The 45958-nt window shown below is 65.6% G+C and carries 49 protein-coding genes and 1 pseudogene; 29 read left to right on the top strand and 21 right to left on the bottom strand.

The window, feature by feature from the left end; translation table 11 throughout:
* Positions 1-854: mannitol dehydrogenase family protein (locus tag ATE70_RS23455; protein ID WP_058539914.1), on the top strand; the 854-nt coding region annotated here is incomplete at its 5' end.
* On the opposite strand, the gene ATE70_RS23450 is transcribed toward ATE70_RS23455, so the two are convergent.
* The gene (locus ATE70_RS23450; protein ID WP_058539913.1) at positions 851-1738 is read right to left on the bottom strand and encodes a LysR family transcriptional regulator; all 888 of its coding nucleotides are present in this window, start codon (positions 1736-1738) and stop codon (positions 851-853) included. The two genes, ATE70_RS23455 and ATE70_RS23450, sit on opposite strands and share 4 nt — an antisense overlap.
* Before the next feature lie 98 nt (positions 1739-1836).
* Here ATE70_RS23450 and ATE70_RS23445 point away from each other — a divergent pair, with 98 nt between their 5' ends.
* From ATE70_RS23445 to mmsB, 10 genes are all read left to right on the top strand, one after another.
* Complete coding sequence (locus ATE70_RS23445) at positions 1837-3330, top strand: CoA-acylating methylmalonate-semialdehyde dehydrogenase (RefSeq protein ID WP_058539912.1); 1494 nt, start codon at positions 1837-1839, stop codon at positions 3328-3330.
* 4 nt (positions 3331-3334) lie between these two features.
* Entirely contained in the window at positions 3335-3724 is a 390-nt protein-coding gene (locus ATE70_RS23440) for a RidA family protein (RefSeq protein ID WP_037512643.1), read from the top strand.
* Positions 3721-4638 (top strand): polysaccharide deacetylase family protein, encoded by a 918-nt coding sequence (locus tag ATE70_RS23435; RefSeq protein ID WP_058539911.1) that lies wholly within the window; start codon positions 3721-3723, stop codon positions 4636-4638. The genes ATE70_RS23440 and ATE70_RS23435 overlap by 4 nt, the downstream gene beginning before the upstream one ends.
* A gap of 59 nt (positions 4639-4697) precedes the next feature.
* Entirely contained in the window at positions 4698-5225 is a 528-nt protein-coding gene (locus tag ATE70_RS23430; RefSeq protein WP_058539910.1) for a hypothetical protein, read from the top strand.
* Positions 5226-5250: 25 nt separating this feature from the next.
* Positions 5251-5553, top strand: coding sequence for an I78 family peptidase inhibitor (locus tag ATE70_RS23425; RefSeq protein WP_058539909.1), 303 nt, complete (start codon positions 5251-5253; stop codon positions 5551-5553).
* A complete protein-coding gene (locus tag ATE70_RS23420) occupies positions 5546-5941 on the top strand; it encodes a RidA family protein (protein WP_231732833.1) in 396 nt (131 codons plus the stop codon). Before ATE70_RS23425 ends, ATE70_RS23420 begins: the two co-directional genes overlap by 8 nt.
* A gap of 2 nt (positions 5942-5943) precedes the next feature.
* A complete protein-coding gene (locus ATE70_RS23415) occupies positions 5944-7089 on the top strand; it encodes an acyl-CoA dehydrogenase family protein (protein ID WP_058539908.1) in 1146 nt (381 codons plus the stop codon).
* The gene (locus ATE70_RS23410) at positions 7086-8132 is read left to right on the top strand and encodes an enoyl-CoA hydratase/isomerase family protein (RefSeq protein WP_058539907.1); all 1047 of its coding nucleotides are present in this window, start codon (positions 7086-7088) and stop codon (positions 8130-8132) included. The genes ATE70_RS23415 and ATE70_RS23410 overlap by 4 nt, the downstream gene beginning before the upstream one ends.
* An 86-nt stretch (positions 8133-8218) precedes the next feature.
* A complete protein-coding gene (locus ATE70_RS23405) occupies positions 8219-9001 on the top strand; it encodes an enoyl-CoA hydratase-related protein (RefSeq protein ID WP_058539906.1) in 783 nt (260 codons plus the stop codon).
* 118 nt (positions 9002-9119) lie between these two features.
* On the top strand, positions 9120-9995 hold the full coding sequence (gene mmsB, locus ATE70_RS23400) for a 3-hydroxyisobutyrate dehydrogenase (protein WP_058539905.1): 876 nt from the start codon (positions 9120-9122) through the stop codon (positions 9993-9995).
* A 137-nt stretch (positions 9996-10132) separates the two neighbouring features.
* Here the strand turns inward: mmsB and ATE70_RS23395 are convergent, their stop codons facing one another.
* The 10 genes from ATE70_RS23395 to ATE70_RS23350 form a co-directional block, all read right to left on the bottom strand.
* The gene (locus ATE70_RS23395) at positions 10133-10360 is read right to left on the bottom strand and encodes a hypothetical protein (RefSeq protein ID WP_231732832.1); all 228 of its coding nucleotides are present in this window, start codon (positions 10358-10360) and stop codon (positions 10133-10135) included.
* Positions 10361-10513: 153 nt separating this feature from the next.
* Positions 10514-12547, bottom strand: a complete 2034-nt coding sequence (locus ATE70_RS23390) for a 3-hydroxyacyl-CoA dehydrogenase NAD-binding domain-containing protein (protein WP_058539903.1) — start codon at positions 12545-12547, stop codon at positions 10514-10516.
* Between the two features lie 61 nt (positions 12548-12608).
* On the bottom strand, positions 12609-13811 hold the full coding sequence (locus tag ATE70_RS23385) for a serine hydrolase domain-containing protein (RefSeq protein ID WP_058539902.1): 1203 nt from the start codon (positions 13809-13811) through the stop codon (positions 12609-12611).
* 13 nt (positions 13812-13824) lie between these two features.
* Entirely contained in the window at positions 13825-14628 is an 804-nt protein-coding gene (locus tag ATE70_RS23380) for an SDR family NAD(P)-dependent oxidoreductase (RefSeq protein WP_058539901.1), read from the bottom strand.
* A complete protein-coding gene (locus ATE70_RS23375) occupies positions 14628-15404 on the bottom strand; it encodes an SDR family NAD(P)-dependent oxidoreductase (RefSeq protein ID WP_058539900.1) in 777 nt (258 codons plus the stop codon). Before ATE70_RS23375 ends, ATE70_RS23380 begins: the two co-directional genes overlap by 1 nt.
* Positions 15401-16468: a phosphotransferase family protein gene (locus ATE70_RS23370; RefSeq protein WP_058539899.1), complete on the bottom strand. Its 1068-nt coding sequence runs from the start codon at positions 16466-16468 to the stop codon at positions 15401-15403. Before ATE70_RS23370 ends, ATE70_RS23375 begins: the two co-directional genes overlap by 4 nt.
* The gene (locus tag ATE70_RS23365; protein ID WP_058539898.1) at positions 16465-17556 is read right to left on the bottom strand and encodes a Zn-dependent alcohol dehydrogenase; all 1092 of its coding nucleotides are present in this window, start codon (positions 17554-17556) and stop codon (positions 16465-16467) included. Before ATE70_RS23365 ends, ATE70_RS23370 begins: the two co-directional genes overlap by 4 nt.
* A gap of 23 nt (positions 17557-17579) precedes the next feature.
* Positions 17580-18869, bottom strand: a complete 1290-nt coding sequence (locus tag ATE70_RS23360) for an acyl-CoA dehydrogenase family protein (protein WP_058539897.1) — start codon at positions 18867-18869, stop codon at positions 17580-17582.
* Positions 18870-18979: 110 nt separating this feature from the next.
* Positions 18980-20437: an MFS transporter gene (locus ATE70_RS23355; protein ID WP_058539896.1), complete on the bottom strand. Its 1458-nt coding sequence runs from the start codon at positions 20435-20437 to the stop codon at positions 18980-18982.
* The gene (locus ATE70_RS23350) at positions 20434-21291 is read right to left on the bottom strand and encodes an SDR family NAD(P)-dependent oxidoreductase (protein WP_058539895.1); all 858 of its coding nucleotides are present in this window, start codon (positions 21289-21291) and stop codon (positions 20434-20436) included. The genes ATE70_RS23355 and ATE70_RS23350 overlap by 4 nt, the downstream gene beginning before the upstream one ends.
* Before the next feature lie 173 nt (positions 21292-21464).
* Between ATE70_RS23350 and ATE70_RS23345 the strand changes: the two genes are divergently transcribed.
* From ATE70_RS23345 to ATE70_RS23330, 4 genes are all read left to right on the top strand, one after another.
* The gene (locus tag ATE70_RS23345; protein WP_058539894.1) at positions 21465-22646 is read left to right on the top strand and encodes an acyl-CoA dehydrogenase family protein; all 1182 of its coding nucleotides are present in this window, start codon (positions 21465-21467) and stop codon (positions 22644-22646) included.
* Positions 22647-22752: 106 nt separating this feature from the next.
* Entirely contained in the window at positions 22753-23871 is a 1119-nt protein-coding gene (locus ATE70_RS23340; RefSeq protein WP_058539893.1) for an acyl-CoA dehydrogenase family protein, read from the top strand.
* A gap of 133 nt (positions 23872-24004) precedes the next feature.
* Positions 24005-24808 (top strand): SDR family oxidoreductase, encoded by an 804-nt coding sequence (locus ATE70_RS23335; protein ID WP_058539892.1) that lies wholly within the window; start codon positions 24005-24007, stop codon positions 24806-24808.
* 151 nt (positions 24809-24959) lie between these two features.
* Positions 24960-25478 (top strand): hypothetical protein, encoded by a 519-nt coding sequence (locus tag ATE70_RS23330; protein WP_058539891.1) that lies wholly within the window; start codon positions 24960-24962, stop codon positions 25476-25478.
* 84 nt (positions 25479-25562) lie between these two features.
* Here the strand turns inward: ATE70_RS23330 and ppc are convergent, their stop codons facing one another.
* The 4 genes from ppc to ATE70_RS23310 all read right to left on the bottom strand — a co-directional run bounded on the left by ppc (position 25563) and on the right by ATE70_RS23310 (position 30026).
* Complete coding sequence (gene ppc, locus ATE70_RS23325) at positions 25563-28241, bottom strand: phosphoenolpyruvate carboxylase (protein WP_058539890.1); 2679 nt, start codon at positions 28239-28241, stop codon at positions 25563-25565.
* A gap of 165 nt (positions 28242-28406) precedes the next feature.
* Positions 28407-28853: a hypothetical protein gene (locus ATE70_RS23320; RefSeq protein ID WP_156419819.1), complete on the bottom strand. Its 447-nt coding sequence runs from the start codon at positions 28851-28853 to the stop codon at positions 28407-28409.
* Between the two features lie 97 nt (positions 28854-28950).
* Positions 28951-29376, bottom strand: coding sequence for a YbaY family lipoprotein (locus tag ATE70_RS23315; protein ID WP_058539888.1), 426 nt, complete (start codon positions 29374-29376; stop codon positions 28951-28953).
* Positions 29377-29459: 83 nt separating this feature from the next.
* Complete coding sequence (locus ATE70_RS23310; RefSeq protein ID WP_037512689.1) at positions 29460-30026, bottom strand: HNH endonuclease; 567 nt, start codon at positions 30024-30026, stop codon at positions 29460-29462.
* 170 nt (positions 30027-30196) lie between these two features.
* Between ATE70_RS23310 and gluQRS the strand changes: the two genes are divergently transcribed.
* From gluQRS to ATE70_RS23275, 7 genes are all read left to right on the top strand, one after another.
* Positions 30197-31048, top strand: coding sequence for a tRNA glutamyl-Q(34) synthetase GluQRS (gene gluQRS / locus ATE70_RS23305; RefSeq protein ID WP_058539887.1), 852 nt, complete (start codon positions 30197-30199; stop codon positions 31046-31048).
* A gap of 9 nt (positions 31049-31057) precedes the next feature.
* Positions 31058-31282: an HIG1 domain-containing protein gene (locus ATE70_RS23300; RefSeq protein WP_058539886.1), complete on the top strand. Its 225-nt coding sequence runs from the start codon at positions 31058-31060 to the stop codon at positions 31280-31282.
* 10 nt (positions 31283-31292) lie between these two features.
* On the top strand, positions 31293-31874 hold the full coding sequence (locus ATE70_RS23295; protein ID WP_058539885.1) for a cob(I)yrinic acid a,c-diamide adenosyltransferase: 582 nt from the start codon (positions 31293-31295) through the stop codon (positions 31872-31874).
* Positions 31875-32104: 230 nt separating this feature from the next.
* A complete protein-coding gene (egtB, locus tag ATE70_RS23290) occupies positions 32105-33376 on the top strand; it encodes an ergothioneine biosynthesis protein EgtB (protein WP_058539884.1) in 1272 nt (423 codons plus the stop codon).
* Position 33377: 1 nt separating this feature from the next.
* Positions 33378-34364, top strand: coding sequence for an L-histidine N(alpha)-methyltransferase (gene egtD / locus ATE70_RS23285; RefSeq protein WP_058539883.1), 987 nt, complete (start codon positions 33378-33380; stop codon positions 34362-34364).
* A 70-nt stretch (positions 34365-34434) separates the two neighbouring features.
* On the top strand, positions 34435-35301 hold the full coding sequence (locus ATE70_RS23280) for a 3-hydroxyacyl-CoA dehydrogenase NAD-binding domain-containing protein (protein ID WP_058539882.1): 867 nt from the start codon (positions 34435-34437) through the stop codon (positions 35299-35301).
* A gap of 167 nt (positions 35302-35468) precedes the next feature.
* Positions 35469-35957 (top strand): hypothetical protein, encoded by a 489-nt coding sequence (locus tag ATE70_RS23275; RefSeq protein WP_058539916.1) that lies wholly within the window; start codon positions 35469-35471, stop codon positions 35955-35957.
* A 42-nt stretch (positions 35958-35999) separates the two neighbouring features.
* Here ATE70_RS23275 and ATE70_RS23270 read toward each other — a convergent pair whose 3' ends face one another.
* The 3 genes from ATE70_RS23270 to ATE70_RS23260 form a co-directional block, all read right to left on the bottom strand.
* Positions 36000-36317 carry an MliC family protein gene (locus tag ATE70_RS23270; RefSeq protein ID WP_058539881.1) on the bottom strand — a complete coding sequence of 106 codons (318 nt, stop codon included), beginning with the start codon at positions 36315-36317 and terminating at the stop codon, positions 36000-36002.
* Positions 36318-36331: 14 nt separating this feature from the next.
* Positions 36332-36964: a beta/gamma crystallin-related protein gene (locus ATE70_RS23265; RefSeq protein ID WP_058539880.1), complete on the bottom strand. Its 633-nt coding sequence runs from the start codon at positions 36962-36964 to the stop codon at positions 36332-36334.
* A 119-nt stretch (positions 36965-37083) separates the two neighbouring features.
* On the bottom strand, positions 37084-38439 hold the full coding sequence (locus ATE70_RS23260) for a NupC/NupG family nucleoside CNT transporter (RefSeq protein WP_058539879.1): 1356 nt from the start codon (positions 38437-38439) through the stop codon (positions 37084-37086).
* A 127-nt stretch (positions 38440-38566) separates the two neighbouring features.
* On the opposite strand from ATE70_RS23260, the gene ATE70_RS23255 reads away from it, so the two are divergent.
* The 6 genes from ATE70_RS23255 to ATE70_RS23230 are packed head-to-tail and all read left to right on the top strand — an operon-like array spanning position 38567 to position 42653.
* Complete coding sequence (locus ATE70_RS23255; protein WP_058539878.1) at positions 38567-39214, top strand: queuosine precursor transporter; 648 nt, start codon at positions 38567-38569, stop codon at positions 39212-39214.
* Entirely contained in the window at positions 39211-40119 is a 909-nt protein-coding gene (gene argB, locus ATE70_RS23250) for an acetylglutamate kinase (RefSeq protein ID WP_405053467.1), read from the top strand. The genes ATE70_RS23255 and argB overlap by 4 nt, the downstream gene beginning before the upstream one ends.
* Positions 40120-40163: 44 nt before the next feature.
* Positions 40164-40463 (top strand): YggT family protein, encoded by a 300-nt coding sequence (locus ATE70_RS23245; protein WP_058539877.1) that lies wholly within the window; start codon positions 40164-40166, stop codon positions 40461-40463.
* A complete protein-coding gene (gene folD / locus ATE70_RS23240) occupies positions 40463-41359 on the top strand; it encodes a bifunctional methylenetetrahydrofolate dehydrogenase/methenyltetrahydrofolate cyclohydrolase FolD (RefSeq protein WP_058539876.1) in 897 nt (298 codons plus the stop codon). The genes ATE70_RS23245 and folD overlap by 1 nt, the downstream gene beginning before the upstream one ends.
* Positions 41359-42027, top strand: a complete 669-nt coding sequence (locus tag ATE70_RS23235) for a hypothetical protein (RefSeq protein ID WP_058539875.1) — start codon at positions 41359-41361, stop codon at positions 42025-42027. Before folD ends, ATE70_RS23235 begins: the two co-directional genes overlap by 1 nt.
* Positions 42024-42653 (top strand): MarC family protein, encoded by a 630-nt coding sequence (locus tag ATE70_RS23230; protein ID WP_037512727.1) that lies wholly within the window; start codon positions 42024-42026, stop codon positions 42651-42653. Before ATE70_RS23235 ends, ATE70_RS23230 begins: the two co-directional genes overlap by 4 nt.
* Positions 42654-42709: 56 nt before the next feature.
* On the opposite strand, the gene ATE70_RS23225 is transcribed toward ATE70_RS23230, so the two are convergent.
* A complete protein-coding gene (locus ATE70_RS23225) occupies positions 42710-43399 on the bottom strand; it encodes an OmpA family protein (RefSeq protein WP_058539874.1) in 690 nt (229 codons plus the stop codon).
* Positions 43400-43621: 222 nt separating this feature from the next.
* On the opposite strand from ATE70_RS23225, the gene ATE70_RS23220 reads away from it, so the two are divergent.
* Positions 43622-44944, top strand: coding sequence for a hemolysin family protein (locus ATE70_RS23220; protein ID WP_058539873.1), 1323 nt, complete (start codon positions 43622-43624; stop codon positions 44942-44944).
* Between the two features lie 37 nt (positions 44945-44981).
* Here ATE70_RS23220 and ATE70_RS23215 read toward each other — a convergent pair whose 3' ends face one another.
* Positions 44982-45410 carry a hypothetical protein gene (locus tag ATE70_RS23215; RefSeq protein ID WP_156419837.1) on the bottom strand — a complete coding sequence of 143 codons (429 nt, stop codon included), beginning with the start codon at positions 45408-45410 and terminating at the stop codon, positions 44982-44984.
* Positions 45411-45663: 253 nt separating this feature from the next.
* A pseudogene (locus tag ATE70_RS25325) lies at positions 45664-45958 on the bottom strand (hypothetical protein); the annotation flags it as partial.

The following is a 45958-nucleotide window of genomic DNA, read 5'->3' as shown; positions in this document are numbered from 1 at the left end:
GGCTCGCGGCGCGCAAGGCTGCGGGCCTGCCCGGGCTGACGCTGCTCAGCTGCGACAATTTGGCGGGCAATGGCGCGGTGCTGCGCGCCTTGATGCGCGACTATCTCGACGCTTGTCATCCCGACCTGTCCGCGTGGTTCGACAGCGAATGCCGATGCCCGGCGACGATGATCGACCGCATCGTCCCCGCGACCACCGATGCCGACCGCGCCGCCGTCGAAGCCGCACTCGGCGCGCGCGACGAAGGTGCGGTCGTCACCGAAGACTTCAGCCAGTGGGTGATCGAGGATGATTTCGCTGGCCCGCGCCCGCGCTGGGAACAGGTCGGCGCCGAGCTGGTGGCCGACGTCGCGCCCTACGAGACCGCAAAGCTGCGCATGCTCAACGGCGCGCATTCGGCGCTCGCCTATACCGGGCTCGGCCGCGGGCACGAATATGTCCATCAGGCGATCGCCGATTCCGATATCTGTCCGGTCATCGACCGACTGATGCGCGACGAGGCTGCGCCGACGATCGACGCCGCGCCGGGGCAGGACCTTGCCGCCTATGCCGATGCATTGCTCGGTCGCTTCGCCAACCCCGCGCTCCACCATCGCCTGATCCAGATCGCGATGGACGGCAGCCAGAAGATTCCCCAGCGCTGGCTCGAAACGCTCGCCTGGCACCAGCACCGTGGGCAGCGTTGCCCCGCACTCGAGGCTGCGATTGCCGCATGGATCGCCTTCCTGCGGAGCGACCACCCGATTGACGATCCGCTCGCGGACAAGCTGCGCGAAGCGGCGGCGGGTCCGGATGCAATCGAAAGACTGTTCGGCGATGGAGGCCTGATCGTCTCCGACTGGCGCCCCGCCTAGGCCGGAACCAGCAGCCCCCGACTCTCGCGCACCTCGGCATCGAGCCAGTCAATAAACGCCCGGATACGCGGTTGCGGCGCGACATCGCGGTGGAGCGCGAGCCAGAAGGCGCGCGCGACCGTCTGTTCGGGCCGCACCCGCACCAGCTCCGGATCGCCCGCCGCAAGGAAACAGGGCAAAACGCCGACCCCCGCGCCGCCCGCGATCATCCGCCGCTGCGCGAGAATGCTCGACGAGCGCACCGTCGCGCGCAGCCCCGGCTCGATCTCGCCCAGATAGTCGAGCTCGGGCGCGTAGAGGATGTCGGGCATATAGCCGATCACCGGGATCCCCGTGCGCGACAACGGCGCGGCGGCAACCGCTTCCTGCCAGTCGCGCCGATCAGCGGGCGCATAAATGCCGAGGCTGTAATCGGACAGCTTGCGCGTGATCAGCGGGCCTTTGCGCGGCCGTGCGAGGAGCACCGCCATATCGGCCTCGCGCCGCGACGGGTTGAGGAAGCCCGACGAGGCGACAAGGTCGATCTCGAGTTCGGGATGCGCCGCGACGAAACCCGCAAGCCGTGGCGCGATGAAGCTGTTGCCGAATCCTTCCGATACGCTGACCCGCAACTGCCCCGACAGTGCCGCCGCATCCTCGCGCGCCGAATGGATGCGCGCCGCCGCCGCCGCCATCGCTTCGGCGTGCGGAACGAGCGCCCGGCCCGCCGCGGTCAGGACGAAACCCGACGGCGCGCGTTCGAACAAAGTCTGGCCGAGCGCGGCCTCCAATGCGCTCACCCGCCGGCTCACCGTCGTCGCATCGACGTGCAGCGCCGCGCTGGCACGCGCGAGCGTGCCGTGACGCGCGACGAACAGGAAATATTGCAGCCTATCCCAATCCATGACCTGCAAATATGCAGTATCGTCCTGCAAGTCTATCCCTTGCAAATCGGGCGTACATGGTCTGTGGCAGCGGCAAGATTTTACGGGAGACTCGGGATATGCGACAGATCGACCATCACATCGTCGGCGGTGCCGGCGGCAGCGCCCGCCAGGGCGACGTCTTCGACCCCAACAGCGGCGGCGTCCAGGCGCAGGTCGCGCTCGGCGACGCGGCATTGCTCGACCGCGCGGTCGCCGCGGCGAAGAAGGCGCAGCCGGCATGGGCCGCGACGAACCCGCAGCGCCGCGCGCGCGTGATGTTCGAATTCAAGCGCCTCGTCGAAGCGAATATGGACAGCCTCGCGCACATGCTGTCGAGCGAGCATGGCAAGGTGATCGCCGACTCGAAGGGCGATATCCAGCGCGGGCTCGAAGTCATCGAATTCTGCTGCGGCATCCCGCATGTGCTGAAGGGCGAATATACGCAGGGCGCGGGCCCCGGCATCGACGTCTATTCGATGCGCCAGCCGATCGGCATCGGCGCGGGCATCACCCCGTTCAACTTCCCCGCGATGATCCCGCTGTGGATGTCGGGCGTTGCGATCGCCACCGGCAACGCCTTCATCATCAAGCCGAGCGAGCGCGACCCGTCGGTTCCCGTGCGCCTAGCCGAACTCTTTCTCGAAGCCGGCCTTCCGGAGGGCATTTGCCAGGTCGTCCACGGCGACAAGGAAATGGTCGACGCGATCCTCGATCATCCCGATATCGGCGCGGTCAGCTTCGTCGGCTCGTCGGATATTGCGCATTATGTCTACAATCGCGGCGTTGCGAACGGAAAGCGCGTGCAGGCGATGGGCGGCGCGAAGAACCACGGCATCGTCATGCCCGACGCCGATCTCGACCAGGTCGTCAACGATTTGACCGGCGCGGCCTTCGGCTCGGCGGGCGAGCGCTGCATGGCGCTACCCGTCGTAGTCCCCGTCGGCGAGGACACCGCGAATCGCCTCCGCGAAAAACTGATCCCCGCGATCGCCGCGCTGCGCGTCGGCGTGTCGACCGATGCCGAGGCGCATTACGGCCCGGTGGTGACGCAGGCGCACAAGGAAAAGGTCGAAGGCTGGATCCAGAAATGCGCCGACGAGGGCGCCGAGCTCGTCGTCGACGGCCGCGGCTTCTCGCTTCAGGGGCATGAAAAGGGCTTCTTCATCGGCCCGACTTTGTTCGACCATGTCACCACCGACATGGAAAGCTACAAGGAAGAAATCTTCGGCCCGGTGCTCCAGATCGTCCGCGCCCCCGATTTCGAAACCGCGCTCGAACTTCCCTCGAAGCACCAGTATGGTAATGGCGTCGCGATCTTCACGCGCAACGGCCACGCCGCGCGCGAATTCGCCGCGCGCGTCAATGTCGGCATGGTTGGTATCAACGTGCCGATCCCGGTGCCCGTTGCGTATCACAGCTTTGGCGGCTGGAAGCGCTCGGCGTTCGGTGACACCAACCAGCACGGCATGGAGGGCGTGAAATTCTGGACCAAGGTCAAGACGATCACGCAGCGCTGGCCCGACGGATCGCCCGACGGCGGCAACGCCTTCGTCATCCCGACGATGGGGTAAGGCGATGGAGATGATCCCCCATAATCCGACCGAGGGCGTTTACGCGACCGGCGGTGACTGGGTGCATGCGATGGAGGTTCGCGGGGCCGGGCGGCTGCTGTTCGTCAGTGGCACGATGGGTTTGAGACCGGATTTCTCGGCTCCCGCGACGCTGGAAGAACAGCTCGATTGCGTGTGGAACAATCTCCGCGCGATTCTGGCCAGCGCAGATATGGACACCGCCAATATTGTCCGGCTGACCAGCTATTTGCGCGATGCAAGCTATGCAGAGGCCAATGCCGCCGCCCGGCTCAAGGCGCTCGGTACGCGGCGCATTCCAACCACCGCGATCGTCGCACAGACGCTCGAAAGCGATTGGTTGGTCGAGATCGAGATCGTGGCGGCCGCCGAATGAGGCTGTGGCTCGCGATCTTTTTCCTGCTTCTCGCGCAGCCCGCGCACGCGCAAAAGCAGATCGCGCTCAGCTTCGACGATGTTCCGCGCCATGCCGGTGCCTTCTTCGCCTCCGACGAGCGCGCGCAGCGCATCATCGCGGAACTGAAGAAGGCAAAAGCCCCGCAAGCGGTCTTCTTCGTCGTTCCGGGTGCGATCGGGCAGGGCGACGGCGTGGGCGGGGCGGAACGCATCGCCGCCTATGTCGCAGCGGGCCATGTCATCGCGAACCACAGCAACAGCCACAAGCGGCTGAGTACGACCGATACCGCCGCCTATCTGGCCGACATCGATGCGGCGGAGGCTTGGCTGAAAGATCGCCCCGGCTATCGTCCGTGGTTCCGCTTTCCCTTCCTCGACGAGGGCGGAAAGGACAAGGCGAAGCGCGATGCCTTGCGTGCGGGCCTCGCCGCGCGCGGCCTGCGCAACGGCTATGTCACGGCCGAATCGTCGGACTGGCATCTTGAAAACCTGACGCGCGAGGCCGTGCAGGCGGGAAAGACAATCGACCGCAAGGCGCTCGGCGACCTCTATGTCAGCTGGCATGTCGAGGCCGCCGATTTCGCCGACGCGATGATGCGGCGTGTCACCGGCCGCCAGCCGGTCCAGATGCTCCTTCTCCACGAAACCGATCTCGCCGCGCTCCATATCGGCGACCTCGTCCGTGCGTTGCGCAACGCGGGCTGGACCGTCGTCAGCGCCGATACCGCCTATGCCGATCCGATCGGCAAGGAAATGCCCGACACGCCGGCCGCGAACGGCACACTGACCGAAGCGCTCGCTTGGGCTGCGGGTGTCCCCGCGCCGCGCTGGTATCGCTATAACCAGACCGATCTCGCAACCGCGGTGTTCCGTGACAAGGTGCTGGGCGAATGATGCGCGGCGATGAAACCCGCACGCTGCGCCGGGCATTCTCTTTTCTAAGGAGATTGCCGATGACCCGCCTGATGCTTCCCGCCGGATTGCTGCTGCTCGCCGCGTGCAGCGGCGGCGAGGATAAATCCCAGCCCGAAGACAGCGCAGCGATCTCGCCGCTGCAAAAGGCCGAGCGCCCCGCGCCCGCCGAACCGGCGGTCGATGCGGACCTGCCCGATGTCGCCGAGGAAACCCCGCCGAAGCCCGAAACCAAAACCGCTGGCGACGGCAAGACGATCCCGTCCGCGATCCGCGGCCGCTGGGCGCTCAAGGTTGCCGATTGCAAGGCGAAGAAGGGCACCGACCTCACCGCGCTGACGATCGATGCGACGAACCTGCGCTTCTACGAATCGCATGGCGAACTCGCGCGCGTTCGCGAAAGCGACGCCGACCGCATTGTCGCCGACTACAAGTTCAGCGGCGAGGGCGTCGAATGGGATCGCCGGATGCAACTCGACCTCGCCGACGGCGGCAAGACGCTCGTCCGCCGCGACTCCGGCGAGGGTGCCGCTGCGGGCGCGATGCGCTATACGCGCTGCGCCGGATGACGGTTTTTTGAAAGGGAGATTCACGATGGACATTCGCATGCTGGCAATCGCCGCCCTTCTGCCGCTCGCCGCCTGTACGCAGGAGCGGCCGCCCGTCGAATCAACCCCGACCCCGCCTGCCGAGGCCGCGTGCAACGCCGATGCGGTGCAATCGCTCGTCGGCCAGACCGCGACTGCCGACGTCGGCGGCCAGCTCCTCAAGGGCAGCGGCGCGCGGACGCTGCGCTGGGTGCCGCCGCGCACCGCGGTCACCATGGATTTCCGCCCCGACCGGCTCACCGTCTCCTATGACGATGCGCTCAAGATCGAGCGGATCAGCTGTGGCTGACAGCACGCGCCGCAACCATAGCTCGGCGTCCCCGTTCGAACCGGTCTACGGCTACAGCCGCGCGGTTCGGGTGGGGAACCGCATCGACGTCGCGGGCTGCGCGCCGATCGAGGCTGACGGTACATCGACCCCCGGCGACGCCGGGGTTCAGGCGGCGCGCTGTATCGCAATCATCGGCGAGGCGCTCGAGGCGCTCGGCGGCAGCTTCGCCGACGTCGTGCGCACGCGAATGTATATCACCGACGCGGCCGACGCCGACCTTGTTGGTCGCGCGCACGGATCGGCATTCAAAAATGTCCGACCGGCATCGACAATGCTGGTTGTGCCCGCGCTGATCCGCCCCGAGTGGAAAGTCGAAATCGAAGCCGAAGCCATCATCGAGAAATGACCATGACCGACCAGTTCCAGCTTACCGACGACCAGCTCGCCATCCAGGATATGGCGCGCAAATTCACCGCCGACCGCATCACGCCCTTCGCGGCCGAATGGGACGAGAAACATCATTATCCCGTCGACGTGTGGAAGGCGGCGGGCGAGCTGGGCTTCGGCGCGATTTACGTCGGCGAGGAATCGGGCGGCATCGGGCTTGGCCGGATGGAAGCGGCGCTGATCATGGAGGCGATGGCCTATGGCTGCCCCGCGACCAGCGCTTATGTCTCGATCCACAATATGGCGACATGGATGATCGACCGCTTCGGCGGCGCCGAGATCAAGGCGCGCTTCCTGCCCGACCTCGTCAGCATGGAGAAGATCGCCAGCTATTGCCTGACCGAACCGGGTTCGGGGTCCGACGCCGCGGCGCTCAAGGCGACGGCAAAACGCGATGGCGATCATTATGTGCTGAACGGCACCAAGCAGTTCATTTCGGGCGCGGGCTATAACGACATCTATGTCTGCATGGTCCGCACCAGCGAGGAAAAGTCGAAAGGGATCAGCTGCCTCGTCGTCGAAAAGGACACGCCGGGCCTCAGCTTCGGCGCGCCCGAAAAGAAGCTCGGCTGGAACGCCTCGCCGACGGCGCAGGTGATTTTCGAAGATTGCCGCGTCCCCGTCGAAAATCTCGTCGGCGCCGAGGGTGACGGATTCCGCTTTGCGATGGCGGGGCTCGACGGCGGGCGCCTGAACATCGGTGCCTGCTCGCTCGGCGGCGCGCAGCGCTGCCTCGACGAAGCGATCGCCTATACCAAGGACCGCCAGCAGTTCGGCCAGCCGATCGCCGATTTCCAGAACACCCAGTTCATGCTCGCCGACATGGCGACCGACCTCGAGGCCGCGCGCGCCCTGCTCTATATGGCGGCGGCAAAGGTCACCGCGAACGCCCCCGACAAGTCGCGCTTCTCGGCGATGGCGAAGCGGCTCGCGACCGACAATGGCAGCAAGATCGTCAACGACGCGCTCCAGCTGTTCGGCGGCTACGGCTATTTGCGCGATTATCCGATCGAACGTTTCTGGCGCGACCTGCGCGTCCATTCGATCCTCGAAGGCACCAACCAGGTGATGCGGATGATCGTCGGAAGGGACCTGCTGCGCCAATGACCGAAGATGTGCTTGTAGGCGCCGACGTTCGCGTCGGCCGCCTGTCGCTCAATCGCCCGAAGGCGATCCACGCACTCAACCTCGCCATGTGCGAAGCGATGATCGACGCGCTGGTGGCGTGGCGCGATGACGACGCGATCGAGGCGGTGATCATCGACCATAGCGAGGGCCGCGGCTTCTGCGCCGGCGGCGACATCCGCATGCTTGCGGAGAGCGGCGCGAAGGATGGCAAGGAAGCGCGCCAGTTCTTTCACACCGAATATCGCCTCAACCATCTGCTCTTCACCTATCCCAAGCCCGTCGTCGCCTTCATGGACGGCATCACGATGGGCGGCGGGGTCGGCATTTCGCAGCCGGCGAAATATCGCGTCGCGACCGAACATACGCGCTTCGCGATGCCCGAGACGGGAATCGGCCTGTTCCCCGACGTCGGCGGCGGCTGGTATCTGCCGCGCCTCGAAGGGCGCGTCGGCGCCTATCTCGCGCTCACCGGCGCGCGGCTTGACGGCGCGGAGTGTTTGGCGCTCGGCCTCGCCACCCATTATCTGCCGTCCGAAAAGCTCGCCGAGGCGAAAGAGCGGATCGCGGTCGACCCCGACCGCATCGGCGGCATCTTGGGCGAGCTGTCGGTCACCGCGCCGCCCGCCGGAATCACCCAGCATCTCGAACGGATCAACCGCCTGTTCGCGAGCGACACCTATGAGGATATCCTCGCCGCGCTCGAAGCCGACGGCGGCGAATGGGCCGAAAAGGAGCTCGCGACGCTCCACGGCAAATCGCCGCAGACGTGCAAGGTCGCGCTGCGCCAGCTGAAGCAAGGCAGCGAGATGCACGACTTCGCCGCGCAGATGACGCAGGAATATGCAATCGGCAGCCGCGTCGTCCAGATGCACGATTTCATCGAAGGCGTGCGCGCGCTGATCGTCGACAAGGACAATAGCCCGAAATGGGATCCGCCGACGCCCGAGGCGGTCACCGACGACTGGATCGACGCAATCTTCGCGCCTTTGCCCGAGAATGAGAAATGGACCCCGCTCACCTAAGTTCGTCACCCCGGACTTGATCCGGGGTCCACGCGCCCATGGATGCCGGATCAAGTCCGGCATGACGAAAATCTGGAGAATACCGAATGACCTACGAAACCCTCCTCGTCGAAACGCGCGGGGCCGTCACCTTGGTGACGCTCAACCGCCCGCAGGCGCTGAACGCGCTGAACTCGGGTGTGCTGGGCGACCTCATCGCCGCCTTTGCGGCCTTTGAAGCCGACGACAGCCAGCGTTGCGCCGTCCTCACCGGATCGGGCGACAAGGCGTTCGCCGCGGGCGCCGACATCAAGGAAATGGCCGACAAGCCGGCGTCCGATTTCTACCTCGAAGATTTCTTCTCGAAATGGACGAGCGACTTTGTGAAGAAGGTCCGCAAGCCGTGGATCGCCGCGGTGAACGGCTTCGCGCTCGGCGGCGGCTGCGAACTTGCGATGATGGCCGACTTCATCATCGCGTCGGACAAGGCGAAGTTCGGCCAGCCCGAAATCAAGCTCGGCGTCGCCCCCGGCATGGGCGGGTCGCAGCGGCTGACGCGCGCGATCGGCAAGGCGAAGGCGATGGAAATGTGCCTCACCGGCCGGATGATGGACGCCGCCGAAGCCGAACGCTCGGGCCTCGTCGCGCGCGTCGTCGAACATGCGACGCTGGTCGACGAAGCGGTAAAGACCGCGACGGTGATCGCCGCGATGCCGCCGATGGCCGCGATGGTGAACAAGGACATGGTCAACGCCGCGTTCGAAACGACGCTCGACCAGGGCCTGATCTACGAACGCCGCCTGTTCCAGATCCTCGCCGCAACCGAGGACAAGGCCGAAGGCATGGCCGCCTTCATCGAAAAGCGCGAAGGCGTGTGGAAGGGGCGGTGAGCCCAGTTCCCCTCCCGCTTGCGGGAGGGGTTAGGGGAGGGCCTGTTTCCTCCTCGCCAGTGCAATATTCGGGACAGGCCCTCCCCCGGCCCCTCCCGCAAGCGGGAGGGGAGAGAATATGAAAATCGCATTCATCGGACTCGGCAATATGGGCGGCGGTATGGCCGCGAACCTGGCGAAAGCGGGGCACGAAGTCCGCGCATTCGATCTCAGCGAAGAGGCGCTGACGCGCGCGGTCGAGGCGGGCTGCACTCGCGCGGCATCGGCGGCCGAAGCCGTCACCGGCGCCGAGGCCGTGGTGACCATGCTTCCGGCGGGCAAGCACGTTGCTGCTGTGTATCAGGAAGCCGTTTTCCCACACGCCGACGACGGCACGCTACTGCTCGATTGCTCGACAATCGATGTTGCAACCGCGCGTAGCAATATTGAAGCCGCCGCCAATGCTGGCCTCGTCGCGGTTGACGCGCCCGTGTCGGGCGGCATTGCGGCGGCGAACGCCGGCACGCTGACCTTCATGGTCGGCGGCACCGGTGAGGGCTTCACGCGCGCCGAACCGATCCTTGGCCTTATGGGCAAGGCGGTGATCCATGCCGGCGACGCGGGCGCGGGGCAGGCAGCGAAGATCTGCAACAATATGCTCCTCGGCGCCTCGATGGTCGCGACGTGCGAAACGCTCGCGCTCGCGCAGAAACTCGGGCTCGACCCGCAGAAATTCTTCGACATCGCGAGCGTGTCGTCGGGCCAGTGCTGGTCGCTCACCAGTTACGCGCCGCTCCCCGGCGTCGGCCCGACCACCCCCGCCGACAATGATTACAAGGGCGGGTTCGCCGCAGCGCTGATGCTCAAGGACCTGCGCCTTGCGATGGAGGCGGCGGCGAGCGTCGATGCCGAAGTCCCGATGGGATCGAAGGCGCGCGAACTCTACGAAGCCTTTGTCGAAGCCGACAAGGACGGCCGCGACTTTTCGGCGATCATCAAGACGCTACAGGGCTAACCGCTCCCCATTTCGTCATCCCGGACTTGATCCGGGATCCACTGGCGGCGGCGAAGTCATGGACCCCGGATCAAGTCCGGGGTGACGATAGCATGAAGATTATCCTGCGATCGGAATCGGATCGCGGCGACGGACACTCAGTAAAAGTCGGCGGTCTCGCCGCCATCGCGGCGTTCGGTGCGATGCACCTGCGTCGGTGCCTTGCGCTCGCCGGTCCGGACCTCGATCCGCCCGCCGACCCGCCGCACCTCGGCAGGCGCCAATATCCGCGCGCGCGCCACGCCGATCGCGCTAACCTGCGGCGTCGCCACCGGGGCGGCCACCGGCACGCTGCCGGTCAGCAGAAGGACGGCGAGGGCGGACATGGCGTTCATGCTCTGCCGTAACGGCAGGTCTTGCCAGCGCTTTAACCCTGAATCGCAAGTTTCCGGTCGCACCTGCGGCGGTGTGAAGGCAAAAGAAAGGCCGCCTGCCCCGCGCTGGGACAGACGGCCCGATCTTCGTAAGCGGGGAAGGGCTTAGAAGCCCGCCTTCGCTTCCGCCTTTTCCTTGAGCAAAGGCGCGACCGCGAAACCATGTTTTTCGAGCGCCGCGACGATCTTGTCGGTGCCTTCCAGCCCCGCCCAGAACATCGGGCCGCCGCGATAGACCGGCCAGCCATAGCCATAGATCCACACGACATCGATGTCGCTTGCGCGCTGCGCCTTGCCTTCCGCGAGGATCAGCGCGCCTTCGTTGACCATCGGATAGAGCGTACGCTCGATGATTTCCTGATCGCTGATCTCGCGCTTCGCCTTGTTCGATCGTGCACGGAAATCCTCGATGATTTCGGCGACTTCGGCGCTCGGGCTCGGATTGCGCTTTTCGTCATAGTCGTAAAAGCCCTTGCCGGTCTTCTGCCCCCAGCGGCCGACCGCGGCGAGTGCGTCGCGGATGCTCTCGATGCGCGTCGGGTCGCGGTGCCAGCCGATGTCGACGCCGGCGAGGTCGCTCATCTGGAACGGACCCATCGGCATGCCGAATTCGACATGGACCTTGTCGATCTGCTGCGGCGTAGCGCCTTCCATGAGCAGGTTCATCGCCTCGACCTGGCGCGGCTTGAGCATACGGTTGCCGATGAAGCCGTCGCACACGCCTGCGACCACCGCGACCTTGCCGATCTTCTTGCCGATCGCCATCGCGGTCGCCAGCGCATCGGGCGCGGTCTTGTCGCCGCGCACGACCTCGAGCAGCTTCATCACATTGGCGGGCGAGAAGAAGTGCATGCCGAGCACGTCGCCGGGGCGGCTCGTCGCGGTCGCGATCTCGTCGATGTCGAGATAGGAGGTGTTCGACGCGAGGATCGCGCCGGGCTTGGCGATCTTGTCGAGCTTGCCGAAGATGTCCTTCTTGACGTCCATATTCTCATAGACCGCCTCGATGATCAGGTCGCAGTCGGCGAGATCGTCGAGATTGAGCGTCGGGGTCAGGATGCCCATCATCGCCTCGACCTGTTCGGGCTTGAAGCGGCCCTTGGCGGCCGACGCGTCGTAATTCTTGCGGATCACGCCGGTGCCGCGGTCGAGCGCTTCCTGCTGCATCTCGACGATCGTCACCGGGATGCCCTTCTGGAGGAAGTTCATGCTGATCCCGCCGCCCATCGTGCCGGCGCCGATCACGCCGACCTTCTTGATGTCGCGCAGCTGCGTGTCCTTGGGCAGGCCGTCGATCTTCGCGGCCTGACGCTCGGCGAAGAAGATGTGGCGCTGCGCCGCCGACTGGCTGCCGAACATCAGCTTCATGAACTGCTCGCGCTCGAACGCGAGACCTTCCTCGAAGGGCAGGCGCGTCGCCGCCTCGACGCAGGCGAGGTTGGCGTAAGGCGCTTCGAAACCGCGCCAGCGCTTGGCGTTTGCGGTCTTCAATTGTTCGATCACCGCGACGTCGCCGAACACCGGGCGCTCGCGCGTCGGGCGCGGGCCATCGGCGATCTTCGCGCGCGCAAAGGCGATCGCGTCGGCGGCGAGGCTGTCTTCGCCCGCCAGCTCGTCGACAAGGCCTAGCTCCTTGGCCTTGGCTGCGGGAAGCGGATCGCCGGTCGAGGTCATCGTCGCCGCGGCTTCGACGCCGACGACGCGCGGCAGGCGCTGCGTGCCGCCCGCGCCGGGGAGCAAGCCAAGCTTGACCTCGGGCACGCCGAGCTTCGCCGAAGGGACCGCGATGCGATAATGGCAGACGAGTGCGGTTTCGAGACCGCCGCCGAGCGCGGTGCCGTGGATCGCGGCAACGACGGGCTTCGATGCCGCTTCGATGCTGTTGAGCACCGCGTTGAAATCGGGGCCGCGCGGCGGCTTGCCGAACTCGCTGATGTCGGCGCCCGCGATGAAGGTCGCGCCGGCACAGCGCAGCACGATCGCCTTGACGCTGTCATCGCCGAGCGCGGCGGCGAAATGATCCTCGAGCCCCTGACGGACGTGCCAGCTCAGCGCGTTCACGGGCGGGTTGTTGACGATGATGACGGCGATTTCGCCATCCTTTTCCAGCGTGACGCTGATGGGGGTTTCTTCGGACATGGGAGACTCCTTCAATCTGGAACCCGTTCGCGCGGTGCGAACGGAAAGCGGTGTTGCATCTTCAATCGTCGATCGCGGCGTGGACAAAGGTTTTGACCTCGCGCCGCACGGGATAGGTGGAGGAGGGCATCAGCTGGGTCATGAAGACCATGCAAATCTCTTCGACCGGATCGACGAAGAAGCCGGTCGAGAACATGCCGCCCCAGTAGAAGTCGCCGATCGAGCCGGGAATGCCCGCGCGCGCGGGATCGAGCGTCACCGCGAAGCCAAGACCGAAGCCGATCCCGGCATTCTCGTCCTCGCTGAAAATGCCGACGCTGTGCTGCGTCAAATCGCCGCCGCCGGGCAAATGGTTCGACGTCATCAGGTCGAGCGTCTTGCGGCTGATGATCCGCACATCGCCGAGCTTGCCGCCGCCGAGCAGCATCAGGCAGAAACGGTGATAATCGTCGATCGTCGAAGCAAGCCCGCCGCCGCCCGAATGAAAGCTGCGATCCTTCGCCCAGCGGCTCTTCGCGCCACCGTCGAAATCCTGCATCTTGTCCCTGGGGTGGAAGGCATAGGCGTCGGCCAGCCGGTGCTGCTGGTCGGCGGGCACCTTGAATCCGGTGTCGACCATGCCGAGCGGGCCGAAGATGCGCTCCTGCAAAACCTGCGCGAAGGGCTTGCCCTCGATGCGTTCGATCACCGCGCCGAGCACGTCGGTCGCCATCGAATAATTCCAGTGCGCGCCGGGGTCGAATTGCAGCGGGATCTTCGCCAGATCGGCGATGAAGCTGTCCATCGTATAATCGGCGTCGAAATCGTCGATCTTTGCCTTGCGGTACGCGGCATCGACCGGCGTGCGTTCCTGAAAGCCGTAGGTCAGCCCGGCGGTGTGGCGCAGCAGGTCGACCATGCGGATCAGCTGTACCGGCGGCCGCGTCAGGAAGGGCACATTGCCGCCGCCCGCGACGAACACGCCGGTATCCCTGAACTCGGGGCAATATTTCACCAGCGGGTCCGACAGCGCGACCTTGCCTTCCTCGACGAGCATCATGAAGGCGATGCTGGTGATCGGCTTGGTCATGCTTGCGATGCGGAAGATCGCATCCTCCTTCAGCGCCTCGCCCGGCCGCGCCTCGCCGATGCACGACAGATGCGCGATCTTGCCGCGCCGCGAGACGAGCGTCGCGGCGTGCGGCAGGCGGCCGGTGTCGACATATTTGGCGGCGAGAAATGCGGGAATGCGGTCCAGCCGCGCGGTGTCGAATCCATGTGTCATGCTGATCGATCTATCAGTGCGAGGTCTGGCCGAGCAACTGGCGTGTCACCGGGTGCGAGCTGGTGAGGCCGCCGTCGACCGCGATCGCCTGCCCATTGACATAGCTCGCCTGATCGCTTGCGAGGAAAAGCGCGACATTGGCGAGTTCCTCGGGCTGCGCGGCACGGCGCAGCGGGTTCAATTGACCGAGCTTGTGGGTCACTTCCTTGGCCTTGGCATAGTCGAAGGTCGGCTTGGTCATCCCCGTTTCGGTGAGGCCGGGGCACACCGCGTTGACGCGCACGCCGCTCGTCGAGAGCTGCTGCGCGGCGACCTTGGCGAGGTTGATCACGCCTGCCTTCGACGCTGAATAGGCGCCCGGACCCGCGCCCGAATTGAGCCCCGCGACGCTCGCGGTGAGTACGATCGCGCCGCCGCGCCCCTGATCGACCATCGCCTTCCCTGCATGCTTCACCATCAGCGCAGGGCCGATCAGATTGACGCGCAAAGTCTCGGCCCACGCATCGGGATCGAAGTCGAAAATGCCGCCCATGTCGCCGATGATCCCGGCGTTGGCAAAGGCGACGTCGAGCGCGCCATAAGTGTCTTTCGCGGTCGCCACCAGCGATGCGACATCGGCCTCGACGCCCGCATCGATCTCGAGCGCGACGACCTCGCCCCCCGCATCCTTCACCAGCTTGGCGGTCTCGTGCACCGCTTCGGTCTTGTCGCCGATGACGAGTTTCGCACCCTCGGCGGCGAAGCGTAGCGCGCTTGCGCGGCCGATGCCGCTGCCGGCCCCCGTGATGATCGCAACCTTGCCGTCCAACGCGCCCATCATGCGCCTCCTGAAATCGTGGCTCCGCCATCGCACACGATGGTCTGGCCGGTGGTGAAAGCCCCCGCCTTGCTGGCGAGGAAGACCGCGGCGCCCGCGATCTCGTGCGGTTCGCCGATCCGCTTCAAGGTCGAAGCGGCGGTCGATCGTTTGAGGTTCTCGGGATTTTCCCACAGCGCGCGCGCCATATCGGTGCGCACCAGCCCCGGCGCGATGCAGTTGACGCGAACGCCGCGCGGCCCGAATTCGACCGCGAAATTGCGCGCGACCTGCATGTCCGCGGCTTTCGAAATCCCGTAAGCGCCGATGATCGGCGATCCCTTCAGCCCGCCAATCGAGCTGATGATCGTAATCGACCCTTCGCCGCGTTCGAGCATCTCGGGTGCGACCATCGAAATCAGCCAGTGGTTGGACAGGATATTATTGTCCATGATCTTGCGGAACTGGTCGTCGCTGATCCCGAGCCCGGGGCCATAATAAGGGTTCGACGCGGCGTTGCAGACCAGCGTGGTGATCTTGCCGAAGGCGCGGCGCGTTTCGGCGACCAATATCTCCAGCTCTTCCTTCGAAGAGATATTCGCGCGCACCGCGATCGCGGTGCCGTCGCCGAAGCGCGCGTTGATCTCGGCCGCGGTCTCCTCGCAGGCGTCGGCCTTGCGGCTCGAAATCACGACCTTCGCACCCTGTTCGGCCATCGCTTCCGCCGTGGCTTTCCCGATGCCGCGCGACGATCCGGTGATCAGCGCGACCTGGCCGGTCATGTCGAACAGGCTCATGCACCGGCCTTTTTGGCAAAGTCCCACGCCTTTTCGGCGAGCGGACGGACGCGTTCGGACATGTCCTTCGCGTGCTGCGACGAGGCGGTGCCCTCGATTACGCGCTTCTTGATCCCCTGGATGATGCCCGCGAGGCGGAAGAAATTATACGCAAAATACCAGTTCATGTCGGGCACGCCGTCGCGCCCCGTGGCGGCGCAATAACGCTCGACCATCTCGTCGAGTTCGGGGATGCCGAGCGCCGCGCGGTCGAGGTCCATGACCCCGGAGCGGCCGCCATTTTCGGTGACCCACGCCATCGCGACATAAGTGAAATCGGCGAGCGGATCGCCCAAGGTCGACAGTTCCCAGTCGAGCACCGCGAGCACTTCGGGCCGATCCTTGGCATAGATCATATTGTCGATGCGATAATCGCCATGGACGACGCTCGTCCGCGTCTGCTCGGGCAAGGTCGCAGGCAGCCACTCGATGAGCCGCTCCATCTCGTCCATCGTCTCGGTTTCGGAGAGGCGATATTGCTTGGTCCAGCGGTCGACCTGCCGGCCGAAATAATTGCCGGGCTTGCCGAAGTCCGACAGCCCCGCCGCCTCGACATCGACACTGTGCAACGCCGCGAGCGTGTCGATCATTGCTTCGTATGTGGCGCGGCGGTTCTCGGTGGTCGACCCCGGCATCGCGCCGTCCCAGATCGTGTGGCCGTCGACCATACCCATCACATAGAACCAGCTGCCGACCACATCGTCGTCGGTGCAGAGGCCATATTGGCGCGCGACCGGAAAGCCCATTTTGTGCAGGCCCGCCTGCACCTTATACTCGCGGTCGACCGCATGCGCCGACGGGAGCAGCGGGCCATAGGGTTTGCGCCGCAGCACATAATTGCCCGACGGCGCGCTGATCTTGTACGTCGGGTTCGACTGGCCGCCGGCGAATTTGCCCTGCGTCAGCGGACCTTCAAAGCCTTCGACATTGGCTTCCATCCATGCGGCCAGCCTGGCTTCGTCGAGCACATCGGCGCCCTCGGGTGCGACGGTGCCTGAAAAGGCTTTCTGTGCGTCGATCGTCATTGGTCGAACACGATGACCGACCGCGCGGCATCGCCCTTTCGCATTTTGTCGAAACCCTCGTTGACCCTGGCGAGCGGGATCGTCTCGGCGACGATCGAGTCGAGGTCGAGCAGGCCGCGCAGGTAGAAATCGACGAGGCGCGGAATGTCGACGGGGAAGCGGTTGCCGCCCATGATCGCGCCCTGCAATTTCTTGCCCGAAAGCAGGTCCATCGCGCTGAGCCCGACTTTCTCGGCGAGCGGCATCATGCCGAGGATCGTCGCGGTGCCGCCGCGGCGCAGCGAGGCGACCGCAAGGCTCGCCGAGGCCGGCCGGCCCACGGCTTCGATTGCATGATCGACGCCGCCCTTGCTGATTTCGAGAATCTGCTTTGCGGCATCGTCGGCGAGTGCATCGACGACGTCGGTCGCGCCGAGCTTGACTGCCAGCGCGCGCTTTTCGGGAACCGGGTCGGCGGCAATGATGCGCCCCGCGCCCGCGATCTTCGCGGCGTTGATCGTCGCGAGCCCGACGCCGCCGCAACCGACGACCGCGACGGTCTCGCCCGGCGTCACCTTGCAAGCGTTGAAGATCGTGCCCGCGCCCGTCGTCACCGCGCAGCCGATCACCGCGGCGCGGTCGAGCGGCATCGCGGGGTCGATCGCGACGCACGCATGTTCGTGGACGAGCATCGTTTCGGCAAAGGCCGACAGGTTGAGCATCTGGTTGACGATGCTGCCGTCGGGACGCGTGATCCGCGGCGGCTGTCCGACGGCGCGGCGCGTATCGCCGCCCATGCACAGCGACATGCGGCCCGACACACAGAACTCGCAGTGGCCGCAGAAAGCCGACAGGCAGGTGACGACCGCGTCGCCGACCTTCACCGTGCGCACTTCGCTGCCGACCGCCTCGACGATGCCCGCGGCTTCGTGGCCGGGGATCGCGGGGAGGGGGTGCGGATAGGCGCCGTCGATGAAATGCAGGTCCGAATGGCAGAGCCCGCACGCGGCGGTGCGGATGCGCACCTCGTGCGGGCCGCAGTCGGCAATCTGTACCGTCTCGATCGACAGCGGCTTGCCCGGTTCGATCAGAATCGCGGCTTTGGTCACTATTGCTCTCCGGTTTTCAGGTTTTAACGCGAAACGCCGACGTCGCCCGACGAGAAGCCCGGCTCGCTCGCTTCGCTATGCTTGGCGAACTCGATGCGCGCGATCGCGCGTTCGTGGACTTCGTCGGGGCCGTCGGCGAGGCGCAGCGTACGCTGGTGCGCATAGGCTTTGGCGAGCCCGAAATCCTCCGACACGCCGCCGCCGCCATGCGCCTGGATCGCATCGTCGATGATCTTCAGCGCCATGTTCGGCGCCTGCACCTTGATCATCGCGATCTCGGCCGCGGCCGACTTGTTGCCGACCTTGTCCATCATGTCGGCGGCCTTCAGGCAGAGCAGGCGCGTCATTTCGATATCGATGCGCGCGCGGGCGAGGCGATGTTCCCAGATGCTGTATTCGGCGACCTTGCGGCCAAAGGCGACGCGCGACTGCAGCCGCTTCGCCATCTTCGCGATCGCTTCTTCCGCCACACCGATCGTGCGCATGCAATGGTGGATGCGGCCCGGCCCGAGGCGCCCCTGCGCGATCTCGAACCCGCGGCCTTCGCCGAGCAGCATCGCCTCTTCGGCGTTGACGCGCACGTCTTTCAGCTCGATTTCCATATGGCCGTGCGGCGCATCGTCATAACCGAAGACGGGCAGGTGGCGCAGGATGTTCACGCCCGGCGCATTCAGCGGCATCAGCACCATCGACTGCTGCGCGTGGCGCTTCGCGGCAAAGTCGGTCTTGCCCATCACGATCGCGACCTCGCAGCGCGGATCGCCCGCACCCGACGACCACCATTTGGTGCCGTTGATCACATAATCGTCGCCATCGCGCTCGATGCGCGTTTCAATGTTCGTCGCGTCGGACGAGGCGACGCGCGGCTCGGTCATCAGAAAGGCCGAACGGATCTGCCCGTTCATCAGCCGGCCGAGATATTTATCCTTCTGCGCGCGCGTGCCGTACCGGTGGAACACCTCCATATTGCCGGTGTCGGGCGCCGAGCAGTTGAACACTTCGCTCGCGAAACCGACGCGGCCCATTTCCTCGGCGCACAGCGCATATTCGAGGTTGGAGAGGCCGGGTCCTTCGAATTCGAACGTCTCGTCGACATGGTGGTGCGCGGCGGACTTGGGCGGCATGAAGAGGTTCCAGATGCCGGCTTCTTTCGCTTCGGCCTTCAGATCCTCGACGATCTGGATGACCTTCCAGCGATCGCCCGCCTTGTCCTGTTCGTTATAGGTCGGGACCGCGGGGCGAACCTTGCGTTCGATGAAATCGCGTACCCGGTCGCGCCAATAGACCTGCCGGTCGGTGAGATCGAAGTCCATCTGCGCGTCCTTTCCCTTTACGTTCACGTAAACCTTTGGACCGATTCGTCGGCCTTGCCAAGTCCCGCGGACCCAAAATTACATCATTCCGCCGTCCGGCGACATCATCGTTACGGATGCGCCCCCGTGGCATCGGGTTCGCCGCGTGCGACGTCGCCCAGCAGCGCCAGCCGCGCCTCGTGATCGGCGCGCGAGATCGGGAATTTGCGCATCACGATCAGCCCCAGCGTGCCGATGACCAGCACCGCGAGCGCATAGCCGAGCGCGAGATTGCCGAGCACGTCGCTCCCGACTTCGCCCGGCTTGGCATTCGCCGGAAAGGCCGCGAACGACAGGATCAGCCCCGCAGCGAAGATGCCGATACCCGTCGCGCATTTCTGCATGAAGAAATAGCCCGCGAAGAACAGCCCTTCCGACCGACGCCCGGTCTCGCTCTGCGACGCTTCGACGACATCGGCCATCATCGACGACGACAGGATCATCAGGATGATCGAGAAGCTGTTGGAGACGAACACGAGCGCGAACATCGCTGCGACGCTCGGCTTGCCCGGCATGCCGGGGAAAAACCCCTGGATCCACGCGAAATAGATGCCGCTGTTGACGAGCAGCGAGATCGCGCCCGCGAAAATCGCGCCGTCGCGCTTGCCGAGCCGCGCCGACACGGGCGCGACGAGTATGAAAGCCGCGATCATCGAGGCGAACAGCAGAAAGACATAGGCGACCATCTCGCCCTGCGTGAACTGCCAGAAGAAACCGAGCAGGTAATTGTTCATCGAAAAGGTAATGCCCTGATTCACGAAGCCGAACAGCGCGGCGAAGATCAGCCACAGGAAGGCGCGGTTCGACAGCGTGTCGCGCATCTCGCCGAGGATCTGGCGCAGCGTCGTCGCGGGTTTCGCATCATCGAGATTCGACACCGCGATGCGGTTGTGCTGCCCCGCGGCGGAGGTCAGGACCGCGCCCGCCATCAGCAGCGCGCCGCTCAGCGCATAGGGGAAATAGCCGTCGGGATTGACGAGCCCCTTCGCGCCGCCGAAAAACACGCCATAGGCGAGCAGCAGGATGAGCAGGCCGCCGCCCCAGCCGAAGAGGAAGCGATAGCGCATGACGACGGTGCGTTCGTCATAGTCGCCGGTGAGTTCGGGCACGATCGCGACCGACGGCACTTCGCACATCGACACGAGCGAGCGGACGATGATCGCAAAGCCGATCAGCCACGCCACGGTCATAGCATTGCTCATTTCGGGTGGGTGCCACAGCAGCATCCACATGATCGCGAGCGGGATCGGCGCGCCATAAAGCCACGGCAGGCGCCGCCCCCAGCGGCTGCGCGTGCGGTCAGTGAGCTCGCCGATCACCGGATCGACAAAGGCGTCGGCGATCAGCGCGACCATGATCGCGGCACCGACGACGCCGGGGTCGAGCCCAATCACCTGATTGTAGAACAGCAGGAGGAAGGTCGAAAAGCCGTTGTCCTTGACGCCATAGGCGATGCTGCCCAGCCCGTGCATGACCTTCAGCCGGACCGGCAGGTGCGTGGCTTTCGGTGCGGCGATCGCCGCGTTCACGCCGGCGCCCCGGCCTTCGCCGCATCCTCCATCGCGACGAGGGCGTCGAACAGCCCGGGGGCTTCGGGGTCCCACGCATGGCGCTGGCCGATCGTCAGCCCGCCGTCGACCAGCATATGCGTGCCGGTCATGAAGCTCGACTCCTCGCTCGCGAGGTACGCGACCGCGTTGGCGATATCCTCGGGCTGGCCGCCGCGCGCGACGGGCTGCGCGGCCTCGCTCATCCCCGCGATGATCGCCTTCGCCTGGTCCTTATGCTCGTCGGGCACATCGAGCGACGAGGTGAAGATATTGGTGTTGATGAACCCCGGGCAGATCGCGTTGACGCGAATGCCGTAGCGCGCGAGGTCGGTCGCGGCGATTTTGGAAAGATGAAGCACGCCCGCCTTCGCGACGGCATAGGCGATCGGCGAGTAACCCGCGCCCAATGCCGCGACGCTCGCGGTGTTGACGATGCTCGCACCCTTGCGGCCCTTCATATGCGGCGCGGCATAACGGATCCCCATCGCGACCGATTTCAACACGAGGTCCATCGTCAGGTCCCAGCCCTCGGGGCTGATCTCGTCGATCGGCGCGCGGTCGCCCGCGGCGGCGGCGTTGTTGAAGACGATATCGATGCCCCCGGCTTTCGCCGCGGCTTTATTCATCAACGCCTCGATGTCCGATGGCTTGGTGACGTCGCAGCGGACGAAGTCGATCCTGCCGTTCGACTGTTCGGCGAGCGCGCGTCCGCCCGCCTCGTCGATGTCGGCGGCGAAGACGTGCGCGCCCTCGCCCGCGAGTTTCAAAACCGCTGCCTTGCCGATGCCCGACGCCGCTCCGGTGACGACGGCTATCTTGCCTGCGAATCGCATTGACCCATTCTCCCGTTTTCTTTTGCCACTTAGCTTAGGCGCCAAAGGTGACGCGTCAACGGCGGTCAAACCGACGCTACGGCGCCGTAAGGGCAGACCCGTTTCTCCAAGTTGACGCTTGCGTAAACTAGCGAAGCGGACGTAGATTTGGCCGCAGAAGAGGAGCCAAAAGGATGAGCGAACTGGACGCTTTCCGCGCCGAGGTGCGGGACTGGCTGGAGGCGAACTGCCCCGCTGAAATGCGCGAGCCCGTGCGTGACGAAGGCGACGTTTGCTGGGGCGGGCGCAATTGGGTGTTCAAGAACGACGCCCAGAAGGCGTGGCTCGATGCGTGCGTCGCCAAAGGCTACACCGTCCCCGACTGGCCCAAGCCCTATGGCGGCGCCGGGCTGACCCCCGAGCAGACCAAGGTCCTCAAACAGGAAATGAAGCGCATCCACGCGCGCTCGCCGCTCGACAGCTTCGGCATCTGGATGCTCGGGCCCGCGCTGCTGCAATTCGGCACCGAGGAGCAGAAGGTCGAATATCTGAACCCGATCGCGCGCGGCGAAATCCGCTGGTGCCAGGGCTATTCGGAGCCCGGCTCGGGCAGCGACCTCGTCAGCTTGCAGACTTTTGGCGAAGACAAGGGCGACCATTGGGTCGTCAACGGCTCGAAGATCTGGACCAGCTACGCCGACAAGGCCGACTGGATTTTCTGCCTCGTCCGCACCGACAAGGCGAACAAATATCAGGGCATCACCTTCATGCTCTTCGACATGGCGAGCAAGGGCGTCACGACGAAGCCGATCCTCTTGATCAGCGGCAACTCGCCCTTCTGCGAAACCTTCTTCGACGATGTCGAAGTGCCCAAGACGCAGTTCATCGGCGAAGTGAACCGCGGCTGGGACGTCGCCAAATATCTGCTCGGCCACGAACGCGAGATGATCTCGGGCGGCGGCGCGGGTGGTGACATGGTCAGCATCGGCGGCGCCTTTGCCAAGGCGTTCGGCAAGAATGAAGCGGGCGAGCTCGACGATCCGATCCTGCGCGCCGAAATGGCGGCGTTCGACGTCGATGTCTTTGCCTATCGCGCGATGGGCGAGCGTTTCATGGACATGTGGAAGACCGGCCGCGCGCATCCGGCGTCGTCGAACATGATGAAATATGTCGGCACCGAGCTCAACAAACGCCGCCACGAACTCGTCATGTCGGGCGGCGGCAGCGAAGCGCTCGAATGGGACAGCGAAGAGACCAAGGGCGGCGCGCGCGCGCGCGGCTGGCTGCGCACCAAGGCCAATTCGATCGAAGGCGGGACGAGCGAAGTCATGCTCAACGTCATCGCCAAGCGGATATTGGATTTGCCGGGGGCGTAACAACGCGTCGCCCCAGCGAAAGCTGGGGCCGCTATCGGGACAGGGCGGCACTGGCCGCCAACGATCCCAGCTTTCGCTGGGATGACGAAAAGAGATTGGGACAGATATGCCGCTCTATCACAATGACGACCAGGCGATGCTCAAGGACAGCGTCGCGCCCTTCGTCGCCGAACAGGCGCCCGTGTCGCACCTGCGCAGCCTGCGCGACAGCGCCGACGCGACGGGATTCTCGCGCGATCTCTGGGCGCAGTTCACCGAAATGGGCCTGCCCGGCATGCTCGTTCCCGAGGCGCATGGCGGGCTCGGCATGGGGCATATGGAGGCGGGCATCGTACTCGAGGAAATCGGCCGCAACCTGACCCCGTCGCCCTTCCTGTCGACGAGCGTCGGCGCGGTCGCCGCGCTCGCCAAGGCGGGTGGCACGCAGGCGGGCCGCTGGCTCCCCGCGATCGCATCTGGCGAGGCAATTATCGCGCTCGCGATCGACGAGGGCGCGAAGCATCGCCCCGACCGCATCGCGACGACCGCGACGCGCGCGGGCAACGGCTTCCGTCTCGACGGCAAAAAGAGCTTTGTCCTCCACGGCCATGTCGCCGACATGAGCATCGTCGCGGCGAAGACCGACGGCGGCATCACTTTGTTCGCGGTGCCGAAGGATGCGAAGGGCGTCACCGCCGACCCGCGCCGCCTCGTCGACAGCAGCTTGGCGAGCCACGTCACCCTCGACGGGGTCGAGGTCGACGCCGACGCGGTGATCGGTGAGGTCGATGCGGGCGGTGAAATCCTCGACGCGCTGCTCGCCGCCACCCGCACCGGCGCCGCCGCCGAAATGGTCGGCGTCGGGCAGGGCGCGATGGACATGACGGTGAATTACCTCAAGGAACGCAAGCAGTTCGGCAAGCTGATCGGCGAGTTCCAGGGCCTCCAGCACCGCGCCGCGCATCTCTATGGCGAGATGGAAGTCGCGCGCGCCACCGTGATGAAGGCGCAGCAGCTGCTCGACGAAGGCAGCGAGGGCGCGAGGCTGATGGTCTCGGTCGCCAAGGCGAAGGCCGGCCGCGCCGCGAACCTCGCGGTGCGCGAGGGCGTCCAGATGCACGGCGGCATCGGCATGACCGACGAATATGACATCGGCCTCTATATGAAACGCGACCGCGCGCTCGCCGAATATATGGGCGATGTGCATTATCACATCGACCAGGTTGCGCGGATGAACGGCTACTAAACTTCACCCCCTCCCGCTTGCGGGAGGGGCAGCGAGCCCCGGATCAAGTCCGGGGCGCAGCGGGGAGGGCATTGAGCCCGACATGCCCCACCCCAACCCTCCCCTGAAGGGGAGGGAGAAAAAGGATTGGACTATGAATCTTCAGGACATGTTCGGCCTCGACGGCCGCATCGCGCTCGTCACTGGTGGCTCGCGCGGCATCGGCAAGATGATCGTCGAGGGCTATCTCGCCGCGGGCGCGGCGCGCGTCTACATCTCGGCGCGCAAGAGCGCGCAGATCGAGGAGGCCGTCGCCGATTTCGAAACGCGTTATCCGGGCAAGGTCATCGGCCTGCCCGTCGACCTGTCGACGGTCGAAGGCTGCCGCGCGCTCGCGTCGGAGCTCGAAGCGCGCGAAGAGCGCCTCGACATCCTCGTCAACAACGCCGGCGCCGCGTGGGGCGAACCGTTCGAGGGTTTCCCCGAAGCGGGCTGGGACAAGGTGATGGACATCAACGTCAAATCGCCCTTCTTTCTGACGCAGGCGCTGCACGGGCTGCTCAAGGGCGGCGGCACCGCCGCGCGCCCGGCGAAGGTGATCAACATCGGCTCGATCGACGGCCAGCGTTTGAACCCGTGGGAAACCTACAGCTACCACGCATCGAAGGCGGCGATCCTCTACCTCACCAAGCGCCTCGCCGCGCGGCTGGTGCAGGATCACATCCTCGTCACCGCGATCGCGCCCGGCGCGTTCCAGTCGGACATGAACAAGGCGGCGCGCGACCATGGCGACGCGGTGGCGAAGAGCATCCCCGTGAAGCGCATCGGCGTGCCCGAGGATATGGCGGGCGCCGCGATCTTCCTCGCGTCGAAGGCGGGCGACTATGTCGTCGGCGACACGATCACCGTCGACGGCGGGCTGGTCCACGGCGACGTCCGGACGAGCATCGACGCCTAACGCCCTCATCGTCACCCCGGACTTGATCCGGGGTCCATGACCGCGCCCTCGGAATGGATGCCGGATCAAGTCCGGCATGACGAACGAGGGGACAATTGACTCACCCGCGGCCAAGGTGTATTATGCAACTAATGCACCAAGGAGATAGTCGATGCGTCTCGCGTTCCTGATTCCCCCGATGATGCTCCTCGCCGCCTGCGGGTCGGAGGAGAAGAAATCCAGCGAGGGCACCGAAGTCTCGATCAACGCCGGCGACGAGCATGGCGGCGTCCAGATCAAGACCGGCAAGGACGGCGGCAATCTCAAGATCGACGGCGGCGGCGCCGCGATCGACATCGACATCCCCGATTTCGTCGACCTCGATATCGAGAGCGATTTCGATATCGACGGGGTGAAGCTCTATCCGGGGAGCAAGGTCACCAAGGTCGACGTCGACGCGAACGACAAGAGCGGCGCCGACAAGGCGACGGTCAAACTCGGTTTCACCTCGCCCGCGGCGCCGACGAAGGCGGCCGACTGGATGGCCGCCGAGTTCGCCAAAAAGGGCGTCAAGATCACGCGCAGCGGCGACGCGCTCGCGGGCAAGGACAAGGACGGCGCCGATTTTCGCATCAACTTCGTCCCCGACGGCGCGAACGCCAGGGGCGAGGTGGTGATCGTCAAGAGCTGACCTTACACCGTCGCCCCAGCGAAAGCTGGGGCCGCTGGCGATTGGAAGTAACGAGAGCGGTCCCGGCTTTCGCTGGGATGACGATCAGCCGCTATTCCGCAGCGCCGTCGCGATCGCGTTGATCGTCAGCTGGATGCCCTCGGCAATGCGCGGATCGGTTTCGCCGGCGCGGTGGCGCTTCATCAGCTCGATCTGCAGCAAATTCAGCGGCTCGATATAGGGCAGGCGCAGCCGGATCGATGCCTCGAGCGCCGGATTCTTTTCGAGCAACCGCGTCTGGCCGGTGATGTCGAGCAGCCCGTCATGCGCGCGGTTCCATCCGCCCTGGATGCGGCCAAAGATCGCCTCATGCCCGTCGATTCCCGCCGCCAGCTCGGCGTAGCGCGCGGCGATCCCCATGTCCGATTTGGCGAGCACCATCTCCATATTGCCGAGCAGCGCGGCGAAAAAGGGCCAGCCCGCCGCCATGTCCGCCAGCAGCGCCTTGTCCTCGAACGCCGCAAAACCCTCGCCGGTGCCGTACCAGCCGGGCAGCATCGCGCGCGACTGCGCCCAGCTGAACACCCACGGGATCGCGCGCAGATCCTCGATCGCGCTCGACTTGGTGCGGCTCGACGGCCGCGATCCGATCTTCAGCGTCGCGATCTCGGCGATCGGCGTCATCGCGCGGAAGAAATCCTTGAACGCCGGGGTGTCATAGACGAGCCCGCGATAGGCGGCGAAGGCGCCGTCCGACAGCTGGTCCATCGCCGCGGTAAAGCGCGCGGCATCCTTGTCGCTCAGCGCCTCGGGCTCGAGGCTCGCGAGCAGGCTTGCCGACACCATCGCCTCGAGGTTCGTCGCCGCGCTCGCCGCGGTGCCATATTTCGCCGCGATCACCTCGCCCTGTTCGGTGATGCGGATGCGCCCCTGCACCGTGCCCGCGGGTTGCGCGCGGATCGCGGCAAAGGCGCTACCGCCGCCGCGCCCGACCGCGCCGCCGCGGCCGTGGAACAATTGCATCGCGGTGTCGGCCTCCTCGAACACCGGGGTCAGCGCCTGCGACGCCTGGTGCAGTCCCCAGGTCGAGGTCAGATAACCGCCGTCCTTGTTCGAATCCGAATAGCCGATCATCACTTCCTGATGCCCGCGCTGGCCGATCTGCGGGCCGATTTCGGGCATCGCGAAATAACGCGCCATGATCGCGGGCGCGCGGTCGAGATCGGCGATCGTCTCGAACAGCGGCACGACCATCAGGTTCGACTGGCCCGCGTCGCCGCCGCTCCGCCACAGCCCCGCTTCGCGCGCGAGGACATGGACTTCGAGCAGGTCGGACAGCTCCTGCGCCATGCTGATGATCCACTGGCAGATCGCGTCATTGCCCAGCCGTTTGCGCACATCGGCGGCGGCATGGACGATCGCGAGTTCGCCCGCGGTCTCGTCGCTCCACTGGTGCCACGGCGCCGCTAGCGGCCGGTCGCTTTGTAGCTCGGCGGTGAGCAGCGCGACGCGTTCCTCTTCGCCCAGCGCCAGATAATCAGGACAAACGCCCGACACGCTGAGCAACTCGGCGAGCACGCGTTCGTGCACCGCGCTGTTCTGGCGCATGTCGAGCGTCGCGAGGTGGAATCCGAACACTTCGACCGCGCGGATCAGCCGCCCCAATGCGCCGATGCCGCCGAACTGGCCCTGGCTGTTCGCCGACAGGCCGTTGGCGATGGTGACGAGGTCGCGGCGAAGCGACGCCGGGGTGGTATAGGGCGCGCCTTTCAGCGCCGACGGACGCGGCGGCGCGCGGCCGACGATCTCGGCATAAGTGGCGCAGAGCCGTGCATAAATCCCCGACAAAGCCCGGCGATAGGGTTCGTCGCGGCGGCTCGGCGCGGCATCGCCGCTCGCCTCGGCCAGCGCTTCGACGGCTTCGGGAACCGTGGCGAGGCTCGCCGACACCGACAGCTCGGCGCCGAGGTGGTGGACCGCGTCGATATAATGGCCGAGCACCGCGGCGGCGTTGCGTGCCGTCGCCATGTGCATCGTTTCGGCGGTGACGAAGGGATTGCCGTCGCGGTCGCCGCCGATCCAGCTGCCCACGCGCAGGAAACTCGCGGGGCGTTGCCCCAGCTCGGCTTCCCAGCGCGCGTAAAGCTTCGGCACGACGGGAAGGAAGACGTCACGCAAATAGGTGAGCGCATTGTCGATCTCGTCGGCGACGAACAATTTCTCGGTGCGCAGCGGTCGCGTCTGCCACAGCAGCACGATCTGCCGCCGGATCGCATCCTCGACGACATCGCCCTCGGGCGTCTCGTCGGCGCCGCGGTCGCGCAGCAGCATCAGTTCGGCGATGCGGTTCTTGTGGTCGAGCACTGACTTCCGCCGCACCTCGGTCGGGTGCGCGGTGAGCACCGGCGCGACGAGCGAGGCGCTCAGCAGTGCCGCGATCGCGTCGCCATCGATGCCATCGTCGCGCAGTTTTTCGATCGCCGCCGCAACCGTCGCCTCGGGTTCGGCCGCGACCCCCTGCCGGTCCTCGGCAAGATTGGCGAGCATCGAAAACAGCATGAAGCCGCGCACGAAGGCGATCGTATCGTCGAGGCTCAGCGCATCGAGCCCCGGGTCGATCGCCTCGGCCCCCGCGATCCCGCGGTGCCGGTCGACGCTCGACGAGCGGATATATTCGGTCTGGCGGAACAATTTGTCGCCGCCATAAGCGCGGATGACGTCACCGAGGATCCGCCCCAAATAGCGGATGTCGGGGTTTTGCGAGATCTGGATAGGCGGGCCCATGCGCCGGATTGCTGCACCTGCGAAGGCGCAGCGTCAAGCGGCGCATAGCTATGCGCGCGCCAGATCTATGCGCCTTCGCGGGCCGGTTCGCCTATATCTATCCCGAAACGTGCCCTTCGAGTAACACTATTGCGCGTTCTCCATGCGCTCGTGGAGCAACAGGCGTTAGGCAAAGGTCTCGTAGACGTCGTCCGAAAATCCCTCGCCTCGTTTTAGCGCGATGGCTCCGCGCACTCCGCCGACCATGGCGCCGAGTAGAACCGCGCCAACGATCCATGAGGTGGGTGTTCCATTCAGGATCGTGCTGAGAAAATATAATAATGTGGCAAGAATTCCGAAGATAATCCCGCGGCCCTGGCGAAGCAGCGCCGCTGCGACGAACATCAGGACGATGTGAGCTACCGCTATCAGGATAATTGGGTTCGCGTCGCCAATGAGCCGCACAAGATTGTCGGTGCCCACGGAAAACCACAGCCTCAAAACACTGAGTGTCGCGACGATGGTCAGTGCCGTTGATGCAGTCTGGGCTGCACTGAGCGCCCCCGCGCGTGTCGTCAGGTCGGGCGACCACAGATTCTTGAACGTGCCGCCGATGCCGCCTTGATAGGCCATGCTATCCTCCCCCTTGCCGGCCGCCTGCGCCCCCCGCGCGGCGATTGCCGCCGGATTGGCTATCAAGTTTCAGGATGGCCGTCCAGCAGGGCGGGAATCAACGCGTTTTCACGAGGTTGAGCGTCCCCATATCGACTGTGCGCCGCCCGTCGAACGTAACGCTATTGCGCGTGTCGGTGATGAACATCAGCTTCCCCGACGCGTCGGTGATGCGTGCCGCGACGGCATAGCTGTGGCGCGGGTCGAGCTGGCGCTGGTCGACGGTCAGCGAAAAGGCGAAAGGCACCTGGCGGCCGTCGGCGGTGAACGATTGCTGCGCGATCGTCTTCGACGGGGCGTCCATCAGGCTGACATCGCTCAACGTAACTTCGACCTGCGCGGTCGGCGGCAGCGCGATGCGCTCGCGATAGGTGATGCTGCCGGTCACCGACACGGGCTGTTCGGCGGGCGGGACTGTTGCGCACGCGGCGAGCAAAGGTGCGGTGACCATGCCAACGGCGAGCAAGCGAGCGATGCGAACCATGATGTTTCTCCTTTTTTCGATGGTTGGCGGCCGCCTAATGCCATCGAGGTGAACCCACGCTGTCGCGCCCGCCCATGCGCCGTTCAGCCTTCCAGCTCGACATCCCAATACAGCCAGTCGATCCAGCTGGTGTGCAGATAGTTCGGCGGGAACGCCCGCCCATTGTCCTGCAGCTGCCAGCTCGTCGGGCGCCAGGGCTGCCGATAGATCGGCATATGCGCCTGTTGCGGGGTGCGGCCGCCTTTTTTGAGGTTGCACGGCGCGCACGCGGTCGCGACATTTTCCCACGTCGTCCGCCCGCCCAGTCGGCGCGGCACGACATGGTCGAAGGTCAAATCCTTGCCCGACCCGCAATATTGACACGAAAACCGGTCGCGCAGGAACAGGTTGAAGCGCGTGAACGCCGGATGCTGCGACGGCTTCACATATTGGCGGAGCGCGATGACGCTGGGGATCGGCATCGTCTTCGTCGGCGAATGAATCTCGCGTTCGTAATTTTCCACGATGGTGACGCGGTCGAGGAAAACCGCCTTGACCGCCGTCTGCCAGGGCCACAGGCTCAAGGGGTAATAGCTGAGCGGCGTATAGTCTGCATTGAGAACAAGGGCCGGACAGGAATCGGGATGCCGGGCGAGATCGGGATGAAACATGGCTACGCTACGCTGCCCCCTATACTGCGCGGGATGGCGCGCCACTGCCAGTCCCGGGTGACAGCATCATTACATCACGCATATGATTCGCACGTCAAGAGGCGATGTGCCGCAAGATATGGAATGTCCGGCGGGGCAGAGGCACAGTATCTAGACCCGGACGGCGCCGCATGCTGACCCGCTTCGCCCCCAGCCCGACCGGCGAACTCCACCTCGGCCACGCCTATAGCGCGGTGCTCGCGCATGACGCGGCGCGGCGCGCGGGCGGGAAGTTCCTGATCCGCATCGACGATATCGACGGCAGCCGCTCGCGCGAGTCATTTGTCGGCGCCTCGCTCGCCGACCTCGCCTGGCTCGGGATCGACTGGGACGGCGATCCGGTGCGCCAGTCGGCGCGGCTCGGCGACTATGCCGCCGCGCTCGACAATCTGCGCGCGCGCGGCCTCGTCTATCCCTGTTTTTGCACCCGCGCCGATATCGCGGCGAGCCTGTCGGCGCCGCATGGGCCATCCGGCGCGATCTACCCCGGCACCTGCCGGGGCCTGTCCGAAACCGAGCGGACACGCCGCCTCGCGGATGAACCGCATTGCTGGCGCCTCGACACCGCGCGTGCGCTTGCCGAAAGTGGCGATCTGCAATGGGAAGAGGCGGGGCAGGGGCTTCGGTCCGCCGATCCGGCGGCGCACGGGGATATCGTCCTCGCGCGCAAGGACGCCCCGGCGAGCTATCATCTCGCGAGCACGCTCGACGACGCCGCGATGGGGGTGACGCACGTCATCCGCGGCGCCGATCTGATCGCCTCGACCGACGTCCACCGGCTGCTCCAGGCGCTCCTCGATCTGCCGACCCCGCTTTATCGCCATCATGCGCTCGTCTGCGGCCCCGACGGCAAAAGGCTGGCGAAGCGTGACGCCGCGGCGTCGCTCGCCTCGCTCCGTGCGGCCGGGATCGGCGGGCGGGCGCTCGCCGCCGATTTGGCCGCAGGGCGGCTTCCTGCTGGCTATTCGCTGCAAAATCCCTAGATTGGGGTTATGGAAATCCTGCTCATCCTTGGCGTCGTGATTGCCGCCGGCTTCGTCCTCTTCTCGCTCGCGCGGGGGCTCTTCTATTTCTCGCAAGGGCACAAAGCCCAGATGGACGGTACGGTCCATGAGAATCAGGTGATGCAGAACCGGATGATGATGGCGCGCGTGAAGTGGCAGGCGATCACGATCATCCTGCTCGTGCTGATCGGCCTGTTCGCCGCGGGAAAATAGGCCGGGGCGCATGGTCAAGCTCAACAAGATCTACACGCGGACCGGCGACGACGGCACGACGGGGCTCGTCGACGGATCGCGCGTCGCCAAATCGGACGCGCTGATGGCGGCGATCGGCGACGTCGACGAGGCGAACAGCGCGATCGGCATCGCCGCCGCGGCGCTTGACCCGGCGAGCGACGAAGCCGCTATGCTTGCGCGGATCCAGAACGAGATGTTCGACCTTGGCGCCGACCTTGCGACCCCGCCCGACATCCAGTTCGGCTTCGGCCCGCACGAAATGGCGCTGCGCATCGTGCCGAGCCAGATCGCGCGGCTCGAGGACGAGATCGACCGCATGAACGACGCGCTCGATGCACTCAAAAGCTTCATTCTGCCCGGCGGCACCGAAGCCGCGGCGCGGCTCCACCTCGCGCGCGCGGTGACGCGCCGCGCCGAACGCGCCGCCGTCGCGGCGGGCGCGGCGCGCGACCTCAACCCGATCGCGCTCAACTATCTCAACCGCCTGTCGGACCATCTCTTCGTGCTCACGCGGCACATCAACGCCGCGGCGGGTGGCGATATTCTCTGGAAACCCGGCGCGACGCGCTGACCGGACGGATCCTCCCTGCGGCGAAGCCGTGGGGAGGGGGACCGCTCGCGTAGCGCGTGGTGGAGGGGCCGCGCCATAGCCCCTCCGTCAGCGCTTCGCGCTGCCACCTCCCCATCGCTTCGCGACAGGGAGGATCGATGTTCCCTAAATGTTCCTAGACTTTCCATCGCGGCGTAACCATAATCCGGTGAACAGCGAAACCGAATCGCACCCCGGGGGATTGTCTCACCATGGCCAGCCGCACCGACGCCCAAAATCGTACCGATCCGCTGGAAGAGCTGACGCGGCGCTTCGTCGCGACGCGGCGTCTGTCGCTCGATCTCGTCGCAACGCTGTCCGATGCCGACGCGAGCGCACAGTCGATGCCCGACGCTTCGCCCGCCAAATGGCACCTCGCGCACACGAGCTGGTTCTTCGAAACCTTCATTCTGCGCGACCATGTTCCGGGCTATACGCTCTTCGACACGCGCTACCCCTTCCTCTTCAACAGCTATTATGAGGCCGAAGGGCCGCGCCACGCGCGCCCGGATCGCGGCCTGCTGACGCGCCCGTCGCTCGACGAGGTGCGCGTCTGGCGCGCGCATGTCGATGCCGCGGTCCAGACCGCACTGCCCGATCTCCCGGCGAGTGCGCTGACGCTCGTCGACCTCGGCATCCATCACGAACAGCAGCATCAGGAATTGCTGCTCACCGACCTCAAGCATCTCTTCGCGCAGAATCCGCTCGGCCCGGCGGTCTGGAACCACGAAACCCGAAGCGCGAGTGAAGTTACGCAGTTTTCCGCGATGAAATGGATCAAGGGTGCGGATGGCGTGGCGAAGGTCGGCCATGCGGGCACCGGCTTCGCCTTCGATTGCGAAGGCCCGCGCCACGATGCGCTGCTGACCCCGCACGCGCTCGCCAGCCGCCCGGTGAGCAATGGCGAATGGCAGGAATTCATCGCCGATGGCGGCTATCATACCCCCTCGCTCTGGCTCAGCGACGGCTGGGCGTGGGTGCGCGCCGAGGACATCGAGGCGCCGGCCTATTGGCAGGACGGCCAGACCTTCACCCTGTCGGGCTGGCAGGATATCGACCCCGCCGCGCCGGTGACGCACATCAGCTTCTTCGAGGCCGACGCCTTCGCGAGCTGGGCGGGCGCGCGCCTCCCGACCGAACAGGAATGGGAGGCTGCGGCGTCGTCGTTCGACCCGAACGGCGGCCAGCAACTCGACGCCGCCGGACCGGTGCAGCCTGTTCCCGCCGCCGGCGACGCCGATCTGCAACAGATGTTCGGCAGCGTGTGGGAATGGACCGGCAGTGCCTACCGCCCCTATCCCGGCTTCCGCGCCGCCCCCGGCGCGGTCGGCGAATATAATGGCAAGTTCATGAGCGGCCAGTTCGTGCTGCGCGGCGGCAGCTGCGCGACCCCGCGTGGCCATCTGCGGGCCTCCTACCGCAATTTCTTCTACCCCCACCAGCGCTGGCAATTCACCGGCGTGCGGTTAGCCAAGGATCTTTGACATGGGCGTTGTGCGCAATCTCAGGCAAGTTGCGGCCGACGACGCGGGCGTTGATGTAGCCTTTCGCGCCGACGTCCATGCCGGCCTCAGTCAGCAGCCGAAGGCGATCCCCGCGCGCTGGTTCTACGACGCGACCGGCTCGGCGCTGTTCGAGGATATCACCGCGCTCCCCGAATATTATCCGACGCGCAGCGAAACCGACATGCTCACCCGCCACGCCGCCGACATCGCGGCCGCGATCGGTCCGGGCCGTGCGGTCGTCGAACTCGGCTCGGGCAGTTCGACGAAGACGCCGCTGTTGCTCGATGCGATCGCGCCCGCCGCTTATGTGCCCGTCGATATTTCGGGCGACTTCCTGCGCGATAGTGCGGAGGCGCTCGCGATACGCTTTCCGGGGCTGCCCATTTATCCGGTCGAGGCCGACTTCACCCAGCGCGTGACGATGCCCGACGAGATCGCCGACGTGCCCAAGCTCGGCTTTTTTCCGGGCAGCACGATCGGCAATATGGTCGCGCGCACCGCAATCGACCTTTTGCGCAACTGGCGCTGCGCGCTCGGCGAAGCGTCGCTCCTCCTCATCGGTATCGACCGGATCAAGGATGTGGCGACGCTCGAGCTGGCCTATGACGATCCGGCCGGCGTGACCGCGGCGTTCAACCTCAACCTGCTCGAAAGGATCAACCGCGAGCTCGGCGGCAACATTCCGGTCGAGAATTTCGCCCATCGAGCCGTGTGGGACGATGTCCATGCGCGCATCGAAATGCATCTCGTTGCGGCGTGCGACATCGAGTTCACCGTCGACGGCCGCGGCTATACGATGGCGAAGGGCGAGACGATCCACAGCGAGAACAGCCACAAATACGGCGCGCGCGACGCGAACCTGCTTTTGCGCGCGTCGGGTTGGACGCCGATCGCAACTTGGGACGACGCCGATCCCGCCTTTGCCCTGATCCTCGCCGAAGCGACCGCTTTCCGCTCCGCTCCCTGACGCGCGCTCTTGACGCACGGGGCCGAAGCCGTAGGGGCACAGGCACGGTTTTCAGCGAAAAGGGCAGCATATGATCGTCGGCGTTATCGGTGCGGGACAAATGGGCGCGGGCATTGCGCAGGTGTCGGCGGGTGCCGGGCATGATGTGCTGCTCTCCGACATCGACCTCGCGCGCGCCGAAGCGGGCAAGGCGGGGATCGCCAAGGCGCTTGGCCGCCTCGTCGCCAAGGAGAAGATGACCCAAGCGGATGCCGACGCGCTGCTCGCCCGCATCACCCCCGTCGCCGACCACAGCGCCTTCGCCCCCGCCGACCTCGTGATCGAGGCGGCGACCGAGCGCGAAGAGATCAAGCGCGCGATCTTCGCGAGTGTTGGCCAACATCTGTCGGCGACCGCGATCCTCGCCAGCAACACCAGCTCGATCCCGATCACGCGGCTGGCGCAGGCCGCACCCGACCCGGCGCGCTTCATCGGCGTCCATTTCTTCAATCCGGTTCCGGTGATGGGGTTGATCGAACTGATCCGCGGCCTCGCGACCAGCGACGACACGCTCGCAAAGGTCGAAGCCTTTGGCCGCGGTCTCGGCAAGGAAATCGTCCACGCCAGCGACGCACCGGGTTTCATCGTCAACCGCGTGCTGATGCCGATGATCAACGAGGCGGTGTTCGCGCTCGGCGAAGGCGTTGCGACGATGCAGGATATCGACGCTGGTTGTCGTTTGGGCCTCAACCATCCGATGGGCCCGATCACGCTCGCCGACTTCATCGGACTCGACACCTGCCTCGAAATCATTCGTGTGCTCTACAGCGGCACCGGCGATCCGAAATTCCGCCCCGCGCCGTTGCTCGTCCAATATGTCGACGCGGGCTGGGTCGGGAAAAAGGCGGGTCGCGGCTTCTATGACTGGACGGGGCCGGAGCCCGTGCCGACGCGATAACGCCGGTAACCGACGTCGCTCCCGTTTATGACTGGACGATCGACGCGTCGTTGCACAGGATGATGCGTCCGCGGTAGGGTGGTACAGCCGCCGGACAGTGGAGCCGACGTTTTTCCGCGCGTCGAATGGGTGCGGCAATCCGGGCCGGGCAACCGAGGGGAATGATCATGCGCCGCATTTTGTTGACGAGCCTGACCGCCGCCGCTTTTGTCCTGCCTTTCCATGCGCACGCCCAGCAGGGCGCGCCCGAAGATTCGACGATCAAGGACACCGCCAATTCGGTGACCGAACCGTTCGACGGCAAGGAAATCCCTCCCAAGCTCCTGGCGATTCAGCACCACCCCTATTCACTCGCCGGCCTGGGAAAATGCGCCGCGATCATCCGCGAGGTTGGCGAGCTTAACGAGGTTCTCGGCGCCGACGTCAACGAACAGGTCGACAAGAGTCTGGCCAAGAAGCGCGAAGAAACCGCCGGCCGCGTCGCCGGTACGGTGGCGGGCGGGATTATTCCCTTTCGCGGGTTGATCGCCGAGGTCACCGGCGCGAACGCCGAACGGCGGCGCTACGCGCTCGCGGTCTATGCCGGAACGGTGCGCCGCGGTTTCCTGAAAGGCGTCGGGCTTGAGCGCGGTTGCAAGGCACCCGCCCGGCCGTGACGACGGAAAGCGGCCCGCCGTAGGCGAACCGCTTTTCGAGCTTTACAGCGGCGTCGCGATCGCGCGGCAGCTTTCGGGCGCCGAACGCAGCGCGGTGTTCCACGTCACGCCATTGCCCTGCCGGTGCAGTCGTGCGCCGTTCTTGTTCTCGTAAATCTGGCCGCTGTTCGCCGGCGTCGATTTGAGCACCATCGTCTGCCCGCCGTTGACGCGCACGATCGCGCCGTCACCGACATAGTTGACGTTCAGCCGGGTGCCGCGGTCGCATTCATAGGCGGTTCCGGTTTGGCGGGGCACCGACGAACAGGCCGCAAGCGCGAGGATCGCGGCGCCCGCCGCGACAAGAGCTGTTGCCTTCATATCTGTTTCCCCCCTTAGTAGCCCGAACGCACGCACAGCACGTCGGCGAGGTAGACCCGCCCGCTGATCGTTTCCATATGCTCGCGCGCCGACCCGTTCCAGCCGATCGAACGGCACCAGCTATCGGCGGTCTGCGCCGCGCAATTGGCGGTCGCCGATCCGCGCGCGCAGGCGAGCACGCGATAGTTGCGCTCTGCGGGCTGGGTGTGGAATTCGGCAAAATTGCCGCGCGCTACCTGGTCGTTGGCGGGCGGATTCGGGTTCCAGCCGCCGCCGCCCCCGCCACCGCCGCCAACCGGGCGGATCGATTGGATGGTGAGGCCGCGCAGGACATTGTTGAGCATCGGCGTGTCGCGATCGACCGTCCGGCAATTGCCGCGGTAGCGCGTCCTTTCGCACAATTCCCAGCGTCCGTTCGGGACACGGATCGAATTGACCGGCCAGGCGAGGCCGAGGTTTGGCTTTTCCTCGCCGATGAACACCGCGGGGCCGCGATAGCCGGCGTCGCGATAGATCGTCGCCTCGGGCGGGCGATCGGGGCGGTAGCGCTCGGTCTCGGCCGTCTGGGCATAGGATGTGGCGAGGAAACCCGCCCCTATCGACGCCGCGGCCGCGGCAAGGATCGACAAACGATACGCGGTTTTCATGACAGCCTCCCATTTTGCGAACGCGACCCGGGATTTGTTATTTGCCCAAGTTTACGCCATTCGCTGGCGGCTTGCAAATTCTCCCAATCGTCCGGGGCGGTTACGTTACGGCGCGTAGATCAGGGCGCCTTGGCGGACGTCGCAGCCGGGGCCGTCGCCACATCGGGCGCCGGTGCTGCGGCCGGCGCCGCGACGGGTTGCGCGGGCGGGACGGGAGGGGCTGCCAAGGGCGGTGCGACGCCCAGCATCAACCCTGCGAGCGCTGCCGACATCAGATTCGACAGGCTGCCCGCGAGCAGCGCCTTCAGCCCCAGCTTGGCGATCATCGGGCGCTGGTTCGGGGCAAGCCCGCCGGTCACCGCCATCTGGATCGCGATCGAGCTGAAGTTGGCGAAACCGCAAAGCGCGAAGGTCGCGATCGCGACCGCCGCCGCCGACATGCCGCCTTGCGCCTTGCCGAGGTCGATGAAGGCCACGAATTCGTTGAGCACGACTTTACTGCCGAACAGCCCGCCGACCGTTGCGCTTTCCTCCCAAGGCACGCCCATCAGCCACATGACGGGGCGGAAGATCGTGCCGATGATCGCCTGGAACGACAGGCCGTCGATGTCGAACCAGCCGCCGATGCCCGCAAGCAGGCCGTTGGCGAGCGCGACGAGCGCGACGAACGCCATCACCATCGCGCCGACCGCGACCGCGAGCCTGACGCCGGTCTGCGCACCTTGCGCCGCGGCCATGATGATGTTGGCGGGCTTTTCCTCGTCGTGGCTCGCCTCGGGCATCACGACGGGTTCGATGCCGATGTCCTTGGGATCGTCGGGCATCATGATCTTGGCCATCAATATGCCGCCGGGCGCCGACATGAAGCTGGCGGCGAGCAGATAGGGGAGGAGGTGCGGGCCGATCATTCCGGCATAGGCGCCGAGAATCGTGCCCGCGACCCCTGCCATACCGACCGTCATCACCGTGAACAGCTGCGGCGGGGTCAGCCCGGCGAGATAGGGGCGGATGACGAGCGGCGATTCGGACTGACCGACAAAGATGTTCGCCGCGGCGCCGAGGCTTTCGACCTTGGTGATGCCGGTGACCTTCTGGATCGCGCCGCCGACCCATTTAATGATCAACTGCATGATCCCGAGATAATAGAGCACCGAGATCAGCGAAGCGAAGAAGATGATCACGGGCAGCGCGCCGATCGCGAACACCGCCTTGCCATAGGGCGCCTGCGTCAGCACGTCGCCGAAAAGGAACCGGGTACCCTCGTCGGCATAGCTCAAGAGGTTCGACACGCCGTTCGACATCGCCTGAATCACCGCGCGGCCCCATGGGGTGCCGATGACGAGCACGGCGAAGCCGGCCTGGAGCAGGAAGGCGGGGATGACGATGCGCAGGCGAATCCAGCGACGGTTCGACGAAAAAAGCACGGCAATCGCAAGCAATGCGACGATGCCGAGCAGACCGATCAGGCGTTCCATGATGTAAGTGCGTCCCCCGCAAGTTTAATGCGCCTGTCTAACGGGCTTTGACAATGGGGCAAGGGCCGCGCGTCGAGCCGTGTTTCTCGGACTTTCCAGCATCCGCAAAAGCGATTAAGCGGCCTCGATGGAAAATAGCTCTTCGCGCGTGATCGCGCCTTCGTTGCTGCTGTTCGCGATCCTCTACGGCGGCATGGTTCCGCTCGGCGGTTTCCTGGGGGCGAAACAGGTTGCGCTTGGCCCGCTGGCGGTCGAGGCCGGGATTTTCCCCTTTTTGACGCTGATCGCTATTTCGAGCGGGATCGCCGAACTGCACGGGCGTGTCGTGGCCGACAGGCTGGTGCGGCTGGGCTTCATTCCGCTTATCCTCGCGATCGTCCTTACCGTGTTCGTGCTGCAATTGCCGACCGATGCGGGCATGTACGAGCCCGCCAAGGAGGCTTTTCCGATCATCGTCGGGCAGGGATGGCGCATGATGGCGGCGGGAATCCTCGCTTATGGCGTGTCGGTCAGCCTCAACGTCTGGCTCTTTGCGCGGATGACCGCGAACAACGGCCGCCTATTGCCACTGCGCGGTTTTGTTGCCGCGGCGCTCAGCCAGATCATCGATACGTTGATCTTCATCACCGTCAGCTTCTATGGGGTCCGCCCGATCGGCGACCTGATGCTCGGCCAGATGATCGCCAAAGTCGTGCTGTCGGCGGTAATGGTGCCGTTGCTGGTGATGGCGGTGGTGGCGCTGGGCCGCCACCTTGATGCGAAGAACGGCGGATGATGTCGATGACCGATCCCTCGAAAATGCCCGACCTGCTCGCCAAGGCCGAAACGCTGGTCGAGGCGCTGCCCTATCTGCAGCGCTATGCCGGCGAGACCTTCGTGATCAAATATGGCGGCCATGCGATGGGCGATCCTGAGGCGCAGCGCGACTTCGCCGAGGATGTCGTGTTGCTCAAGGCGGTCGGGATCAACCCTGTCGTCGTCCATGGCGGCGGGCCGCAGATCGGCGCGATGCTCAAGCAGCTCGGCATCGAATCGACCTTCGTCGGCGGTCTCCGCGTCACCGATGCCGCGACTGCCGAGGTCGCCGAGATGGTGCTCGCGGGTAAGATCAACAAGGAAATCGTCAGCTGGATCGCTGCGCTCGGCGGCCGTGCGGTAGGGATTTCGGGCAAGGATGCCAATCTTGTGCTCGCCGAAAAGGTCACGCGCACCGAGCCCGACCCCAATTCGGGGATCGAGCGCCATGTCGACCTGGGCTTTGTCGGCGAACCGGTGGCGGTCGATCCGACGATCCTCGTCAATCTGACGAAGGACAATTTCATCCCGATCGTCGCGCCCGTTGCGCTCGGCGCCGACGGCGCGACCTATAATATCAACGCCGACACGATGGCGGGCGCGATCGCGGGTGCGCTGGGAGCAAAACGCTTTTTCCTGCTCACCGACGTTGCCGGGGTTCTCGACAAGTCGGGCGCGCTGCTCACCGACCTCGATCGCCCGGCGATCGACACGCTGAAGGCTGACGGGACGATCACCGGGGGCATGATTCCCAAGGTCGAGACGTGCGTCGCCGCGGTCGACGCCGGGGTCGAGGCGGCGGTCATCCTCGACGGGCGCATTCCGCACGCGATGCTGCTGGAAATTTTCACCGCGAGGGGTGCGGGGACGCTCATTCACCGCTAAGAGACGCGGCAAGACCCTTTTACGGAGAAATCGCCTTGCTTCTCATGCTCCTCCAGATCGTCCACATCATCCTGACGGTCCTGTGGTGGTTCATCATCGCGCAGGCGGTGATGTCGTGGCTGATCGCGTTCAACGTCATCAACACGCATAACCAGTTCGTCGGCCAGCTGTGGACCGTGCTCGACCGGATCACCGAGCCGCTCTATCGCCCGTTCCGCCGCATCATGCCCGATTTTGGCGGGCTCGACCTGACCCCGATGCTGGTGCTGATCCTGATCATCATCATCGACGGGCCGGTGCTGAACTATCTCGCGAGCCTCGCCTACACCAACGGAATGGCGTGATGACCGCGGCGCAGGTGATCGACGGCAAGGCATTCGCCGCCGGCCTGCGGGCGCGGATTGCCGATGCGGTGCCGGCGTTCGAGGCCGCGACGTCGCGTGCGCCCGGTCTCGCGGTCGTACTCGTCGGCGATGATCCGGCGAGCGCGGTCTATGTCGGGTCGAAAGGCAAGGCGACGATCGCCGCGGGCATGGAAAGCTTCGAGCATCGGCTGCCCGCGACCGCGTCGCAGGCCGAAGTCGAAGCCTTGCTGCGCCAGCTCAATTCCGACGATGCCGTCGACGGCATCCTGTTGCAATTGCCGCTGCCCGGCCATCTCGACGAACAGGCGGCGGTCGCGACGATCGATCCCGACAAGGATGTCGACGGACTGACACCGGTAAGCGCCGGGCGCCTCGCGCTCGGCATCGCCGGGATGGTGCCGTGCACGCCCTATGGCTGCTTGCTGCTGCTTCAGGACCGGCTCGGCGATTTGTCGGGCAAGGATGCGATCGTCGTCGGGCGTTCGATCCTCGTCGGTAAGCCGATGGGGCAGTTGCTGCTCGGCGCCAATTGCACCGTCACGATGGCGCACAGCCGGACGAAGGATCTGCCCGATCTGGTCCGCCGCGCCGATATCGTCGTCGCCGCGGTCGGCCGCGCCGAAATGGTGAAGGGCGACTGGATCAAGCCCGGCGCGATCGTGATCGATGTCGGCATCAACCGCCTGCCGCCCGCCGACGGCGCGGCGAAGGGGCGGCTGGTCGGCGATGTCGATTATGACAGCGTCGCTGCGGTTGCCGATGCGATCACCCCGGTTCCCGGCGGCGTCGGGCCGATGACCATCGCGTGCCTGCTGCGCAACACGCTCGTCGCGGCCCACCGCCGTGCGGGCCTCGCCGATCCGGAGGGTTTTTGATGCGCCGTCTGGCTATCGCGGTCCTTTCGCTTTCGGTGATAGCCGGCGGCGCCGTGATAGCACGCGAACGCGATCCGCTCGCAGCGAACCCCAGCGCTTTTATCGCCGCCGAAATCGGTTTTTCGCGGCTCGCGCAGGAAAAGGGCCAGTGGACGGCGTTTCGCGAAACCGCGGCGCCCGAGGCGGTGATGTTCGTGCCGCAGCGCGTGAAGGCCCGCGACTGGCTGAAGTCGCAGAAGGACCCCGCCGAGGCGGTGAAGTGGCAGCCGCACGCGGTCTATACCAGCTGCGACGGCAATGTCGGCGTCACCACCGGCGCGTGGCAGAAGGGGCCGGCGAACGGATATTTCACGACGGTCTGGCTGCGCGACCCCAAGAAGGGCAAGCTCGCCTGGACCCTCGACCATGGCGATACGCTGGCGACCCCGCGCGAAGCCCCCGATTTCATCGCGTCGAAACAGGCGGTCTGCGGTTCACGCCCTGCGGTAGCGGTCGAGGCGGGCGGCGAGGGTGACGATAGGACTGTCGGCCTGTCGCCCGACCAGACACTGAGCTGGACGTCGACCGTCCGCGCCGATAAGTCGCGTCGCGTCACGATCCGCCTGTGGGACGGCAAGGACATGGCAACCGTCATCGACGAACAGGTCGCGGCGCCGAAGCAGCCATGATCGACCTTTTCATCTCCGCCTTTGTCACGCTGTTCGTGGTGATCGACCCGCCGGGCTGCGCGCCGATCTATGCCAGCCTGACGACGGGGGCGAGCGCGGCGCAGCGGCGTTCGATGGCGATCCGCGCGACGGTGATCGCGGGGCTGATCCTCGTTTTCTTCGCGATGTTCGGCGAAGCGCTGCTGAGCTTTCTTCACATCGATCTCGACAGTTTCCGCATCGCGGGCGGGATCATGCTGTTCATCATCGCGATCGACATGGTGTTCGAAAAGCGCACCGAACGCCGCGAACAGCGCGCCGAGAAGGTGATGGCGACCCCCGAGATCGAGGATGTGTCGGTGTTCCCGATGGCGATGCCGATGCTCGCCGGTCCGGGGTCGATCGCGTCGGTGATGCTGCTCGTGTCGCAAAACAGCGGGCTCGACCGCGCTTTCGTGATCTTTGGCGCGCTGCTGCTCGTGCTGCTGCTGACGCTCGCCGCGCTGCTTTCGGCGGGGCCGCTGATGCGGCTGATCGGCAACAAGGGCGAGGCGGTGATCACCCGCCTGCTCGGTGTGCTGCTTGCGGCGCTTGCGGCGCAGTTTGTGATCGACGGGCTGAAGGCGAGCTTCCCGAGCCTCGGATAAAAAAGGGGCGCCGCCTTTCGGCGACGCCCTTTCTTTTCCACAGGAATGGAACTGGATTATTGCGCCGCGTTGACGTCGTTCTGGGTGACCGGCGCGATACGGATTTCGACGCGGCGGTTGCACTGATAATCGGCCTCGCCGCGTTCGGGCGAGCATTTGAGCTGCGATTCGCCGTAGCCGAGCGTCGCCATGCGCGCACGCTGGATGCCGCGGCCGCCGAGATAGTCGGCGACCGACGCGGCGCGGCGTTCGGACAGGCCCTGGTTATAGGTGTCGCTGCCCGTCGAATCGGTGTGGCCATAGACGTCGATATAGGTGCTCGGATATTCGGCGAGCGTCGAGGCGACGCTGTCGAGCGCGCTGCGGAACTGCGATTTCACCATCGCGCTGTTGAGGTCGAAGGTCACGTCGCCGGGCATGTTGAGCACGAGCTGGTCGCCCTGACGCTCGACATCGATCCCGGTGCCCGCGGTGCGTTCGCGCAGCTTCTTTTCCTGCTGGTCCATATAATAGCCGACGCCCGCGCCGGCGACCGCGCCGATGCCCGCGCCGACGATTTCCTCGGTGCGGCTGTTGCGCCCGCCGATCAGGTCGCCGAGCAGATAGCCGCCCAGCGCGCCGCCGACGCCGCCGATCGCGGCCTTCGAAATCTTGCGTTCGCCGGTCACCGGATCGGTGACGCAGCCCGTCAGCGCGATCGCGCCGATGCTGGTCAATATGGTGAGCTTGATCGTCCTGCTGTTCATCTTTTTCGCTCCCTTTATCCGGCGGATGCCTCGCGTCCTTTGCATGCCGCCCTTCCTTGCCGATAACATATGGCTGGCGATCTGGTTCCAAAATTCGCCTGAATGCCGACTGAGCAGGGCATTCAGGTGTGCGCCATTGTGCAATGCGCCGCCTTTCGCTTATAGGGCGGACATGACCGACGCTGACAGGGGCCGGGCGCCGATGCGCCGTACGAGCGCCCAATGACCCCCTTCCCCTGGTCCGATGTGGCGATCATCGCGGTCCTCGTCCTCCTCAACGGCGTTTTCGCCATGTCCGAACTGGCCATCGTCTCGTCGCGCGACCCGCGATTGCAGGCGGCCGAGAAGCGCGGCAGCCGCGGCGCGAAGATCGCGCGCCAGCTCGCCTCCGACCCCGGGCGCTTCCTGTCGACGGTGCAGGTCGGCATCACGCTGATCGGCGTGCTGACCGGTGCCTATTCGGGCGCGAGCCTCGGGCAGCCGGTCGCCGACCGGCTTTCGGCGTGGCTGGGCCTCGAAGCCGAAACGGCCGAGGCGGCGGGTTTTGCCGCCGTCATCGCGCTCACCACCTATTTCTCGCTGATCGCGGGCGAACTGGTGCCCAAGCAATTCGCGTTGCGCGCCCCCGAACGGATCGCGATCGCGGTGGCAGTGCCGATGTACTGGTTGTCGAAAATCGGCGCGCCGCTCGTCGGGTTGCTCGACGCGAGCTCGGCGCTCGTCTTTCGCCTGCTCGGGCTCAAACGCGAATCGGAAGATCGCGTGACCGCCGAGGAATTGCACCTGATCGTTGCCGAGGCGTCGAAATCGGGGGTGATCGAGGAAAGCGAACGGGCGATCATCTCGGGCGTCGTGCGCCTTGCCGACCGGCCGGTGCGCGAGGTGATGACGCCGCGCAAGGATGTCGACTGGGTCGATGTCTCGCTCGACGCGCGCGGGGTGCGCGACAAGCTGGTCGAAACGCCGCACAGCCGTTTGCCCGTCGCGCGCGGGTCGGTCGACGACATCGTCGGTGTCGTGCAGGCGCGCGACATCGCCGCAGCGCTGTTCCAGGGCGAGACGCTCGACCTCGAGCAATTGATGCGGCCGGCCAAAGTGATCCATGACCAGATCGACGCGATGGACGCGCTCGAAGCCTTGCGCGCCGCTGACGTGCCGATGCTGTTCGTCCACGACGAATATGGCCATTTCGAAGGGCTGGTGACCCCCGCCGACCTGCTCGCCGCGATCGCGGGCGAATTCGCGTCGGATCAGGACATCGGCAGCGAGCCGTTCGTCGTCGAACGCGAGGACGGCAGCCTGCTGATCGCGGGGTCGATGCCCGCCGACCAGATGGCCGAACGGCTGGGGATCGAACTCGGCGACGACCGCGATTATGCGACCGCGGCGGGTCACGCGCTCGCGATCCTCAAGCATCTGCCCAAGGAAGGCGAGCGTTTCACCGACAAAGGCTGGCGGTTCGAGATCGTCGATATGGACGGGCGCAAGATCGACAAGCTGCTGGTCACCGAGGTGCGCAAGCCGAAGGACGACGAAGCCGAATAGCGTGGCTTAAGGCCACAAAAGCCCCGCGTGAGCGCGTTCAAAGTGAGTCCTTTGTGGCCTTAAGCGGCGCCGCATCCTCGCGCAGCGCCGAATGGACGATGTCCATATCCGGGCCGCCGGTCACGTCGATCGCACCGCCGCGCAGCACCCGGACGGTGGTGATGCCGTTGAGCGCGCGATCCATCGCATAGTCGAACTGCCGCATCCGGCCCATTGCGATCGCCCGATCCCATGCCTGCGCAAAGCTCTCCGCACCGGGGCGGTCGCGCAGCCGATAGGCGGAACGGCGACCCATTCCGACGGCGCGCGCCGCCTGCCCGACCGAGCCCATCGCTTCAAGGGCGCGGATGAAGCATTGCTGGGTTATGGGTGTCCATCCGTCGGCGCGGCGGCGCTGCTGCGGCAAGGGATGGAAAGCGAGGACTGTGCCGGCGAGTAGCGGTGAGGCAGGGTATGTCGGTTCCATCGGCCAGTTTGGAGCATGGCCCGATAATGTAGGAAAGCGAATTTTGCGGGCCTGCTTCCGCTTTGGGGTGGTGAGTTGCCGTGGCCGATCCTCCCTGTCGCGTAGCGATGGGGAGGGGGACCGCCGCCGCAGGCGGTGGTGGAGGGGCCGCGACGTCGCGCCATTGCCCCTCCGTCAGCGCTGCGCGCTGCCACCTCCCCATGGCTTCGCCACAGGGAGGACCGTATCGTCCGCAATCGGTCGTTAGCCGCCCTTATAGCTCCCCGCCCAGCGCCCCATATTTCGCCTCGAAGCCGGCTTTGTCGCCGCGCGCAAGATAGCCTGCCTGATCGACGATATTGTCGCGTGCGATGCGGCCCTGGAAGGTACCGAGCTGCTGATCGATCCGCGCGATGTCGGCGTCGGTCCAGTCGGCGATCTGCCGGAAGCTGCTGACGCCGAGGCCGTTCAGCAGCACGACGAGCTTGGGGCCGACACCCTTCAGCAGTTGCAGATTGTCGGGGCCGCTTTTGGGCACCGCCGCGGCGGGCTTCGGGGCGGGGGCGGGT

This window comes from Sphingopyxis sp. H053, from assembly GCF_001468225.1.
Lineage (GTDB): Bacteria > Pseudomonadota > Alphaproteobacteria > Sphingomonadales > Sphingomonadaceae > Sphingopyxis.
This window is presented reverse-complemented; position numbering and strand designations above follow the sequence as displayed.

What these genes read in the sequence shown, in the direction of transcription:
- ATE70_RS23450 (WP_058539913.1), bottom strand. Translation starts at nt 1,738, where the DNA reads ATGGATTGGGATAGGCTGCAATATTTCCTGTTCGTCGCGCGTCACGGC.
- ATE70_RS23445 (WP_058539912.1), top strand. Translation starts at nt 1,837, where the DNA reads ATGCGACAGATCGACCATCACATCGTCGGCGGTGCCGGCGGCAGCGCC.
- ATE70_RS23440 (WP_037512643.1), top strand. Translation starts at nt 3,335, where the DNA reads ATGGAGATGATCCCCCATAATCCGACCGAGGGCGTTTACGCGACCGGC.
- ATE70_RS23435 (WP_058539911.1), top strand. Translation starts at nt 3,721, where the DNA reads ATGAGGCTGTGGCTCGCGATCTTTTTCCTGCTTCTCGCGCAGCCCGCG.
- ATE70_RS23430 (WP_058539910.1), top strand. Translation starts at nt 4,698, where the DNA reads ATGACCCGCCTGATGCTTCCCGCCGGATTGCTGCTGCTCGCCGCGTGC.
- ATE70_RS23425 (WP_058539909.1), top strand. Translation starts at nt 5,251, where the DNA reads ATGGACATTCGCATGCTGGCAATCGCCGCCCTTCTGCCGCTCGCCGCC.
- ATE70_RS23415 (WP_058539908.1), top strand. Translation starts at nt 5,944, where the DNA reads ATGACCGACCAGTTCCAGCTTACCGACGACCAGCTCGCCATCCAGGAT.
- ATE70_RS23410 (WP_058539907.1), top strand. Translation starts at nt 7,086, where the DNA reads ATGACCGAAGATGTGCTTGTAGGCGCCGACGTTCGCGTCGGCCGCCTG.
- ATE70_RS23405 (WP_058539906.1), top strand. Translation starts at nt 8,219, where the DNA reads ATGACCTACGAAACCCTCCTCGTCGAAACGCGCGGGGCCGTCACCTTG.
- mmsB (WP_058539905.1), top strand. Translation starts at nt 9,120, where the DNA reads ATGAAAATCGCATTCATCGGACTCGGCAATATGGGCGGCGGTATGGCC.
- ATE70_RS23395 (WP_231732832.1), bottom strand. Translation starts at nt 10,360, where the DNA reads ATGTCCGCCCTCGCCGTCCTTCTGCTGACCGGCAGCGTGCCGGTGGCC.
- ATE70_RS23390 (WP_058539903.1), bottom strand. Translation starts at nt 12,547, where the DNA reads ATGTCCGAAGAAACCCCCATCAGCGTCACGCTGGAAAAGGATGGCGAA.
- ATE70_RS23385 (WP_058539902.1), bottom strand. Translation starts at nt 13,811, where the DNA reads ATGACACATGGATTCGACACCGCGCGGCTGGACCGCATTCCCGCATTT.
- ATE70_RS23380 (WP_058539901.1), bottom strand. Translation starts at nt 14,628, where the DNA reads ATGGGCGCGTTGGACGGCAAGGTTGCGATCATCACGGGGGCCGGCAGC.
- ATE70_RS23375 (WP_058539900.1), bottom strand. Translation starts at nt 15,404, where the DNA reads ATGAGCCTGTTCGACATGACCGGCCAGGTCGCGCTGATCACCGGATCG.
- ATE70_RS23370 (WP_058539899.1), bottom strand. Translation starts at nt 16,468, where the DNA reads ATGACGATCGACGCACAGAAAGCCTTTTCAGGCACCGTCGCACCCGAG.
- ATE70_RS23360 (WP_058539897.1), bottom strand. Translation starts at nt 18,869, where the DNA reads ATGGACTTCGATCTCACCGACCGGCAGGTCTATTGGCGCGACCGGGTA.
- ATE70_RS23350 (WP_058539895.1), bottom strand. Translation starts at nt 21,291, where the DNA reads ATGCGATTCGCAGGCAAGATAGCCGTCGTCACCGGAGCGGCGTCGGGC.
- ATE70_RS23345 (WP_058539894.1), top strand. Translation starts at nt 21,465, where the DNA reads ATGAGCGAACTGGACGCTTTCCGCGCCGAGGTGCGGGACTGGCTGGAG.
- ATE70_RS23340 (WP_058539893.1), top strand. Translation starts at nt 22,753, where the DNA reads ATGCCGCTCTATCACAATGACGACCAGGCGATGCTCAAGGACAGCGTC.
- ATE70_RS23335 (WP_058539892.1), top strand. Translation starts at nt 24,005, where the DNA reads ATGAATCTTCAGGACATGTTCGGCCTCGACGGCCGCATCGCGCTCGTC.
- ATE70_RS23330 (WP_058539891.1), top strand. Translation starts at nt 24,960, where the DNA reads ATGCGTCTCGCGTTCCTGATTCCCCCGATGATGCTCCTCGCCGCCTGC.
- ppc (WP_058539890.1), bottom strand. Translation starts at nt 28,241, where the DNA reads ATGGGCCCGCCTATCCAGATCTCGCAAAACCCCGACATCCGCTATTTG.
- ATE70_RS23320 (WP_156419819.1), bottom strand. Translation starts at nt 28,853, where the DNA reads ATGGCCTATCAAGGCGGCATCGGCGGCACGTTCAAGAATCTGTGGTCG.
- ATE70_RS23315 (WP_058539888.1), bottom strand. Translation starts at nt 29,376, where the DNA reads ATGGTTCGCATCGCTCGCTTGCTCGCCGTTGGCATGGTCACCGCACCT.
- ATE70_RS23310 (WP_037512689.1), bottom strand. Translation starts at nt 30,026, where the DNA reads ATGTTTCATCCCGATCTCGCCCGGCATCCCGATTCCTGTCCGGCCCTT.
- gluQRS (WP_058539887.1), top strand. Translation starts at nt 30,197, where the DNA reads ATGCTGACCCGCTTCGCCCCCAGCCCGACCGGCGAACTCCACCTCGGC.
- ATE70_RS23300 (WP_058539886.1), top strand. Translation starts at nt 31,058, where the DNA reads ATGGAAATCCTGCTCATCCTTGGCGTCGTGATTGCCGCCGGCTTCGTC.
- ATE70_RS23295 (WP_058539885.1), top strand. Translation starts at nt 31,293, where the DNA reads ATGGTCAAGCTCAACAAGATCTACACGCGGACCGGCGACGACGGCACG.
- egtB (WP_058539884.1), top strand. Translation starts at nt 32,105, where the DNA reads ATGGCCAGCCGCACCGACGCCCAAAATCGTACCGATCCGCTGGAAGAG.
- egtD (WP_058539883.1), top strand. Translation starts at nt 33,378, where the DNA reads ATGGGCGTTGTGCGCAATCTCAGGCAAGTTGCGGCCGACGACGCGGGC.
- ATE70_RS23280 (WP_058539882.1), top strand. Translation starts at nt 34,435, where the DNA reads ATGATCGTCGGCGTTATCGGTGCGGGACAAATGGGCGCGGGCATTGCG.
- ATE70_RS23275 (WP_058539916.1), top strand. Translation starts at nt 35,469, where the DNA reads ATGCGCCGCATTTTGTTGACGAGCCTGACCGCCGCCGCTTTTGTCCTG.
- ATE70_RS23270 (WP_058539881.1), bottom strand. Translation starts at nt 36,317, where the DNA reads ATGAAGGCAACAGCTCTTGTCGCGGCGGGCGCCGCGATCCTCGCGCTT.
- ATE70_RS23265 (WP_058539880.1), bottom strand. Translation starts at nt 36,964, where the DNA reads ATGAAAACCGCGTATCGTTTGTCGATCCTTGCCGCGGCCGCGGCGTCG.
- ATE70_RS23260 (WP_058539879.1), bottom strand. Translation starts at nt 38,439, where the DNA reads ATGGAACGCCTGATCGGTCTGCTCGGCATCGTCGCATTGCTTGCGATT.
- ATE70_RS23255 (WP_058539878.1), top strand. Translation starts at nt 38,567, where the DNA reads ATGGAAAATAGCTCTTCGCGCGTGATCGCGCCTTCGTTGCTGCTGTTC.
- argB (WP_405053467.1), top strand. Translation starts at nt 39,211, where the DNA reads ATGATGTCGATGACCGATCCCTCGAAAATGCCCGACCTGCTCGCCAAG.
- ATE70_RS23245 (WP_058539877.1), top strand. Translation starts at nt 40,164, where the DNA reads ATGCTCCTCCAGATCGTCCACATCATCCTGACGGTCCTGTGGTGGTTC.
- folD (WP_058539876.1), top strand. Translation starts at nt 40,463, where the DNA reads ATGACCGCGGCGCAGGTGATCGACGGCAAGGCATTCGCCGCCGGCCTG.
- ATE70_RS23235 (WP_058539875.1), top strand. Translation starts at nt 41,359, where the DNA reads ATGCGCCGTCTGGCTATCGCGGTCCTTTCGCTTTCGGTGATAGCCGGC.
- ATE70_RS23230 (WP_037512727.1), top strand. Translation starts at nt 42,024, where the DNA reads ATGATCGACCTTTTCATCTCCGCCTTTGTCACGCTGTTCGTGGTGATC.
- ATE70_RS23225 (WP_058539874.1), bottom strand. Translation starts at nt 43,399, where the DNA reads ATGAACAGCAGGACGATCAAGCTCACCATATTGACCAGCATCGGCGCG.
- ATE70_RS23220 (WP_058539873.1), top strand. Translation starts at nt 43,622, where the DNA reads ATGACCCCCTTCCCCTGGTCCGATGTGGCGATCATCGCGGTCCTCGTC.
- ATE70_RS23215 (WP_156419837.1), bottom strand. Translation starts at nt 45,410, where the DNA reads ATGGAACCGACATACCCTGCCTCACCGCTACTCGCCGGCACAGTCCTC.